General features: G+C 67.6%; 51 protein-coding genes. 32 read left to right on the top strand and 19 right to left on the bottom strand.

Annotated features, from left to right (window positions below; translation table 11 throughout):
• The first annotated feature begins 130 nt into the window (after positions 1-130).
• Positions 131-307 (top strand): hypothetical protein, encoded by a 177-nt coding sequence (locus ACILR9_RS20695; RefSeq protein WP_395711855.1) that lies wholly within the window; start codon positions 131-133, stop codon positions 305-307.
• A 31-nt stretch (positions 308-338) separates the two neighbouring features.
• Positions 339-1,091, top strand: coding sequence for a hypothetical protein (locus tag ACILR9_RS20690; RefSeq protein ID WP_395711854.1), 753 nt, complete (start codon positions 339-341; stop codon positions 1,089-1,091).
• A 4-nt stretch (positions 1,092-1,095) separates the two neighbouring features.
• Here the strand turns inward: ACILR9_RS20690 and ACILR9_RS20685 are convergent, their stop codons facing one another.
• Positions 1,096-1,863 (bottom strand): N-acyl homoserine lactonase family protein, encoded by a 768-nt coding sequence (locus tag ACILR9_RS20685; protein WP_395711853.1) that lies wholly within the window; start codon positions 1,861-1,863, stop codon positions 1,096-1,098.
• Between the two features lie 170 nt (positions 1,864-2,033).
• On the opposite strand from ACILR9_RS20685, the gene ACILR9_RS20680 reads away from it, so the two are divergent.
• Complete coding sequence (locus tag ACILR9_RS20680; RefSeq protein WP_395711852.1) at positions 2,034-3,926, top strand: glycoside hydrolase family 15 protein; 1,893 nt, start codon at positions 2,034-2,036, stop codon at positions 3,924-3,926.
• On the opposite strand, the gene gatB is transcribed toward ACILR9_RS20680, so the two are convergent.
• Complete coding sequence (gene gatB / locus ACILR9_RS20675) at positions 3,892-5,340, bottom strand: Asp-tRNA(Asn)/Glu-tRNA(Gln) amidotransferase subunit GatB (RefSeq protein WP_395711851.1); 1,449 nt, start codon at positions 5,338-5,340, stop codon at positions 3,892-3,894. The genes ACILR9_RS20680 and gatB overlap by 35 nt on opposite strands.
• 123 nt (positions 5,341-5,463) lie before the next feature.
• Between gatB and ACILR9_RS20670 the strand changes: the two genes are divergently transcribed.
• Positions 5,464-6,447, top strand: a complete 984-nt coding sequence (locus ACILR9_RS20670) for a Bug family tripartite tricarboxylate transporter substrate binding protein (protein WP_395711850.1) — start codon at positions 5,464-5,466, stop codon at positions 6,445-6,447.
• Between the two features lie 317 nt (positions 6,448-6,764).
• Here the strand turns inward: ACILR9_RS20670 and ACILR9_RS20665 are convergent, their stop codons facing one another.
• Together ACILR9_RS20665 and ACILR9_RS20660 are read right to left on the bottom strand one after the other, a co-directional pair.
• Complete coding sequence (locus ACILR9_RS20665; protein ID WP_395711849.1) at positions 6,765-7,316, bottom strand: DUF6496 domain-containing protein; 552 nt, start codon at positions 7,314-7,316, stop codon at positions 6,765-6,767.
• A 276-nt stretch (positions 7,317-7,592) separates the two neighbouring features.
• Positions 7,593-9,263 carry a flavin-containing monooxygenase gene (locus ACILR9_RS20660; RefSeq protein WP_395711848.1) on the bottom strand — a complete coding sequence of 557 codons (1,671 nt, stop codon included), beginning with the start codon at positions 9,261-9,263 and terminating at the stop codon, positions 7,593-7,595.
• 152 nt (positions 9,264-9,415) lie between these two features.
• On the opposite strand from ACILR9_RS20660, the gene ACILR9_RS20655 reads away from it, so the two are divergent.
• Complete coding sequence (locus tag ACILR9_RS20655; RefSeq protein WP_395711847.1) at positions 9,416-10,618, top strand: DUF5624 domain-containing protein; 1,203 nt, start codon at positions 9,416-9,418, stop codon at positions 10,616-10,618.
• A gap of 132 nt (positions 10,619-10,750) precedes the next feature.
• Here ACILR9_RS20655 and ACILR9_RS20650 read toward each other — a convergent pair whose 3' ends face one another.
• Both ACILR9_RS20650 and ACILR9_RS20645 read right to left on the bottom strand, forming a co-directional pair.
• Positions 10,751-11,509: an SDR family NAD(P)-dependent oxidoreductase gene (locus tag ACILR9_RS20650; protein ID WP_395711846.1), complete on the bottom strand. Its 759-nt coding sequence runs from the start codon at positions 11,507-11,509 to the stop codon at positions 10,751-10,753.
• Positions 11,510-11,576: 67 nt separating this feature from the next.
• On the bottom strand, positions 11,577-12,428 hold the full coding sequence (locus tag ACILR9_RS20645; RefSeq protein WP_395711845.1) for a putative hydro-lyase: 852 nt from the start codon (positions 12,426-12,428) through the stop codon (positions 11,577-11,579).
• Between the two features lie 147 nt (positions 12,429-12,575).
• Here ACILR9_RS20645 and ACILR9_RS20640 point away from each other — a divergent pair, with 147 nt between their 5' ends.
• A complete protein-coding gene (locus ACILR9_RS20640) occupies positions 12,576-13,034 on the top strand; it encodes a GNAT family N-acetyltransferase (protein ID WP_395711844.1) in 459 nt (152 codons plus the stop codon).
• A 43-nt stretch (positions 13,035-13,077) separates the two neighbouring features.
• On the opposite strand, the gene ACILR9_RS20635 is transcribed toward ACILR9_RS20640, so the two are convergent.
• Positions 13,078-13,617 carry a VOC family protein gene (locus ACILR9_RS20635; protein WP_395711843.1) on the bottom strand — a complete coding sequence of 180 codons (540 nt, stop codon included), beginning with the start codon at positions 13,615-13,617 and terminating at the stop codon, positions 13,078-13,080.
• 150 nt (positions 13,618-13,767) lie between these two features.
• Here ACILR9_RS20635 and ACILR9_RS20630 point away from each other — a divergent pair, with 150 nt between their 5' ends.
• Positions 13,768-14,439: a leucine-rich repeat domain-containing protein gene (locus ACILR9_RS20630; protein WP_395711842.1), complete on the top strand. Its 672-nt coding sequence runs from the start codon at positions 13,768-13,770 to the stop codon at positions 14,437-14,439.
• Between the two features lie 10 nt (positions 14,440-14,449).
• Here ACILR9_RS20630 and ACILR9_RS20625 read toward each other — a convergent pair whose 3' ends face one another.
• Entirely contained in the window at positions 14,450-17,392 is a 2,943-nt protein-coding gene (locus tag ACILR9_RS20625) for an autotransporter domain-containing protein (protein WP_395711841.1), read from the bottom strand.
• Between the two features lie 225 nt (positions 17,393-17,617).
• On the opposite strand from ACILR9_RS20625, the gene ACILR9_RS20620 reads away from it, so the two are divergent.
• Positions 17,618-18,907, top strand: a complete 1,290-nt coding sequence (locus tag ACILR9_RS20620) for an aspartate aminotransferase family protein (RefSeq protein WP_395711840.1) — start codon at positions 17,618-17,620, stop codon at positions 18,905-18,907.
• Positions 18,904-19,899 (top strand): phosphotransferase enzyme family protein, encoded by a 996-nt coding sequence (locus ACILR9_RS20615; RefSeq protein ID WP_395711839.1) that lies wholly within the window; start codon positions 18,904-18,906, stop codon positions 19,897-19,899. The genes ACILR9_RS20620 and ACILR9_RS20615 overlap by 4 nt, the downstream gene beginning before the upstream one ends.
• 4 nt (positions 19,900-19,903) lie before the next feature.
• On the opposite strand, the gene ACILR9_RS20610 is transcribed toward ACILR9_RS20615, so the two are convergent.
• The gene (locus ACILR9_RS20610; protein ID WP_395711901.1) at positions 19,904-20,521 is read right to left on the bottom strand and encodes a TetR/AcrR family transcriptional regulator; all 618 of its coding nucleotides are present in this window, start codon (positions 20,519-20,521) and stop codon (positions 19,904-19,906) included.
• Between ACILR9_RS20610 and ACILR9_RS20605 the strand changes: the two genes are divergently transcribed.
• Positions 20,492-20,956, top strand: a complete 465-nt coding sequence (locus ACILR9_RS20605) for a hypothetical protein (RefSeq protein ID WP_395711905.1) — start codon at positions 20,492-20,494, stop codon at positions 20,954-20,956. The two genes, ACILR9_RS20610 and ACILR9_RS20605, sit on opposite strands and share 30 nt — an antisense overlap.
• On the opposite strand, the gene ACILR9_RS20600 is transcribed toward ACILR9_RS20605, so the two are convergent.
• The 4 genes from ACILR9_RS20600 to ACILR9_RS20585 all read right to left on the bottom strand — a co-directional run bounded on the left by ACILR9_RS20600 (position 20,946) and on the right by ACILR9_RS20585 (position 27,661).
• Positions 20,946-22,670 (bottom strand): amidohydrolase family protein, encoded by a 1,725-nt coding sequence (locus ACILR9_RS20600; protein WP_395711838.1) that lies wholly within the window; start codon positions 22,668-22,670, stop codon positions 20,946-20,948. The genes ACILR9_RS20605 and ACILR9_RS20600 overlap by 11 nt on opposite strands.
• A gap of 468 nt (positions 22,671-23,138) precedes the next feature.
• Entirely contained in the window at positions 23,139-24,611 is a 1,473-nt protein-coding gene (gene gatA / locus ACILR9_RS20595) for an Asp-tRNA(Asn)/Glu-tRNA(Gln) amidotransferase subunit GatA (protein WP_395711837.1), read from the bottom strand.
• Between the two features lie 3 nt (positions 24,612-24,614).
• On the bottom strand, positions 24,615-24,932 hold the full coding sequence (gene gatC / locus ACILR9_RS20590) for an Asp-tRNA(Asn)/Glu-tRNA(Gln) amidotransferase subunit GatC (RefSeq protein ID WP_395711836.1): 318 nt from the start codon (positions 24,930-24,932) through the stop codon (positions 24,615-24,617).
• A 209-nt stretch (positions 24,933-25,141) separates the two neighbouring features.
• On the bottom strand, positions 25,142-27,661 hold the full coding sequence (locus tag ACILR9_RS20585) for a cation:proton antiporter (RefSeq protein ID WP_395711835.1): 2,520 nt from the start codon (positions 27,659-27,661) through the stop codon (positions 25,142-25,144).
• 139 nt (positions 27,662-27,800) lie between these two features.
• Between ACILR9_RS20585 and ruvX the strand changes: the two genes are divergently transcribed.
• On the top strand, positions 27,801-28,286 hold the full coding sequence (ruvX, locus tag ACILR9_RS20580) for a Holliday junction resolvase RuvX (RefSeq protein ID WP_395711834.1): 486 nt from the start codon (positions 27,801-27,803) through the stop codon (positions 28,284-28,286).
• A gap of 147 nt (positions 28,287-28,433) precedes the next feature.
• Here the strand turns inward: ruvX and ACILR9_RS20575 are convergent, their stop codons facing one another.
• The 4 genes from ACILR9_RS20575 to ACILR9_RS20560 are packed head-to-tail and all read right to left on the bottom strand — an operon-like array spanning position 28,434 to position 31,520.
• Positions 28,434-29,651 (bottom strand): cytochrome-c peroxidase, encoded by a 1,218-nt coding sequence (locus ACILR9_RS20575; protein ID WP_395711833.1) that lies wholly within the window; start codon positions 29,649-29,651, stop codon positions 28,434-28,436.
• A complete protein-coding gene (locus tag ACILR9_RS20570) occupies positions 29,648-30,064 on the bottom strand; it encodes a hypothetical protein (protein WP_395711832.1) in 417 nt (138 codons plus the stop codon). Before ACILR9_RS20570 ends, ACILR9_RS20575 begins: the two co-directional genes overlap by 4 nt.
• Positions 30,061-30,843 carry an amidohydrolase family protein gene (locus tag ACILR9_RS20565; protein WP_395711831.1) on the bottom strand — a complete coding sequence of 261 codons (783 nt, stop codon included), beginning with the start codon at positions 30,841-30,843 and terminating at the stop codon, positions 30,061-30,063. The genes ACILR9_RS20570 and ACILR9_RS20565 overlap by 4 nt, the downstream gene beginning before the upstream one ends.
• A 44-nt stretch (positions 30,844-30,887) precedes the next feature.
• A complete protein-coding gene (locus ACILR9_RS20560) occupies positions 30,888-31,520 on the bottom strand; it encodes a TIGR02466 family protein (protein WP_395711830.1) in 633 nt (210 codons plus the stop codon).
• 44 nt (positions 31,521-31,564) lie between these two features.
• On the opposite strand from ACILR9_RS20560, the gene ACILR9_RS20555 reads away from it, so the two are divergent.
• The 5 genes from ACILR9_RS20555 to ACILR9_RS20535 all read left to right on the top strand — a co-directional run bounded on the left by ACILR9_RS20555 (position 31,565) and on the right by ACILR9_RS20535 (position 34,844).
• Positions 31,565-32,464, top strand: coding sequence for a phytanoyl-CoA dioxygenase family protein (locus tag ACILR9_RS20555; protein ID WP_395711829.1), 900 nt, complete (start codon positions 31,565-31,567; stop codon positions 32,462-32,464).
• A complete protein-coding gene (locus ACILR9_RS20550; RefSeq protein ID WP_395711828.1) occupies positions 32,448-33,023 on the top strand; it encodes a YceI family protein in 576 nt (191 codons plus the stop codon). Before ACILR9_RS20555 ends, ACILR9_RS20550 begins: the two co-directional genes overlap by 17 nt.
• A 140-nt stretch (positions 33,024-33,163) precedes the next feature.
• Entirely contained in the window at positions 33,164-33,712 is a 549-nt protein-coding gene (locus ACILR9_RS20545) for a cytochrome b (protein ID WP_395711827.1), read from the top strand.
• Positions 33,712-34,293: a YceI family protein gene (locus ACILR9_RS20540; RefSeq protein WP_395711826.1), complete on the top strand. Its 582-nt coding sequence runs from the start codon at positions 33,712-33,714 to the stop codon at positions 34,291-34,293. Before ACILR9_RS20545 ends, ACILR9_RS20540 begins: the two co-directional genes overlap by 1 nt.
• Positions 34,290-34,844, top strand: a complete 555-nt coding sequence (locus ACILR9_RS20535; RefSeq protein ID WP_395711825.1) for a hypothetical protein — start codon at positions 34,290-34,292, stop codon at positions 34,842-34,844. The genes ACILR9_RS20540 and ACILR9_RS20535 overlap by 4 nt, the downstream gene beginning before the upstream one ends.
• Positions 34,845-35,029: 185 nt before the next feature.
• Here the strand turns inward: ACILR9_RS20535 and ACILR9_RS20530 are convergent, their stop codons facing one another.
• Positions 35,030-36,130 carry a citrate synthase/methylcitrate synthase gene (locus tag ACILR9_RS20530; RefSeq protein ID WP_395711824.1) on the bottom strand — a complete coding sequence of 367 codons (1,101 nt, stop codon included), beginning with the start codon at positions 36,128-36,130 and terminating at the stop codon, positions 35,030-35,032.
• 84 nt (positions 36,131-36,214) lie between these two features.
• Between ACILR9_RS20530 and ACILR9_RS20525 the strand changes: the two genes are divergently transcribed.
• From ACILR9_RS20525 to plsY, 6 genes are all read left to right on the top strand, one after another.
• Positions 36,215-37,435, top strand: a complete 1,221-nt coding sequence (locus ACILR9_RS20525; RefSeq protein WP_395711823.1) for a citrate/2-methylcitrate synthase — start codon at positions 36,215-36,217, stop codon at positions 37,433-37,435.
• Positions 37,432-37,890 carry an isochorismatase family protein gene (locus tag ACILR9_RS20520; protein ID WP_395711822.1) on the top strand — a complete coding sequence of 153 codons (459 nt, stop codon included), beginning with the start codon at positions 37,432-37,434 and terminating at the stop codon, positions 37,888-37,890. The genes ACILR9_RS20525 and ACILR9_RS20520 overlap by 4 nt, the downstream gene beginning before the upstream one ends.
• Entirely contained in the window at positions 37,823-38,791 is a 969-nt protein-coding gene (locus ACILR9_RS20515) for an aspartate carbamoyltransferase catalytic subunit (RefSeq protein WP_395711821.1), read from the top strand. The genes ACILR9_RS20520 and ACILR9_RS20515 overlap by 68 nt, the downstream gene beginning before the upstream one ends.
• On the top strand, positions 38,788-40,137 hold the full coding sequence (gene pyrC / locus ACILR9_RS20510; protein ID WP_395711820.1) for a dihydroorotase: 1,350 nt from the start codon (positions 38,788-38,790) through the stop codon (positions 40,135-40,137). The genes ACILR9_RS20515 and pyrC overlap by 4 nt, the downstream gene beginning before the upstream one ends.
• A gap of 87 nt (positions 40,138-40,224) precedes the next feature.
• Positions 40,225-41,034 carry a hypothetical protein gene (locus tag ACILR9_RS20505; RefSeq protein WP_395711819.1) on the top strand — a complete coding sequence of 270 codons (810 nt, stop codon included), beginning with the start codon at positions 40,225-40,227 and terminating at the stop codon, positions 41,032-41,034.
• A 4-nt stretch (positions 41,035-41,038) separates the two neighbouring features.
• A complete protein-coding gene (plsY, locus tag ACILR9_RS20500) occupies positions 41,039-41,647 on the top strand; it encodes a glycerol-3-phosphate 1-O-acyltransferase PlsY (protein WP_395711818.1) in 609 nt (202 codons plus the stop codon).
• Between the two features lie 187 nt (positions 41,648-41,834).
• Here plsY and ACILR9_RS20495 read toward each other — a convergent pair whose 3' ends face one another.
• A complete protein-coding gene (locus tag ACILR9_RS20495; RefSeq protein WP_395711817.1) occupies positions 41,835-42,518 on the bottom strand; it encodes a GNAT family N-acetyltransferase in 684 nt (227 codons plus the stop codon).
• 80 nt (positions 42,519-42,598) lie between these two features.
• Between ACILR9_RS20495 and ACILR9_RS20490 the strand changes: the two genes are divergently transcribed.
• The 10 genes from ACILR9_RS20490 to rpmG all read left to right on the top strand — a co-directional run bounded on the left by ACILR9_RS20490 (position 42,599) and on the right by rpmG (position 55,915).
• Positions 42,599-44,179: an ABC transporter substrate-binding protein gene (locus ACILR9_RS20490; protein WP_395711816.1), complete on the top strand. Its 1,581-nt coding sequence runs from the start codon at positions 42,599-42,601 to the stop codon at positions 44,177-44,179.
• 159 nt (positions 44,180-44,338) lie between these two features.
• Positions 44,339-45,367 (top strand): ABC transporter permease, encoded by a 1,029-nt coding sequence (locus ACILR9_RS20485; protein ID WP_395711815.1) that lies wholly within the window; start codon positions 44,339-44,341, stop codon positions 45,365-45,367.
• Between the two features lie 3 nt (positions 45,368-45,370).
• Positions 45,371-46,546: an MFS transporter gene (locus tag ACILR9_RS20480; protein ID WP_395711814.1), complete on the top strand. Its 1,176-nt coding sequence runs from the start codon at positions 45,371-45,373 to the stop codon at positions 46,544-46,546.
• Entirely contained in the window at positions 46,543-47,463 is a 921-nt protein-coding gene (locus tag ACILR9_RS20475; RefSeq protein ID WP_395711813.1) for an ABC transporter permease, read from the top strand. Before ACILR9_RS20480 ends, ACILR9_RS20475 begins: the two co-directional genes overlap by 4 nt.
• A gap of 52 nt (positions 47,464-47,515) precedes the next feature.
• The gene (gene dprA, locus ACILR9_RS20470; protein WP_395711812.1) at positions 47,516-48,571 is read left to right on the top strand and encodes a DNA-processing protein DprA; all 1,056 of its coding nucleotides are present in this window, start codon (positions 47,516-47,518) and stop codon (positions 48,569-48,571) included.
• A gap of 51 nt (positions 48,572-48,622) precedes the next feature.
• Positions 48,623-51,319, top strand: coding sequence for a type I DNA topoisomerase (gene topA, locus ACILR9_RS20465; RefSeq protein WP_395711811.1), 2,697 nt, complete (start codon positions 48,623-48,625; stop codon positions 51,317-51,319).
• Positions 51,312-53,582: a ribonuclease R gene (rnr, locus tag ACILR9_RS20460; RefSeq protein ID WP_395711810.1), complete on the top strand. Its 2,271-nt coding sequence runs from the start codon at positions 51,312-51,314 to the stop codon at positions 53,580-53,582. The genes topA and rnr overlap by 8 nt, the downstream gene beginning before the upstream one ends.
• A 22-nt stretch (positions 53,583-53,604) precedes the next feature.
• The gene (locus tag ACILR9_RS20455; protein WP_395711809.1) at positions 53,605-54,006 is read left to right on the top strand and encodes a DUF983 domain-containing protein; all 402 of its coding nucleotides are present in this window, start codon (positions 53,605-53,607) and stop codon (positions 54,004-54,006) included.
• An 85-nt stretch (positions 54,007-54,091) separates the two neighbouring features.
• Positions 54,092-55,642 (top strand): S41 family peptidase, encoded by a 1,551-nt coding sequence (locus tag ACILR9_RS20450; RefSeq protein WP_395711808.1) that lies wholly within the window; start codon positions 54,092-54,094, stop codon positions 55,640-55,642.
• 105 nt (positions 55,643-55,747) lie between these two features.
• Positions 55,748-55,915 carry a 50S ribosomal protein L33 gene (gene rpmG / locus ACILR9_RS20445; protein WP_395711807.1) on the top strand — a complete coding sequence of 56 codons (168 nt, stop codon included), beginning with the start codon at positions 55,748-55,750 and terminating at the stop codon, positions 55,913-55,915.
• Positions 55,916-56,181: the final 266 nt, after the last annotated feature.

Genomic DNA, 56,181 nt, shown 5'->3' with positions numbered 1-56,181 from the left:
GGCGTTTCATATGGTCCTCCCCCGTCATCTCAGGGCATTCGCTCGCATACGGGCGCGCTTTTCATTCTCCTCCCCGGCTTCGCTGTGGTCGGCATAGCCGCAAGCGGCCAAAAGCCCGAGGTGCCCCGTCATGCGGAGCGGAGGCGTCGCGCCTGGCTTCCTCACCGACCTCAGGATGGACAAGGGCGACCGTGTCCTCACCATCTTCAACGGCATGCTGGCACGTGAGCGCCTCGTCACGCTCGACGACGACACGTGCCGGCTGGTCTACGCTTCTCCACGATTGGCGGCCCACCATGGCACTTGAGCGGCGCCGTGGTAAGCTTGTATGAGCGGGCATGACCATCATGGCGCGCGACATCGACCATCTTTCATTGACCCTGTCCGATCCGGCGGGCGCTGCTGCCGCCTTGCAGCAACTGGGCTTTTCCCTCACGCCGGACGAGGTCGAGCCACGCTGCATCTGCTTCCAGCCCGACCAGGACGAGGTGCCGAACTACATCGAGCTGCTGCAGGGCGATCCGGCGCGCGTCGCGCTGGCGCTGAACGTGAGCGATCTCGAGGGTGAGGAACGCAGCCACGCCTGGGAAACCGAGGACGGCTTCGAGATCGAGGCACAGGTCATTGTCGGCGCCGACGACGGGCACCTGCCCTGGTTCCCGGTCCGCCACGAGACGCCGGACGCCTTCATGGAGCCGGAATGGATCGTTCATCCCAACGGCGCGCTCGGGCTGATCGCGATCCATGCCGTCGCCGCCAATCCGCGCGAATTGGCCAAGGCGCTGAAGACGGCGTGGAGCGCCACCAGCGAGGAAATCCTCGACGGCTGCGTGATGGTGAAGGCGGGCTCGGTCGAGCTGCTGGTCTGGGCGCCAGGCGCCTACCTGCTCGAGTACAAGGCGCTCGAGGTGATGGCGCCCGACCAGCTGCCGGCCGTGGTCGGCGCCACCATCGCCGTCGAACGCTCCCGCCCGCTGCAGGCCCTGCTGCGCGCCAACAACGTGCCGTTCGCCGTGGCAGAAGGCGACCGCATCCTCGTCGCCTGCGGGCAGGCCGCTGGTCTCATGATCGAGTTCGTGCCACAGGTTTGAGCAGCTAGAACGCCGGCACGGGGGCCTGCGGCACGTCCCTCCAGAAGTCGGGGTCGTGGCCGAAGAACAGCTTGGCCCCGCCCTTCTCCAACGCCTCCAGGCGGTCGAGCGACGCCAGCATCTGCTCGCGGTCGTAGACGAAGCGCGGCAGACGGCGTTTGCGCAGCGTGCGGCAGAAATAGCAGGAGTCGCCGGTGAGCACGATCTCGCCGCGCTCGGTGCGCACCTTGAGCGACTGGTGGCCCGGCGTGTGGCCGTAAGTGGGCAGGCAAACGACACTGCCGTCGCCGAACAGATCGTGCTCGCCATCGACCTGCCTCACCGCATGGCCGTGGTCGAAATCGGCCCTGAAGAAGCCGACCCTGGCCGCCGTCTCGGGATCCTGCGCGGCCTGCCATTCGCGCTTCTGCACCACCATCGTGGCATTGGGCACGAGCTCGTTGCCGCCGGCATGATCGAAATGCAGGTGCGAGTTGACGATGAAGTCGACCTTGCCGGGATCGCGGTCGATCGATTCCAGGCGCGACTTGATGTCGTCCTCGGCGCCGTATTGCTCGAAGCCGAAGATGCGCGCGACCCGCTCGCCCAGGCGACCCGCCGCGTCGGTCCGGCATTGCGGATGCATGCCTGTGTCGAACAACGCGCGGCCTTTGGGATGCTCGATCAGATAGGATGGAATCGGCAGGGCGACCTGGCCGTCCTCGCCTTCGATCATGTCCTTGAGCCGGCCGACGAGGCGGCCGCAGGTCATGGCGTAAAGCTTCGCCGTCATTCTTGCCCTCGCTTTCGTTGCCGCGAGCCTAGCATGCCGGCGCGCGCCACAGGGAAGCCACGGAACTTCCCGCCACGTCGACGCGTTGTTTTCGTCGGCATGGTTGCTGACGGCCGGTACACGGAGCATGGCATCAAGGAGGTGGGTATCGAGTTCGAGGGTGCCCCGAATTGAGCGCGCCGATCGAAAGCTACGGCCTGATTGGCGATTGTCGGAGCGCGGCACTGGTCGGCCGTGACGGCTCGATCGATTGGCTGTGCTGGCCGTGCTTCGATTCGGATGCCTGCTTCGCAGCCCTGCTCGGCAGGCCGTCGAACGGGCGATGGCTGATCACCGCATCGGACGATTGCACGGAAGTGACGCGTCGCTATCGTCCGAACACGCTGATCCTCGAAACAACCTTCAAGACGGCGACAGGCAGCGCGACGCTGATCGATTTCATGCTGGCGCGCGGCGCGACCTCCGACCTCGTCCGCCTGGTCCGCGGCGACGACGGCGAGGTTTGCCTGTGCATGGAGCTGGTGCTGCGGTTCGGATACGGCGCGACGACGCCGTGGGTCAGCCGCATGGAAGACGGCGCGCAGCGTGCCGTCGCAGGCCCCGACATGACCGTGCTGCGAACGCCGGCGACGCTGTGGGGAGAGGATTTCAAGACGGCGTCCCACTTCACGGTCCGCGCCGGGCAGACGGTCCCCTTCATCCTGAGCTATGGCCCCTCGCACCTGCCGGCGCCCGCGGCGCCGGACTGGCGGAAAGCGCTGGCGGAGTGCGAGGATTTCTGGCGCAAGTGGACGAAGCGCACCAAGTGTGGCGGCCCATACGCCGAGGCGATCCGCCGCTCCCTGATCACGCTCAAGGCCCTGACCTACGCGCCGAGCGGAGGCATCGTCGCAGCGCCGACCACGTCGCTGCCCGAACGCGCGGGCGGCGAGCGCAACTGGGATTACCGGTATTGCTGGATCCGAGATTCCACCCTCACCCTGCTCGCCCTGATGAATGCCGGCGTGTACGACGAGGCGGCGGCGTGGCGCGACTGGCTGCAGCGCGCCGTGGCCGGCAACCCGGCAGACATGCAGATCATGTACGGCCTGCTGGGCGAACGGCGTCTGACCGAATGGGAGGCCGACTGGCTGCCCGGCCATCTCGAGTCGAAGCCGGTCCGCATCGGCAATGCCGCCTATCTCCAGTTCCAGCTCGATGTCTACGGCGAGTTGATGGATACCTTCGCCCAGGCGCGCAAAGGCGGGCTTGCGTCATCGGAAAGCGGCTGGGCGCTGCAGCTCGAATTGGTGAGACATGTCGGCGCCTCCTGGAAAAGGCCGGACAGCGGCCTGTGGGAGAGCCGCGGCCCGCCGCGCCATTTCACCTACTCGAAGGTGATGGCATGGGTCACTTTCGACCGGGCAATCAAGGCGGTCGAGCAACTCGACCTTCCAGGCCCTGTCGAGGAATGGCGCCGGACGTGCGCCGAAATCCACGACGAGATCTGTGATCTAGGTTTCGACCGCACACGCAACACGTTCAGGGCGTCCTACGGCGATACGACCCTGGATGCCAGCCTTCTCCTGCTCGCCCAGGTGGGCTTCATCAAGCCGGACGACCCGCGTTACCTCGGCACGGTGGAGGCGGTCGAGCGGGCGCTCGTGGTCGACGGATTGGTCAGACGCTACAACACCCACGAGAGCAGCGATGGGCTCGAGCCGGGGGAAGGCGTCTTCCTGGCCTGCAGCTTCTGGCTGGCCGATGCCTACGTGTCGATCGGACGCCATGACGAGGCGCGCAAGCTGTTCGAGCGCCTGCTCGCCATCCGCAACGATCTCGGCCTGCTGGCCGAGGAGTACGACACCACGACGGGCTGCCAGCTCGGCAATTTCCCGCAGGCCTTCTCGCATGTCGGCCTGATCAACACGGCCTTCAACCTGACGCGCGCCGCACGGCCCGCCGAGCAGCGCGCCAAGGTCAATGGCTCCGACGTGCACGCACCGCGGCCGCCGCGGCCGCCCAAGCAGCCGGGGGCCACCGCCGACGCTAGGCGTCCAGGGCCTTCTTCAAGAGCTCGTTGACTGCCTTGGGATTGGCCTTGCCGCCGGTCGACTTCATCACCTGGCCGACGAACCAGCCAAACAGGGTCGGCTTGGCTTTGTAGGCGGCGACCTGACCCGGATTGGCGTCGATCACCGCCTTGATGGCGGCCTCGATGGCCCCCGTGTCGGTGACCTGCTTCAGCCCACGCTCCTCGACCAGCCTGGCCGGGTCCTTGCCCGTTTCCTCCATGGCAAGGAACAGATCCTTGGCGATGCGTCCGGAGATCGTGCCGTCACCGATCAGGTCGAGCAGCTTGCCGAGATGGCCGGCGCTCACCGGCGAATCCTCGATGCCGACGCCGCGCCGCTTCAGCATGGCGAAGAAGTCGCCCGTCACCCAGTTGGCTGCCTGCTTGGCGTCACGGCCCTTGGCGACGGATTCGAAGAACTCGGCCGTTTCCTTCTCGGCAACCAGCACGCCCGCATCGTAGGTCGACAGGCCGTAATCCTTGCCGAAGCGCGCCTTTCTGGCGTCGGGCAGCTCGGGCAGGCCGGCCTTGATGACGTCGACATAGTCCTGCGTCAGGACCAGCGGCAGCAGGTCGGGATCGGGGAAGTAGCGGTAATCATGCGCGTCCTCCTTGGAGCGCATCGAGCGCGTTTCGCCGCGGCCGGGATCGAACAGGCGGGTCTCCTGAACGATCTTGCCGCCGCCTTCGATAATCTCGACCTGGCGCCGCGCCTCGAACTCGATCGCCTGCCGCACGAAACGGATCGAGTTCACGTTCTTGATCTCGCAGCGTGTGCCCAGCTCGCCGTCTGGCTTGCGCACCGAGACGTTGACATCGCAGCGCATCGAGCCTTCGTCCATGTTGCCGTCGCAGGTCCCGAGATAGCGCACGATCGAGCGCAGCTTGGTGAGATAAGCCGCGGCCTCGTCGGCGCTGCGCATGTCGGGCTTGCTGACGATCTCCATCAGCGCCACGCCGGAGCGGTTCAGGTCGACATAAGTTTGGCTGGGATGCTGGTCGTGCAGGCTCTTGCCGGCGTCCTGCTCGAGATGCAGGCGCTCGATGCCGATCGAGCGCGTCTTGCCGTCGGGCAGGTCGATCTCGACCTCGCCCTCGCCCACGATCGGGTCCTTGTACTGCGAGATCTGATAGCCGGCCGGCAGGTCGGCATAGAAGTAGTTCTTGCGGTCGAACACCGAGCGCAGGTTGATCCTGGCGTTCAGCCCCAGCCCCGTGCGGACAGCTTGCTCGACGCAGCGCTTGTTGATCACCGGGAGCATGCCGGGCATGGCAGCATCGACCAGCGACACCTGGGTGTTGGGATCGGCGCCGAACGTGGTCGGCGCGCCAGAGAACAGCTTGGCGTCGGAGATCACCTGGGCATGGACTTCCAGCCCCAGCACGATTTCCCAGTCGCCGGTTTCGCCTTTGATCATGGACATGGTGAGCCGGTACTTAGGGCTTGCCCGGCGGAATGTCTACATTCCCTCACGTCGGCGGGGCGCGCGCACAGGGATGGCACATCCTTCGGCTCCGGGCTAACTATCATGCCAGGGAGGCATAGCATGACCATTCTTCGACGCCGCTCGCTGCTGCTCGGCAGCACCGCGGCTGCACTCAGCGCACCCGCCATCGTCAGGGCCCAGAACGTCGGCGACTGGCCCAAAGGACCGGTCAAGATCATCGTGCCGTTCCCGCCGGGCGGCTCGACCGATCCGGTGGCGCGCATCATCCAGGCCAAGCTTACGGATCAGACGGGCTGGCAGGTCATCGTCGACAACAAGCCGGGCGGGGCCAGTGTCGTCGGCGCCTCCATTGCCGCCAAGTCGCCGCCCGACGGCCAGACCTGGATGGTCACTTTCGACAGCCACATCCTCAATCCCGCCTTCGCGCCGTCGATCCCTTACAAGGATTCGGAACTTATCAACGTGATGCTGATCGGGCGTACGCCGCAGGTCATCGCCGCGCACCCGGATCGGCCGTACAAGACGTTTGCCGAGGTGGCGGCCGATGCCAAGGCGAGGCCCGAAAAAATCAGCTTCGGGGTGCTCGGTGGCAGTCAGGCTCTGGTGCTCGCCAACCTCATCAACAAGGAAAACGGCCTCAAGATAAACCTGATTCCCTACAAGGGTGGCGGACCGCTGGTGCAGGATTTGCTGGCCGGCGTGACCGACATCGGCATCTCGAGCCTGACCTCGTTCAGCCCGCACATCCGTGCGAACAAGATTCGTGCGATTGCCGTCACAGGCGAAGCACGCACCCCGGCGCTGCCCGACACGCCGACGCTCGCGGACCAAAACATCAAAGCCTTCCCGTCCTACTCGTGGTGGGGCGTCTACGCGCCGGCCGGCGTGCCGCAGCCGATCGTCGACCGCATGCATGCCGAGATCACCAAGGCCGTGCGCTCGCCCGATGTGACGCAGAAGTTCATCGAGCAGTTCAACATGGAGATTCTGACCTCCTCGCCTGCCGACTTCGCCGCCTACCAGAAGAGCGAGCAGGAGCGCTGGTTCAAGGTGATCAAGGAAAACGACATCAAGGGCGACTAGGGGCGCGGGTGATCAGCGTCCACCCATACGAGCTCAGGCCCGAGATTCCGTCATTCTCGAGCGGTCGCCCGCAGGCGGAGAAGTCGAGGGACCTTTCCTGCTGGTAACGGCAGCAGGAAAGGTCCCTCCCCTACGCGTCGCTGCGCTCGGCTTCGACCGTGATGACACTGCTTTTCTCGCCCTAGCCAGGCAGGAGCGTGATCGGTTGAAGCGGGAGCAGGTGAAGCTTCGAGAAGGATCACGTTCGAACTCTTCCGGACCGCGTATGTGGACGCTCGCGGTCCGGAAGAGCATGATCGACGTGGGAAAACGGCGCTCTAGCGCCGTCGTGCGCGCGCCTTGGCGGTTGGCTTCCGCGTTGCCGTCCGTCTCCCCTGAGCACTCCTGGTGCGCGCCGCCTTACGGGCGGCAGCGGAGCGACGCGTGGCGCCCTTCGTCGCAGAAGCCTTCTTCGCCGCCGCCGAGCGATCAGCCGCCGTCCGGCGCGACGCGGCCCTCTTGCCCTGCCGCGACAGCGCAGCGCGGGATGCCGTGCTTCTCGGCTCGCGCTCGAGCACCCTGGTGACGGCTTTCGAGACCTTGGGGCGACGTGTCGGCGTGCGTCTGCCTTGGCCGACCTCATAGGCGTACCGGGCGCTCTTGCGCGTGCTCGCCTTGGCCTTTCCCTTCCTCGGCGGCGGCAGGTCGACGCCCGCTCGCCTCGCCTCGGAAAGGCCGATGGCGATCGCCTGCCGGGTCGAGCGCGCGCCATGCGCGCCGCGGCGGATCCGGTCGATCTCCGCGTGCACGAACTCGCCGGCCTGCGTGCTCGGCGATTTGCCTTGCCGCTTGTCCCTCCGCGCTTTCGCGATGGTGTTCCTGTCTGGCATCGCTCGATCTCCCATCTTGGGGTGCGACAACCATGCGGACCCGCTGTCGCGGCCCCGGTTGAGCTCCAACGCTTCGATGCTGCAGTTGCGATCCCGGCGATCATGCTCTTCTGGACCGTGAGCGTCTCGCGTGAGGCGCGGTAAACCGCGCCGCTAGCGAACGCGCTCACGCGGTCCGGAACAGCATGATCACGAGTACGATCTCCGCCTTCGCATCAGCGATTGCAACGCGCCAGGGATGCAATTGATCCGCCCTTTGCGTCAGCGTTGTGCCGACTACGGTCTTGCAGAGCGGCGCGCTGCCTCCGCGTCGAACAGCAGCTCGCGATAGCCGCCCACCGCGACGTCACCGGTGCGCTGGCGGTACGCGAGGGCGCCGCCGTAATAGCCCAGAACGCGGCGAACCTGACGGCCCTCGACGTTGCGGTTGACGCCGGTCTGCCAGGAGTTGACCTCGCTGAACAGCAGGCCCTCGACCGCCTGCTCGACCTCGCTCACCCAGCGATCGACCTCCTCACGGCGGGTCTCGACGCGGCGAAGGCCATTCTTGTGCATGTGCGCGACAAGGCCGGTCAGCCAGTCGACGATCTCCTCGATGTTGCGCGGGATGTTGCCGCGCGCGGTGTGCGGGCCGAGCACCATCAGGAGATTGGGGAAGCCGTCGATCAGCATGCCGAGATAGGTCCGAGGCATGCCCTCCCAGTCGTCCTTCAGGCGCCGTCCGCCGGGCCCCCTGATGTCGATGCGGTCGTACGGACCGGTGACGCCGTCGAAGCCGGTGGCGTAGATCAGCACGTCGAAGGGGAAGTCCTCCGCACTGGTGCGCACGCCTTCCGGCGTGATGCGCTCAATCGGCGTCTCGTTGATGTCGACCAGCCGCACGTTGGCGCGGTTGTAGACCTCGTAGTAGCCCGATTCGAGCGGCAGGCGGCGCGTGCCGAAGCCGTGGTCCTTGGGGATCAGCTTGTCGGCGACCGCCGGATCGGTGACGCGCTGGCGGATCTTCCTGGCGGCGAACTCGCTCGCCAGCGCATTGGCCTTCTTGTCGACCAGCACGTCGGCGAAGTTGCCGACCCAGATGCCGAAGCCCGGCTCGGCATAGAGCTTCTCCCAGAACGCCTCGCGTTCCTCGGGCGATACTTCCAGCGCCTTGCGCGGGTCGGTCTGGTGGATGAAGCAGGTGCTGGTCTGGCGGCAGCGCTCGAAGATCTCGGCGTACGTCGCCTTGATCCGGCGCTGCTCCTCCGGGGTGATGCGCCGATTGTGCAGCGGCGCCGCCCAGTTGGGCGTGCGCTGGAACACGGTGAGCGAGCCGACCTCGGAAGCGATGGTCTGGATCACCTGGATGGCGGTGGCGCCGGTGCCGATGATCCCGACTCGCTTGCCGGCGAGAGACACGCCCTCGCGCGGCCAGCGCGCGGTGTGGAAGGCCTGGCCCTTGAACTCCTCGCGCCCGGGAATGACAGGCAGTGTGTAGGCCGAGAGCGGGCCCAGGGCGGTGATCAGCAGGCGCGCGCTCGCCTGCTCGCCGCTCTCCAAGGTGATCGTCCAGTGGTCGGCGTCCTCGTCGAACTGCGCGGCGACGACACGACTCAGGAACTGGATGTCGCGGCGCAGGTCGAACTTGTCGGCAACGAAGTTCAGGTAACGCAGCGTGTCGGGCTGGGCGGCGAAATGCTCGGGCCATTCCCATTCCTGCAACAGCTCCTTGGAGAAGGAATAGCCGTACGACCAGCTCTCCGAATCGAAGCGCGCGCCGGGATAGCGGTTCCAGTACCAGGTGCCGCCGACATCCGAGCCGGCCTCGAACACCCTTGCCCGCAAGCCCAGCTCGCGGAGGCGGTAGAGCTGGTAGAGCCCGGCGACGCCGGCGCCGATGACGATGACGTCGAATGGGCCGCTCGCGGTGGCGGTCTGCGGGATGGTCTCTGTCGACGGGGTTTGCATACGATCGCGAGGATACGGCGGATTGCAGCGCATCGCAGCTACCGTACCGTGCGATGCGAAACCGCTCTGGCGCTCCTGCTCTTCCGGATTGCGGTCTCCCCCGTTGTATAGTCCGCGCCGCGTGCGCGTCGCCGGCCGCGAAGGAGGAACTGATGTCGCTCAGTCGCATGATCGTGGTCGCGGTCCTCGCCGTGCTCCCGTGTCAGCCGGGACGGGCGCAAACGGCGGGCGACTACACGACACCCGCGCCGTTCCTTCAGCTCTTCTTCGATTTCACCGGCAGCGACGAGCCCGACTATCCGGCCGGCCGGCCGACCATCGGCCAGATGCTGACGCAAGCCGAGATCGCCCGGCTGGGGTCGGCCGCGTCGGCGGGGCCGCTGGTACTGGTGATCGGCTCCGATCTCTACGTCTACGACTCGCGCAGCGGCGCACGGCTCGGCCATGAGCGGTTTCGCACCGATCGCGCCAGCGGCTTCTACGAGATGACGGCGATCAGTCATATCGGGCCGGCGATCGCCTATCTGGCCCAGGTCAAGGCCGACGGCGATGGCCGCTGGCGCGAGCGGCTCGCCAACCTGCAAGCCCACGTCGCCGAGGTCCGGGCGCTCAACCTCAGCGCCCGCGACAACTGGCTCGACCGTCTCGATCAGCCGGCGTGGCGCACACGCAAGGCCGAGATCCGCGCCATGGTCGACTATGCCTGCGCCCGCACGCTCGACTATCTCGGCGGGCTGGGTGATGGCAGCCGCCTCACCGCAGCGAACGTGAACGACGTCTTCTTCGACGGCACGTCGGCGGCCTTTCCCATCCCGTTCCGCAACGTGATGATCGCCACCTTCATGCTCGACGCCCTGCGCGGCGCGGTCAGCGTGCAGGCGATGCTCGCCGGGCTCGCGATCGACTGGCCGGGCGCCATGGTCCTGGTGGCCAGCCGCGCCGGCAGCAACGTGTCGTCCGGGCTGACCGAAGGCACCAACTGGCTGGTCGCATTCCTGCGCGCCGCCTCGGGTTTCACCCTGCCCGACGAGCGCATCAAGATCGTGCCCTACGCCGAGGTTCGCGCGAGCCTCGGCCAGCCGCAGCTCGCTCCCGCCGACCTGCAATACTACGTGCAGCGGGTCTGGGGACCGCTGTTCTATCGCCGCCTGGTCTCGGACCGGGTGTTCGCGCGCATTCCCACCATCTACCTGCCCGACCGCCCGCCGCTGCCGGGCGATCCTGGCACGCCTGAGCGGCCACACCATTACCGCCGACGGCGGCTTCACCATCGCCAACCTGTGACGCGGCCAACTGGCCGAAAGAGCGTCATGCGCTGGGTCCCCGGGCCACCCGTGGGGGCCAGGGGTTGGTAAAAACACCCCCCGCGTCCGCCCGCGGGCCCCGCGCCCCACCCGGGGCGCTCTTGGGGGGGGTCACCCCCACCAAGCGCGCCACGGGGGGGGCGCGGTCCCAGCGCATGACGCTCTTTCGGCCAGTTGGCCGCGTCACAGGTTGGCGATGGTGAAGCCGCCGTCGGCGGTAATGGTGTGGCCGCTCAGGAAGCCGCTGTCGTCGCCGGCCAGGAAGCAGACGATGCGCGCGATGTCGTCGACGGTTCCCAGGCGCCCGAGCGGCGTGCGCGCCATGCGCCTGGCGTCGCGCTCGACGTTGCGGTTGCGCTGGGTGCCTTCCGTCGGCACGGCGCCTGGAGCCACCGCATTGACGCGGATATTGCGGGCACCCAGCTCGACCGCCGCGGCTCGCGTGATGCCCATGATGCCGGCCTTGATGCCGCTATAGACGATGCTGTTCGGCTGCGAGACGATGCCGGCCACCGATGCCAGGTTGACGATGACGCCGCCGCGCTCGGCCTGCATCGCTTCCGCCGCCGCCTGGATGCCCCACACGACCGCCTTGAAGCCGATGTCGAGCATGCGATCGAGCGTCTCCGGCGCAACGTCGGGGATCGCCTGGTAGCGCACCCAGGCGGCATTGTTGACCAGGACGTCGAGCCGGCCGGTGCGCTCGGTCAGGCCAAGCACCGCCCGCCGCATGCCCTCGCGCGACGCCACGTTCTCGACGATGCCGATCGCCGTGCCGCCGGCCCCGCCGATCTCGCGTACCACGGCTTCGACGAATTCCGGCTTGAGATCGTTGACGCCGACGGTCGCCCCGCCGTCGGCGAACCTGCGCGCCGTTGCACGGCCGATCCCGTGGCCCGAGCCGGTCACCAGCACGACCCGACCGGCAAACTCCTGTGACATTCCCGCTCCATTCCTTCTGTTTGCGGCGCCAAGGATCGCGCGCGCGACGCCGGCAGGCAATCGAAGGTCAGCCAGCGGGCCTGCGTCCCGTCACGCTCACAGCGTCGCGGAACTCCTCGTTGAGTCGATCGGTGATGAGCATGTGGCCCGCCTTGTGCGTGATGCAGAACGGCGGCCTGGCCGCCTCGATCACGGTCTGCGGCGTCACTCCGCAGGCCCAGAACAGCGGCACCTCGCCGGCGCGGATGTCGGGCTCGCCGCCGAACTCGGGCCGGTCGATGTCGGCAATGCCGATCGCCGCCGGATCGCCAAAATGGATCGGGGCGCCATGGACGCGCGGGAAGCGCGAGGTGATCTCGATGGCCCGGATGGCGTTGGGCACGGTGAAGTTGCGCATCGACACCACCATCTTGCCGTGCAGGCGGCCGGCCGGCACGGTGTCGAGGCCGGTGCGATACGTGCACACCTTCTTGCCCTGCTCGATGTGACGGATCGGGACGCCGGCCTCGAGCAGCGCCGCCTCGAACGAGTAGGAGCAGCCCAGGGCGAAAGCCACGAGGTCGTCGCGCCACAGATGGCTGATATCGGTCTCCTCCGACGCCAGCACGCCGTCACGAAACACCCGATAGCGCGGCAGATCGCGGCGAACGTCGATGCCGACGCCCAGCCCCGGCAAGGCGGGATCGCCCGGCTCGCTGCGCGCGATCATCGGGCAGGGCTTGGGATTGGCGGCGCAGAAGGCGGCGAACTCGTCGGCCCAGTCGGCCGGCAGGATCGCCAGGTTGGCCTGCACATGGCCCGGCGCCAATCCGGTGGTCACGGTGGCGTGGCGGCCGGCGCGAATCTCTTCCCGCAAGAGCCTGGCGGAGTCGATCCCCGCCGGCGGGGTTGGCACGATCGGCACGGTTGGCGCGTTCATCCTGGATCTCCAGCGGCGCGTGGCGACACACCTATCCTCATCCCTGGAGGCGCCAGCAAGCAAGAGGCCGCGACCGGTCCGTGCCTGCATCCGATTGCTCGCGCCGCCCCTCCGGCCCTACGCTTGCCGAAACGCGAGGGTTCAACGATGGATTGCCGGATTCGAGCTGCCCATCCCGATGACGCACCGGCGGTGAGCGAAGTCATTCTGGCAGCGCTGCGGGAAACCAATGCCCGGGATTACACGGCGAGCGTCATCGAGCGGCTGCAACAGGGCTTCGGCCCCGACGCCGTGCGCACCCTGATCGGCAAGCGAAAGGCGTTCGTGGCCATTGCGGGGTCGCGGGTCGTCGGAACCGCCGGCCTGGATGGCAGCGTTGTCCGCACCGTGTTCGTTGCCCCCGATGCCCAGGGACGGGGCGTGGGCAGGATGCTGATGGCCGAGATCGAAAGGGTGTCGCGCGACGCCGGCATCGAGACACTGACCGTGCCCTCCTCGGTGACCGCCGAGTCGTTCTACGCGATGCTCGGATTCAAGGCCGTACGGGACAGCCACCACGGCGAAGAGCGCACCATCATCATGGAGCGCTCCTTGGCGTCTGCGTAGTAAAGCCGCGCCGCGGCCCGTCCCACGAGGCGTCAGCCTGTCGTCACTCAGCGGCCTGGGGGATCTCTTTTGCCCGGATTGCAGCGATCTTCGCCTGCGCCCGTACACGGCGCTCATCGAAGCGTGCCAGCCGCCGCTGCGGATTGGGGCGCGCGACGCTGCCTTCTGCTCCCGGGTCCTTCTGCGAACCGACCCAGCCGTGCGCGGCGATGTCGAAGATGATGCCGTCGAGGTCGGTGTGCTTGACCTCGTAGCCGTTCGGGTTGTTGGTGTCGCCCATGATCCAGGTCGCGCCGGTATTGCGCACGATCTTTCCCTGCTCCACCACGTCATCGACCCAGAAGCCGATATGATGGATACCGACATAATCCACACCGGTGCCCTGCGAGGCCTCGTCGCTCTTGAAGTGGAGGATGGCGAGGTTGACCACGCCGTCGGTCAGGAACACGCCCTCGGCCAGCGGGCCGTCGAGTTCCGTGACCTCCTCCAGGCCCATGGCCTGCTTGTAGAACTCGGCGGTCTCCCAAGGGTCCTTGACGCTGAGTGCAACGTGACGGATGCGGCCTCTGGTCTGAGCGGTCATGGAATTGCTCCCTTCCATCAGCAGTCGACCGGGAAGTGTAGCGGGAATCCGGCCGACAACCTAGAGCCCGATCTGTCCGGCGCCTGGCCCAACCGCATATCGCGTCCAGCTGGGCATAACCGCCGATCCCCAGGCTGCTATCCTGAAGACATGGACGCGAAGACGGACGACGCCGGACTGAACCTGTCGCTCTGGAGGCAAGCCCTGGGCGCAGTGCCGGAAGAGGTGTGGACGAGAACCGACCTGCGGACACTCGTCCTGGCAGACAACGACCTGACCGAGATTTCCGAGCGGGTCGGCGACCTGCGCGATCTGCGGATGCTCGATCTCGGCCACAACCGGCTTCGCGAGATACCCGCCCGGCTGGGCGAGCTCGAAGGGCTGAGCGACTTTCTGTATCTGCATGACAACCAACTGGCGACGCTTCCTCCCACGTTGCGGCGGCTGAAACGCCTGCGTTACCTGAACATCAGCGAGAACGCGTTCGAGGCACTGCCTGAAGCGGTGACGGAGATGTCCAACCTGATCGAGCTGCGCGTCACCGATAATCGCCTGATCGATCTTCCGCCGTCGATTTCCAGATTGACCCGCTTGCGCGAGCTGCACGTTCGCAACAACCGGCTCGTCACCCTTCCGACCGCCATCGGCGCGATGGCGGAGCTGCGCCAGATCGATCTCAGGGGCAACCCGGTGGCTGCCTTGCCCGACTCCCTGCGAGAGCTGCCGAGATTGGAGAAACTCGATCTTCGGTGGGTCACCTCGCTCGAGCCGCCGAGGTGGTTCGCCGACCTCGAAGTCAGGGGCTGTGCGATCTATCTCTGAACGTGCGATGTCACCAGGTCATGCGCAGTCCTGCGGTCAGCGCGTGGGTGCTGTCCTGCCCCGCGATGTTGCCCTCGTAGCGGAGATAGATCGACGAGGCCTGGGCAACTTCCGTCGTCGCCGACAAGCCAACGACAGCGCCGTCGCGCGTCGGCGTCGCGCCCCAGGTCGTGAACAGGAAGCGCGGCGCGCCGGCCAACGCCGCCGTCACCGGGCGCGACACGTCGGCATATTCGTGGCTCCAGCCCAGCCGCAGCTGGGCATAGACCCGGTCGCGCCAGCCGAGATCCATCGAGCCGCCGAGCAGTGCGCCGATCACCGAGCGCAACGAGTTGGTGGTCTGCGCCTCGACACTGAGGTTGAGCGACTGCGCGCCGGTCTCGGTGAAGGCGTTCTGGGTGCCGGTGTAGCCCTGCAGTCGCGCGAACGGCGTAGCGAACGCCATCGCTGTGCCGCCGAGCATGATGCGATAGCCGCCTTCGAGCTGACCGAAGAACTGGTTGGCGCCGCTCAGGCCCTGCGCCGTGCGCTGCTGAAGGTTGGGGATGGCAATGTTGCGCCACATCTGATTGGTGCTGTAGGCGTAGCTTGCCATGCCGTCGAGATAGAACGGGCCCTCGAAGAAGCTGCCGTAAAGGCCAACCTGGAAGGTGTTGGTGCTGCTCTGGCCGCTGAAGCCCGAAACCCATTGCGTGCTGGTCGTGTAGCCGACGGTCACTCCGGCCAGCACATTGGACGTGAGCAGCCGGTCGAGACCGGCCGCGAAGCCGCCGACATTGTAGGTCGTCGCTCCTGACGTTGCGCCGGAACCAACCGTGCCGGTGCCGCCGAGCGCGCCACCCCAGGCGCCCCATGTTGGCGGCAAGAAGGTCTGGCAGGCGACCGTGCAGGCTTCCGCAAGCGCTACCCGGGTCGAGCCGCGAGGACCGACGTTGCCGCCGCCCACCTGGAGGGCGAAATTGTTCATGAACAGCTGGGCGCCCTGCACCATCGAGTTGGAGAAAGCCGAGTAGTTCTGGCCACTGATCGAGGTCAGGAACGGCAGCACCTGGCTGCTGCTGAGGCTGGCGATGGTGCCGAGGATGGTGGCGAAGTCGCCGCTGGCGCTGGGCGCGGCGGCATCGAGCGCGGCGCCGACGGCAGCCTGGGTCGGCGTTTGCGCCGCGGCCGCGAAACCACCGATCTGCAAGGTTAGGTAGGCGTTGTTGGCGTCGTAGGAGAGAGTCGGCACCAGGAAGGGAGAAGTGCTGTTCACTGAAGAGAAGCTGCCGCTCAGGCCGCTGCCGGCGGTGATCAGGTTGTAGGTCGTCCGCGGCGCATAGATGCCGGAATGCGTCACGACGTTGAGGGCGCCGCCCTGGATTGCCGCCGCGCCGGCGATCACCACCTTGTCGCCGATGCCGGACGGGTGGACTTCCGCAAGATGCGCGCCGCGCGCGGAATGCGTGTAGTTGCCGGCGATGGTAAAGGTGCCGATCGAGTTGCCCGGCGAGATCACGCCGGAGTTGATCACGTCGCCGTTCACCGTCCCGACGCCGCCGAGCGTTCCGTGATTGGTCACGGAGCTGGCGGTCAGCGTGTTGTTGATCGTGGCGATGGCGCCGCTGCTTACCGCGATCGTGCCGCCTGTCCCCATGTCGACCGGGCCGTTGAACACGACGGTGCCTGAGCCGCCCAGCGTCAGGCTGTTGCCATAGCCTGCGAACGTGCCGTTGAATGTCGCCGTGCCGGCGCTCGACGTCGTCAGTGTGGTCGCGGCAAACAGCGCAGTCGGCAGGTTGGTAACAAAGCCATTGGCGAGGCTGACCGTGTCCTGCAGGGCGAGCAGAGGCGTGAGCTTCGCCTCGGGCGCCAAGCCAGAGCTCGACAGGGCGTAACCGGCATAGCCGTTGATGGGATCAAACAGGTAATTGAAGCCTGCGTAGAACTGGCGGCCCGTATTGAGGAACGGCTCGGTCGAGGTCGAGCCAAGAACCTCGCACGGCTGCATGGCGCTCGCCGTTGGGCAGCCCGAACGGGCGTCGGGCATGACGAAGCTGTAGAAAGCCCCTTCCGGCGGCATGCCCGGGATCGCGATGCTGACCGTGTCGCCGCGGCCCGCGAACGGCTTCAGGTAGCCATTGAAGATACCCGTGTCCTGCAGGATCGTGCCCGTGACGTAGGGCTTGCCCGTGCCGTTCGACAGGGCTACCGGGATCTGGTTCCACAAGTTGTTTCCGGCTGCATCGGGCTTGAGCTTGACGAAGGTGTAGGTGTTGTTCGCCGTCGTCAGGCCGACCACGATCCGGTCGTTCATCACGACGTAGCCTTGGTTGGGCAGCGCTGCGCCATTGACGGAAACGTCGAGCAACGGATTGAGGCCGACAGGCGCCATCGGCTTGATGATCCCCTGGGCGATGTTCTCGGCGATCGTCTTGTGCGGATCGGCGATGCCGGTGTAGGCGTTGTTGCGATTGTTGCCGATACCGAAATAGGCCGTCGTGTCGTCGCTTGTAACCACCAGGACCTTGACCGACGCCTTGCCGTCGGTCGCCTGACCATTGACGGTGCCGCCGAGGACGCTGACCGGAAGTTGATAGTAGTAGCCGGACGGATTGATGTTGCTGCTGTCGTAGTTGTAGGTGCCCGGCCCGATCGGCGTCAGGCCATTCAGCGCATCGGCCGGCAGGAGCTTCTGCGAGATCGCCATGCCAGTCGATCCGGTGTCGATCGTTACCGAAATCGGGTTGCTGCCGGCAACCCTCACGTTGAGGCTGGCCGAATGGTTGCCGAAGGTGCCGTCGGAATTCTTGTGGTTGAGCGCCTCCGGATATTGAACCACGAGGCTGGTGTTCGAGGTGTAGAGATTCCAGCTCGGCGGCGTCACCGGCTGCGCCAGTGCCGGCACGGCGGCGAACGACGCCAGTGAACTCCCGGCCATGGCAGCGAGAAAGCAAGCGAGTCTCCGCGCCATGATATCGACCTCTTGCTTATTGCACCCCGGTGGAAGATTAATTTGAAGGGTGCCAGAAGTATAGCCTCCAGGCATGGAGCCGCATTGGCCTGCGCGGCGGAGCAGCGACGAAAACCGGTCGTGGACTCCGCGGCATCGGACAGGCGACGCGCTGTCCGATGCCGCTATACTCCCTCTCCTGCGGGTGCCCATCGCACTGGACGACCGGCTGACTTCGGAGGAGAGATGACCGACACGACTGATTTGCTCGCGCGGCGCAACGCCGCCCTGGGGGCGGGCGCGCCGCTGTTCTACGAGGTGCCGCTGCACATCGTGCGCGGCGAAGGCGTCAACCTGTTCGATGCCGATGGCCGGCGCTATGTCGACATGTACAATAACGTTCCCTGCGTCGGGCACGCCAACCCGCACGTCGTCGAAGCGATGGCGCGCCAACAGGCGACGCTGAACGTGCACAGCCGCTACCTGCACGAAAGCGTGGTGGCCTTTGCCGAGCGCCTGGCTGCCCTGCACGGCCCCGCGATCGAGAGCGTCATCCTGAGCTGCAGCGGCACCGAGGCCAACGAGGTGGCGATCCGAATGGCGCGCTTTGCCACCGGCAAGCGCGGCGTCATCTGCACCAATGCGACCTACCACGGCAACAGCGAGCTGGTGGGCTCGCTGAGCCGCCTCAACCAGCAGCCTGACCCTGACGCAAACCCGGCGGTGCGCGGCATCCCCTTTCCCGAGAAGTACCGCCCGATCGCCGCCAACCTCAGCGAGGCCGAGCTCCGCGACGCCTACCTGGCGCGTCTCGGCGACGCGATCGCCGCCCTGAAGGCCAACGGCGAGGGCGTCGCGGCGCTGATCGTCTGCTCGATCCTCGCCAACGAAGGCCTGCCTGACATTCCAGCCGGCTTCATGCCGCGCGCCGCCGCCATGGTGCGTGCAGCGGGTGGCCTGGTGATCGCCGACGAGGTGCAGGCGGGCTACGCGAGGACCGGCACCTGGTGGGGTTACGAGGTGACCGGCTTCACGCCGGACATCGTCGTCACCGGCAAGCCGATGGGTGCCGGCCTGCCGCTCGCCGCCACCGCGGCGAGCCGCGCCCTGGTCGAGACGTTCCGCGCCAAGACACGCTACTTCAACACCTTCGCCTCCTCCCCGCTGCAGGCGGCGGTCGGCATGGCCGTGCTGGACGAGATCGAGAACCGAGATCTGCGCACCAACGTCGCCACGGTCGGCGCCGCGCTGAAGGCGTCGCTGACCCAGCGCAAGGGCGCCAGCGCAGCGATCGGCGACGTGCGTGGCCACGGTCTGTTCGTCGGCGTCGAGCTGGTGAAACCGGCCGATGGGTCGCCCGACATGGAGCTCGCCAAGCGGGTGATCAACCGGCTGAAGGACAAGGGCTTCCTGACCAGCAACGCCGGCGCCTTCGCCAATGTCGTGAAGCTTCGGCCGCCGCTGGTGTTCTCGCACGAGAATGCGGCCCAGTTCCTCGACGCCTGGGACGAGACCATCGCCGAAGTCGCGGCATGACGGAGGCCGAGCAATCCTACGCGCCGGCCGCACGGCAGGCGCTGGCGGCGTTCGGCGTCACGCCGGCCGATCTGAGCTTCGTGAACATGAGCGAGAACGTCACCTTCCGCGTGACCGACTCGCGCGACGGCGCGCAACTGGTGCTGCGGCTGCATCGACCATGGTACCACGACATCGAGGAGCTGAAGTCGGAGCATCTGTGGACACGCGCGCTGGTCGACGCCGGCGTGGCGGCGCCCGAACCGCTGCTGACGACGGGCGGCGAGAGTTTTGCACAGGTCGACATCCCCGCCACCGGCGAGCGGCGCTGGGCCGGCCTTGCACGCTGGGTGAACGGCGAGCTGCTGGACCATGTCGTCGAGCAGGAGACCGACCCGGCTGCGACTTTGCGTTACTTCGGCCAGCTCGGCGCGCTCATGGCGGCGATGCACGACCAAGCGACCGGCTGGTCGCCGCCCGTCGGTTTCCGGCGGCACGCGCTCGACGCGGACGGTCTGCTGGGACCGGCGCCCTTCTGGGGCCCGTTCTGGGACCATCCGATGTTCTCTGCCGATGAACGCGACCTGCTGCTGCATCAACGCGACACGCTGCACGCCGCGCTGGTGCGCTACGGCAAGCCGGCGCGCACCTTCAGCCTGATCCATGCCGATCTGCATCCACGCAACGTCGTGATCGACGGCAGCCATGCCGCGGTCATCGACTTTGACGACGCGGGATTCGGCTGGCACCAGTACGACCTTGCGGTCGCCCTCGTCTCCTATCAGGATGACGAGGCGTTCCCGGCCATGCGCGACGCCTGCATAGCCGGCTATCGCTCGGTGCGGACGATCACCGAGCAGGACCTTGCCCTGCTGCCGATGTTCCTGCTGATCCGTGACATGGCGCAGATCGGTTGGTGCGGTCAGCGCCCCGAGCTGCCGCGCGCCGGGCGCCTTGCAGTGTTGCGCGAGCGCGTCTGCCGCATCGCGGCGCGCTTCGAACCGGTGTGCTGAACTCTCATCCTCTCACCGCCTTCAGCCTCTGCAGCTCGTCCAGCGCCCGCACGAAGCTGTCGGCCGGAGTCGAGGCCGGATCGATCAGCCGGTGCAGGCGGAAACCATCCTCGAGAGCGAGCAGCATGGCGCTGCCTTGCGCCGGGTCGCCGATACCGATCCTGGCCAGGATCTCGGCGACCAGGGCGCGGCGCATGCGCAGCCGCTTGGCAAGCTCGGGACGCCGCCGCTCGGAGCGCGCGGCGAACAGGATCAACTCGATATGCAGGAGCGGCGCACGGCCCAGCGGATCGTCACGGTTGCGATCAGAGGCGCGCAGCGCGGCGACGAAGGCATCCGGCGTGCGATGGTGCGCCAAGAGCTCGCGGTGATGCCGGATGGAGCGATCGACGTGGTCCTCCAGCATGGCGATGATGAGCTCGTCCTTGTCGGAAAAATTCGAATAGAAGGCGCCGCGCGTCAAGCCGGCGGCGGCGGCGATCGCTTCGATGCTGGCGGCACCGATGCCCTGCTCCTCGAACACCTCGGCGGCGGCCTGGAACAGCTTTTCCCGCGTCTCCTCGCGGGTCGGTCGGGTTTCTTCCTCGAGGCGATGAAGCCCGCCTTCCGGGAGGACCCCTATCCATTCTACGAGCGCTTCCGCGGCGCCAACCCGCTGCTGCGCGTCGCCGACACGATCTGGTTCGCCTTGGGGCACGCCGAGGTGGCCGCCATGCTGCGCCGACCGCTTCTGTCGACCGACGAGCAGCAGCACGCCACGACCGAGGCCGGCAACTCATCCGATCCCAACCGCGCGCGCAGCCTGCTCTTCGCGGACCCGCCGGGCCACACGCGATTGCGCGGCCTGGTCGCCCACGCCTTCACGCCGCGTCGCATCAAGGATCGACGCCGTCGATGTCGATGGCGACAGCATCACGGCGCCTATCCTGTTTTCACGGGCGCCAGCTTTGCCGTCATCACGCTCGCCGCTTCGTTCGCCTTCCACGAACGCCTGTTGCCCACTCATCTCCTCGGCATTGGCCTCGTGGTGACCGGAATCGTTCTGGTCACGCGATGAGCTGCGGCCCGCGTACCAGCTTGCCGGGCAGCGCGCCGGTCGCCTCGCCGTCGCGATAGGTGACGGCGCCCGACACGATGGTGGCGCGGTAGCCCTGCGCCTTCTGCAGCAGGCGCTTGCCGCCGGCCGGCAGGTCCCATTTCATCATCGGCGCCTCGACCCTGAGCTTGTCGAAGTCGATGACGTTGAGGTCGGCCTTGTAGCCCGCCGCCACCCTGCCTCGATCTCCGAGACCGACGGCGCGGGCATTGTCGAGGGTCTGGCGCTTGACCAGCCACGACACGTCGAGCCTGCCGGTCGCCCGATCGCGGCCCCAATGGGCCAGCAGCGAGGTCGGGAACGAGCCGTCCGAGATCAGGCCGACATGCGCGCCACCGTCGCCCAGGCCGATCAGCGTGTGCGGGCTCTGCATCATCTCGCTGCAGCAATCGAGATTGTAGGCGGCGAAGTTGGCGAACGGCGCGAAGATGAAGTTCCTGCCCTCGCCCTCGATCAGGTAGTCGTACACGACCTCGCGCGGATCGCGGCCCTCGCGGCGGGCGCGGGCGCCGAGCGAGCTCTCCTGGGCCGGCTCGTAGTCCGGCGGGTCGCCCAGCGGGAACATGCGGTCGTAGTCGGTGAGTCGCGCCGCCATGTCAGAGCGCAGCGGTTCGTGGGCCTCCTTCAGGAGCTGCGTGCGGAAGGCCGGATCGCGCATGATCGCCAGACGCTCGGCGACCGTCTTGTTGGCGATCGCCTTGTAGGAGCGGCACATCGAGAACGGGATGCGGCTCGCCTGCAGGCCCTGCAGCACGCCAATCGGCCGCGGCGCGACCTGCGCCTTGGCGGCATGGCCCTTGGCCGCCAGCCCTTCGACCAGGCCGAGCAGGCGGCGCCAGCTCTCGGGCTTGGAATGGCGCTGCGCCAGCGAGACGGAAAACGGTCGCGCCGATGCGGCGAGCAGGCGCTCGATCATCTCGAACTCGCTCTCCGGGCTCGGCGTGTTGAAGTCGGAGATGAACTCGATGACGCCGCTGCCGGCATCCTTCATGCCGAGCGCGATGCCCAAGAGCTCGGCTTCGGAGGCGCGCAGCGACGGCGTCGGATCGCCCTTGACCGTACGGTGATTGAGCGTGCGCGAGGTCGAGAAGCCGAGTGCGCCGTCGCGCATCGCCTGGGCGGCAAGCACGCGCATCTGCGCCACTTCCTCCGGCGTCGCCTCCTCGAGCCGGGCGGCCCGCTCTCCCATGACGAACACGCGCAGCGCGCCATGCGGCAGCTGGGCACCGAGATCCATGTCGCGCGGCCGCGCGTCGAGGGCGTCGAGATACTGGCCGAATGATTCCCACGACCAGTTGAGCCCTTCGTCGAGCGCGGCGCCGGGAATGTCCTCGACGCCTTCCATCAGCTCGATCAGCCGCTGGCGATCCTCAACCTTCACCGGGGCGAAGCCGACACCGCAATTGCCCATGACCGCCGTGGTGACGCCATGCCAGCTCGACGGCTGAAGCCGCGAATCCCACGTCGCCTGGCCGTCATAGTGGGTATGGATGTCGACAAAGCCCGGCGTCACCAGCAGGCCCTTGGCGTCGATCTCCTCGGCGCCGTGGCCGGCCACCGAACCGACGGCGGCGATCTTGCCACCCTTCACCGCGACGTCCGCTTCGCGCAAGGGCGCTCCGGTACCATCCGCCACGCTGCCGCCCCGCACCACCAGATCGAATTCCGCCGCCATGGTCGCTTCTCCCGAGCTAGCTTGGCCTTGAATATACCTCGATTCGCCCTATGCCCGGCACCTTCCGGGTCCGCAGGGCGGATTGGTCATTGTTCCTTGAGAATGCAAGTATTACATTTTTGAAGAGTGCGCGGACGACGCGGCCCGCGGCAACGGCATAGACGCTGTCGGAGATTGCTGCGACAGCATCGCCGTCAGACCCATGATTACGATCTGCAAGGTTCTCGATCGCCTGGAAGCGACGTTTCTCGTCGATGACGTTGTGCCGGCTCGGCGATGCGGCCGACCTGGGCTGCGCTCACCACTCTGGGCGCGCGGCTGGTGGCAGTGGGTGCCTTGCCGATCCTCGGCGAGACGGTATTGCCCGATTTTGCGAAGAGCGGGCTGGCCGTCGAATGAGTCACCCGACCGCCCAACGTGGATTGTGGCAGCCCGCCGCGCGCCCGATGTGCGCGACGGGGGTGCCGCTCAGTAACCCGCCGGTCTCGCCTTGAACGCCGCCGCCTTCTCCAGCGCCGCCGCCGCGCGCAGCATCGTCTCCTCGTCGAACGACCGGCCGATCAGCTGCAGGCCGAGCGGCAGGCCGTCCTTGTCGAGGCCGGCCGGCACCGAGATGCCGGGCAGGCCCGCCATCGAGGCCGGGATGGTGAACATGTCGTTGAGATACATGGTCACCGGATCATCCATCTTGTCGCCGGCGGCGAAAGCCGCGGTCGGCGCCGTCGGCGTCAGCAGCACGTCGCACTTGGCAAACGCCTCCTTGAAGTCGCGGGCGATCAGCGCACGGACCTGCTGCGCCTTCCTGTAGTAGGCGTCGTAGTAGCCGGCCGACAGCACGTAGGTGCCAATCAGGATGCGCCGGCGCGTCTCCTTGCCGAAGCCGGCGCCGCGTGTGTTCTGGTACATCTCGATCAGGTCCTTGCCGGGGACCCTGAGGCCGAAACGCACGCCGTCGTAGCGCGCCAGGTTGGACGAGCACTCCGCCGGCGCCACGATATAGTAGGCTGGCAGCGCGTACTTGGTGTGCGGCAGGGAGACCTCGACTGGCACCGCGCCGGCCGCCGCAAGCATGTCCATACCCTTGTCCCACAGCGTCACGATCTCGGGCGACGTTCCGTCGACGCGATATTCCTTGGGAATGCCGACCTTGAGGCCGCGGATGTCCGGGTTGCGCGCCGCTGCGGCGAAGTCCGGCACGGCGAGCGGCGCCGAGGTCGAGTCCTTGGGATCATGGCCGGCCATGCCCTGCAGCAGGAGCGCGCTGTCCTCGACGGTGCGGGCGAACGGACCGGGCTGGTCGAGCGAGCTCGAGAAGGCAACGACGCCCCAGCGCGAGCAGCGGCCGTAGGTCGGCTTCAACCCGACGATGCCGCAGAAGGCGGCCGGCTGGCGGATCGAGCCGCCGGTGTCGGTGCCGGTGCTGCCCGGCACCATGTAGGCCGCGACCGCCGCCGCCGAGCCGCCCGACGACCCGCCCGGCACCAGCTTGCGGTTGTCGCCACGCCGCTTCCACGGATTCTCGACGCCACCGAAGTAGCTCGTCATGTTCGACGAGCCCATGGCGAACTCGTCGAGGTTGGTCTTGCCGACCATAACAGCGCCGGCCTTCCACAGGTTCTCCGTCACCGTACTCTCGTACTGCGGGACGAACCCTTCGAGGATGTGCGAAGCCGCCGTCGTCTGTACGCCGTCGGTGCAGAACAGATCCTTGATCGCGAGCGGCACGCCCTCGAGCAGGCCGGCCTCGCCCTTCGCCCGGCGGGCGTCGGATGCCCTGGCCATCTCGCGCGCCCGGTCGGGCGTCTCGGTGATGAAGGCGTTGAGAGCGCGATGCTCGTCGAGCTTCCGGAGGTGCGCCTCGGCGACATCGAGCGCGCTCGCCTCCTTACGGGCGAGCGTCGCCACCAGCTCGGTGAGCGTGAGATCGGTCAGGGACGCCATCGTCTACTCCACCACCTTCGGCACGGTGAAGAAGCCGCCGGCGTTCTTGTCGGACGGATCGATATAGATGGCACCGCCCGGCGCATTGGCCAGCACCCGGCCGGCGATCCCGCCATCGGTCACCTTGTCCTCGCGCAGCGGCAGGGTCACGTCGGATACCGAAGCCAGCGGCGCCACGTCGCGCGTATCAACTTCGTTCAGTTGCTCGATCCAGGCAAGGATCCCCGACAGCTCGCCGGCCAGCGGCGCCAGCTCCTCGTCAGGCACTTTCAGGCGGGCGAGCCGCGCGATGCGCGCCACCGTATCCTTGTCGAGCGACATGGCTGCTGCTCCAAACTCCTTGAACGGCGCGGTTGGTAGCCGGTTTGCGGCAGCCTGTCATCCCGAGCATCATCTCCTCCCCAGCTTCGCTGGGGAGGTGTCCGCGCCTTCGCAGACGGAGGGGTCATGAGCATCGCGATTGTGGCTCATGACCCCTCCGTCGCCGAAGACGGCGACACCTCCCCAGCGAAGCTGGGGAGGAGAACAGGTCAAGACGCCGCCTTGCCTTCGTTTTCGGCGACCCGGCGGGCGGCCACGGCTTCGATCTCGGAGCGGACCGACGGGCGCTTCTCGAGCAGGGCGCGGAAATCCTTGCGATAGAGAACCAGCAGATGGCAGTAGCCATCGGCGATGACGTCGGCGCTGCGCGGGCGGTCGCTGACCAAGCCCATCTCGCCCACGAAATCGCCCTCCTTCAGCGTGACCTGGAAGCCGGCGCCTTTCACCGTCACCTGGCCGGCGGCGATGAAGAACATCGAATCGGAGGGACCGCCGATGCGGATGAACTTCTCCCCCGGAAAGGCTACGACGGCACGCAGGCGCTTGCTCACCTCGACCACCGCATCGTGGTCGAGCGAGGCGAAGATCGGCACCCGTTCAATCATTGTGGCCAGCTCAAGGCCGAGATCGAGCGGCGGACGGTCGGCGATGGCGCTGCGTCGCTCGCCGAGCTGGTGGATGAGGTCGTCATAGACCTCGCGGCCGATGATGCCCTCGCGCAGGCGCCGGGAATACTCTGCCGATTCGAACCGGATAGCCGCCCGCTCGAGCTGGCGGGCCGAGATCGACTCGGCATAGCCCGAATACTGCAGCGACAGCGCCTTGAGAGCGCTGTCGACCGCCTGCTGCCGCCCTTGGATGACCGAGGTCAGCTCGGCCTCGGCATCGGCGCCGAGCAGGTCCGCGATCGACTCGGTGTTGAACGCCGCCAGCTCGGCCAGGACGCTCTGCGAGACCATCAGGATCTCGAATCGATCGGCGAGACGTTCCGTCAGCATCTTCTGCCAGCCGAGCCGACGATGCAGCCAGAGAGCGATACGAAACCCCCGGTCGGGCCGCGAGATCTGCGACAGCCACTTCTCGTAGCCCGCGACGCCATTGTCGCGCACGGCATCGATCAGACGGTCGGCGCGAGCGGCCATCACTGCCACCATCCGCCGCGACAGGGTCTGCTGCTCGAACAGGTCGAGGTAGAGTTCCTTCTCGCGCGTGCACAGGGTGATCAGGCCGACCTTGACCCGCTCGTCGAGATCGAGCGCGAGTTCGGGTGGCACCGATCCGATCTCCTCGCTGCCTGCCGAGCTGGGATCGACATCAATGCCGTCGACGCGGGCATTGTGCTGCCGAATGATCTGCCGCAGATGGCGATCGACATTGGCGCGCGACAGGGCGAGGACGCGATCGCGCAGGGCGAGCTCGAGGCGGCTCAGCTTGTCGAGGCCGAGGAGCCGCATCACCAGGCCCAGCGTCGGGGCATTCACGAACAAGGTGACCAGCACGAACAGCACGGCCAGCAGGGCCACGAACTCGCGGGTGCTCTCGGGCAGGGCGTCATTGCCGAAGACCACCATGGCGAGAACGATGGTGACCGCGCCGCGCAGGCCGCCCCACACGAGGATCGTCTTGTAGCGGACGTTGACGGGCTGGACGAGGCGCACCTTCTCCAGCACCGGCAGCATGCCGAAGACCACCACGGCCCGCGCCACGAAGGCGCCGACCGCCACGGCGACGACGCCCCAGGCGTCCAGCCAGCTCATATTGGCGAGGACGTTGGCTGCCACCATCGAGGCCAGCACGAAGATCAGGCAGTTGGCCCAGAATTCAAGCTGTGCCCAGATCTGGCGCAAGGTCACCCATTGCTGCGGATGCAGGTGGGTCGGCCCATAGGCCGCGACCGTCAGGGCGGCCATGACCACCGAGACCACGCCCGAGATGTGGAGATAGCGGTCGGCGAGGATGAAGCTCAGGTAGCTCAGGCTGACGGTGACCGAGGCGATGGCCGCATCCGAATCGCCGAGCCGCGGCAGCACCAGCATGGCGACGCGCGCCATCAGGAAGCCGAACATCAGCCCGCCCACGAACTCGCGCAGGAAGGTGGCGATCGCCCCCGTTGGATCGGCGGCGATGCTCATCGAGGTCGGACCGGGCGACGCCTGGCTCACCAGGATGGTCGTGAACAGGCCGAAAGCCGCAATGGCGACGGCATCGTTCAGAAGGGATTCGCCCTCCGCCAGGATCGACAGGCGCTTGGGCGCCCCGACGTCGCGGAAGATACCGATGACGGCCGCCGGATCGGTGGTCGACACTACCGCCCCCAGCAGCAGGCAGACAACGATGTCCATGCCGGTCGCCAGGCGCACCACGCCGGCCACGCAGGCGATGCAGACCAGGACGGCGACGACGGCGAGCAGGAGAACCGCCGATACCTCGTCGAACAGGCGGCGGACGTCGATCGTCAGGCCGGCGGTGAAGAGCAATGGCGGCAGGAACAGGGGCAGGAACATATCCGTGCCCACCTCGAGCTTGTCGAGCCCGACAAAGGCGTCGCCCAGGGCCCCCAGCTTAACGTTGGCGGAAACCAGCCACGTTCCCAGGAATCCCAAGGCCATGCCGGCGATAGCGAGCAGAACGGTGTGGGGCAACCGGAAGCGCTCGGCCATCGGCACCAGCAAGCTGACCACCATCAGCACCATCGCGATTGCCAGCACGGCATAGATCGTATCGGTCACCTGACGAAACTACTCCTGTTGGGTCGCGCGGTCGGTTCCGTTATAGCCTCGACCCTGCGTCGGTTCGACGGCGGAAAAACGCCGCCGTCCTGCATCGCGAAGTTCTCGCGGACGACCCGCGCGCTAAGGGTACTACCTCATGGCTGTCGTCGAATTTGCACAACTCAAGTCCCTTGTAGGCAGCGGTCGGCTGATGGCGCTCGATGTCGGCAGCAAGACGATCGGGATTGCCACATCGGATGCGCTGCGCATGCTGGCCACGCCACTCAAGACGCTGAAGCGCGGCAAGCTCGCCGCCGACCTCGCCGAGCTGGACACGGTGGTCCGCAAGAACGGGATCACGGCACTGATCATCGGTTTGCCGCTCAACATGGACGGCACGGAGGGACCGCGCTGCCAGTCGGTGCGGCAGTTCGCGGCCAACATCGCCAATCACGGGCCTGCCTTTGTGGCCGGCCTGCCCGTCGTCTTCCAGGACGAACGCCTCAGCACCGCCGCCGTGACGCGCGGCATGATCGACGACTACGACATGAGCCGCGCCAAGCGGGCCGAACGGGTCGACGCGGCAGCGGCGGCCTGGATCCTCGAATCGGCCCTGGCCCGGCTGCGCGGCGCGGCGGGTTGATCTTTCATGTCCCTCCCTAGCGAAGCTGGGGAGGTGCCCCCGTAATCGGGGGCGGAGGGGTCATGAGCAGCGGGACTGAGGCTCATGACCCCTCCGTCGCGTATGACGCGACACCTCCCCAGCTTCGTTGGGGAGGAATGAAAGGCATCACCCAGCACCACACTCCGGCGTCGTCACCGCACGCGCCGGCGGCTCAGCTGTAAGCGAGCGCAGGAAGGCGACCAAGTCGGCCTGGTCGTCGGCCGACAGGGCGAGCGGACGCACGAGCGGGACGCCGTCGCTGTGCAGGCGGTCGGGGTCGACCTCGGAATAGTGGCGCACGACGTCCTGCAGGGTCGCCAGCTGGCCGTTGTGCATGTAGGGGCCGGCGCTGCCGAGCTGGCGCAGGCCGGGGACACGGAACTCGCCGAAATTGGCATGCAGGCGCTGGACATGACGGGTCCGCAGCGCCCCGGCATCCGATTTGTCGTCGTTGTACGGGCCCAGCCGGTTGAAGGGGCTGGCCGCCAGCTTGGCGAGGCCTCCCATTCGCCCGGAATCGACCACGCCGGGCCGGACGAAGAACGGAACGCCGACATCGCCGAACTCGCCGTTGGTGAAACGCGGCCCGAAATGACAGGCGTTACAGTTGCCAATGCCGACGAAGATCTTCAGGCCACGCTGCGCGGCAGCCGGATAGTGCGCGGCCGCTGCGGAGTCGCCGGCCACCAGGGCATCGCGAAAGTCGTCGAATGCGGTACGCGGGCTGACCAAGGTCTCCTGGAACGCCGCCAACGCCTTGGCCGCTTCGACCAGAACCGCCTCGTCATCCTGGCCCGGCGCCGTGCCGAACGCACGACGGTAGAGGCAGCTCAATGTCGGCTCGCCGCGCAGCAGGGCAGCGACGCGGCCGGCGCTGGCGGCCATCTCGCGTGGGTCGATGATCGGCCGCAGGGACTGCGCCCACAGCGAATCGGCAGCGCCGTCCCAGCCGAACCAGTAGCCCTGGCCGACGTTCCACAAGGATGGCGTGCGTCGATCGAGCCCGACCCGGCCTCGCGCGCGGGCGCGGCCGTCGCTCCAGTTGCGCTCGGACTGGTGGCAGCTGGCACAGCTCAGGGTGCCATCGCCGGACAGCCTGACATCGTTGAACAGGCGCTCGCCGAGCGCGATCGCCGCCGGTCTGCCCGACACACGGTTTGACGGATCGAGCGTCGCCGGCGGCGGCCACGGCCCGTGCGCGCCGATCGCGCGGACCTCGTCTTCCGACCACCGAGGTTGCGCCAGGCCCTGCGCGTTCACGCCCACGATCAGCGTCACGACCAGCAGAGCGGCGCGCCAGGCGCTCGCTTTCCGCCGACCACGCGCTTCTCGCCGGCCCGTCATTTGACGACGATCTCGTGGTTCAGCCGCTCGGTTTCCGAACCGGCTCGCACATCGATGTCGAGCTCCCAGCGGCCGGGCATGTGGAACACCAGGCCTTCGGCGCGGAAGCGGCCTTCACCGGCCGACACGATGGTCGCCCGGTAGTTCATGCCGTGCCGATGCTCCGGCATGTGCGCATCGACGGCCAACAGCTCGGCCGGATCGTTCTTCCGCGTGCACACGTTGAACAGCAGCGAGAAGGGTTGGCCGACCTCGATGCGCATCGGCTCGGGCCGGAAGGCGATCATGGCGCGATCCGAGAACACCACCCAGCCGGTGCCGCGCCCGAGATCGAGCGGACAGTCGGCCGAGGCCGCCATCGGCCAGACGGACAGGGACGCCGCGAGCAAGAGTGCCGGAAGCGACGCTCTCACCGCCCCTGCCCGAACAGCCTGTCGCCATTCTCGTAGGCGATCTTGCGCGCCACGTCGGCCGGCAGATCGGCCAGCCACTGGCGGGACCACCGTGCATGCTCGATCACGTAGTGCCAGCGCTCGGGCGTGAACGTATCCGTCCCGACCACGAAACGGTCGGGGAACTCGAGGAAGGCCTCGCGCCAGCCCGGGGCCACCTTGCCGTTGGACGCGTGGGAGGTCAGGAAGGCAAGATCGCACCACAGGGTCGAATAGCGGCGCAGCATTGCCCGCACCTTCTCCGGCCGCTCGAAGCCGGAATGCGCCCACAGCACCTTGGCGGCCGGATCCTGCTGAAAATGCCGGTCGACCGCGTCGGCGTCGGAATGCGAATGCAGGTAGAGACCATGCTTCCGCGCGAGCTCGACGACCTTGCGCATGTTGGGCAGGTCGGCATCGGCGCCATAGATGTGGAACTCGCCGATTGCCACGTAGCGGCGCTTGGCCAGGAGATCCTCGAGAAAGGGGATCAGGGTCGGATCCTTCGCCCAGGTCGAGATCTCGCCGCGCGAGCGGTACGGCCTGAGCTCCGGGACGATGAGCTCAGGCGCCACGTCCTGCAGCATCCGCGTGCCTTCGTTGTTGGAGCTCGAGACCATCGCGCGCTTGACGCCGGCCTTCTTCAGGATCTCGACCACCTGCTTGGGCGGCACGGCTTCCCAGGCGTCGTGGCTGTAGTGCATGTGGGCGTCGAAGATCGGCAGCTCCTGATCGGCGCCAGCCGGGCCGGTCCAACTCACGCAAGCGGCTGCGGCGAGGCAGAGAAAATGGCGAGCGAGGCGCATCAGCGGCGGTCCTTTGCAGTCCATGCGTAATTGAAGCTAATCGAGATGCGCTCGCCGGAGAAGCGTGCCGGCGGCACCTCATGGCGCAACCAGCTTTCGAACAGCACGAGGTCGCCGGCCTGCGCCGCTACGCTGACGAACGCCCGGAAGCGTTCCGGCGCGTCGGCGTGCCGCGGCGGGGTCGCCATGTGGCGGGACAGCCGCGGGTCCTCGAACTTCAGGCGACCGGCGCCCTTGGGCACGGTCACGTAGTAGGTGCCGCTGATGAACGACGACGGATGGAGATGCATCGAGTGGACGGTGCCCGTCCCCATCACGTTGACCCAGCAGTCGGTCATGACGAGCGCACGGCCCGCCAAGTCGTAATGCAGCGCACTGGCGAATGCCTTGACGCGCGGATCGATGCGCCGGCGCAGCTGAGCGAACAGGGACGACACGAGATGCAGGCGGTCGAGCGAGCCGTACGACGTGTAGCCGCCGAGATAGTGCTCGGCCGACCAGCGCTGGCCCGCCGGGTCTGATGCGGCGAGCGAGCGGCATTCATCGGCGAGCGCCTGGTTGAACCGGTCCAGCTCGAAACCTGTGAGTTTTTCCTGGGCCACGAGCGTCGGGAATAGGGCACGGATCGCCATAGCGTGATTATCCGTGATGCGGGGCCGTCGTGCTATGCTTCGGTATGCTTACCGACGGACAGATCGAAACCTATCGACGCGACGGCTACCTGGTGATCCCCCGCCTGATCCGGGGCGAGCAGCTGGCCGAGCTTCGCGCCCTCACCGATCGGATCGTCGCCGACGCCCGCGGCATCGACAAAAGCGACGACCTCTATGATCTCGAGCCGAGCCATCGTGCCCAATTGCCGCGCGTGCGGCGGCTCAAGCCTACGCTGTTCAAGCGCCACGAGTTCTTCCACCGGCTGGTCCGCGACCCTGCCATCACGTCGATCCTGGCGCAGCTGCTCGGGCCGGCGATCCGCCAGCATGGCGGCAAGCTCAACATGAAGTCGGCGGGCTACGGCTCGCCGGTCGAATGGCACCAGGACTGGGCCTTCTATCCCCATACAAACGACGACGTCCTGGCGACCGGCATCTATCTCGACGATTGCGATCTCGACAACGGCCCGCTGATGGTCGTGCCGGGAAGCCATCACGGCCCGACGTTCGATCATCATGCGGGCGGGCGCTTCTGCGGCGCCATGGACCCTGCGACCTGCGGGCTCGACCTCGCCAAGGCCGTGCCGCTCATGGGGCCGGCGGGTTCAATGACCATTCACCATGCGCGCCTCGTTCATGGCTCGGCCCTGAACCAGTCCAACCGCCAGCGCCGCCTGCTGCTGCACGAATACACCGCGGCCGACGCCTGGCCCCTGATGGGCGTCGCCAATTTCGACGAGTTCAACAGCCGCATGGTGCTGGGCGACCCCACCATTGAGCCGCGGGTGGTCTCGGCGCCGGTGCGCATGCCCCTGCCCGCTGCCGACCATCAGGGCTCGATCTACGAGAACCAGCGCGGTACCGGCCGGCGGTTCTTCGAGCCTCCCGTCGAACTGTCGGTGGAGCATGCGCGCGTCGGCTAAAATCCTGGGCTTGGTGCTGGCATTCGCCCTGACCAGCCCGGCCGCCCACGCCGCCGATCAGCTCAAGATCGGCCAGGGCCGCGGCTCGATCGACTTCGGCATCGGCGATTCCAAGATCTTCCGCACCACCGGCGGCTTCAAGCAGTGGCACGGCAAGGTCAATGTCGACGAAGCCGATGTCTCGCGCAGCAGCGTCGAGGTCGAGATCGACACCAGCAGCATCCAGATGCTGGACAGCCAGCAGACGGTAATGCTGAAGGACAGCGACTTCTTCGACGTCGCGAAGTTCCCGGAGATGACCTTCAAGTCGACGAAGATCGAGCGCACCGGCGACAATGCCCTGAAGGTCGAGGGCAACATCACGCTGCGCGGCATCACGCGGCCGATGACGCTCGACGTCACGGTGAGCGACCGTCGGCCCGACGCGGCGCCGGGCTCGCGCTACGCCCGCTTCCGCGGCTTCGGCACCATCAAGCGCTCCGAGTTCGGCATGACCAAGTATGTCGACATGGTGGGCGACACCGTCGAGCTCTCTATCACCGCCGACGCCTGGCGCTGAGCGTGGCGGCGGCACCTTTGTTCAGTGTCCTATGCGTGCCTGAGCGGTCCGGCGTGGTGCTGGGTCGTGCACACTTCTTGTCATCCTGAGCGCAGCGAAGAGTCGCCCATTTGCCCTCTGACGAGAACGCTGGGGCGACCATGACCGGACGAGCCGAGCCGACCCACCATCCGGCTGCCAAGGCGCTGCACTGGATCACCGCGCTCCTGGTGATCGGGCTTCTCGGCGTCGGGCTTTGGATGACCGACCTGCCGCTGGGCTTCACCAAGCTCTACGCCTACGCGTGGCACAAGTGGATCGGCCTGGTGGTGCTGGCGCTCACCGCCGTCCGCCTGTCGTGGCGCCGGCGCCATCCACCGCCGCCATTGCCAGATTCGGTTGCTCCCTGGCAGGCCGCGCTGGCACGGATGGCGCACTGGGCCCTCCTGGGATTGCTCGTCGCCATGCCGGTGAGCGGCTGGCTGATGAGCTCCGCGGCGGGCGTCAGCGTCACTTGGTTCGGCTACCTTCGGCTGCCCGATCTGGTTCCGCGCGAGCAGGACTTGTTCGAGACCCTGCGAACCACCCACCATGTCCTGGCGCGCTGCCTGATCTCGTTGCTGGTGGTGCATGTCGCGGCCGTCGTGCACCATGACGTCGTGCGCCGACATGGCGTGTTCCGGCGGATGTGGCCTTTTGGAGGATCCTGATGCGCCGCTGCCTCGCGCTCGCTGCCCTGCTGTTCGCCGCCCCCGCCCTCGCTGGGCCGCAGGATCCGTGGGCGATCGACCCGCGTGCCAGCAAGCTCGACTTCACCGCCAGCCAGGTTGGCGCGCAAGTCAGCGGACGCCTGCCGACCTGGACAGGCACCATCATGCTCGACCCTGCCGCGCTGGCAGCGGCGCGCATCGACATCAGGATCGAGATGTCGCAGGTCAGCACCAACAACCGCGACGTCGATTCCCTGATGAAGGGCCCGAACTTCCTCGACGTCCTGAAGTTTCGCGAAGCCCGCTTCGTGTCGACCCACATCACGGCCAAAGGCGGCGATCGCTACGAGGCACAGGGCAAGCTCACCATCCGCGACATGACCCGCGACGTCGTGCTGCCATTCTCTCTGACCATCGTCGACGACCCGGCACAGCCCGGCCGCGTGCGCGCCACGGCACGCGGCCGCCTGGGCCTGAAGCGACTCGACTACGGTGTGGGCCAGAACGAATGGGCCAGCACCGGCCAAGTCTCCAACGAGGTTACCGTCGACGTCACCGTGGTCGCGAGCCGGCCGCGATGATCGGGCGGCGTCCCCTCCTCGCGGGCGCCGCCGTCACGCTCGCGATGTGGACGCCCGCCGAGGCCGAGGGACCATGGCCCCACTGGTTCGGAGCCTATGCCGGTGTGCTGCAATTCTATCGCTCGATCCCGCTCGAGGACATCTATCCGCCGCCCCAGACGCCCCGGCTTGACCACGACGACCGCGCGCCATTCGGCGTGCAGTTCGACATTCGCGCCGTCGGCTCGGAGGGGGTGATCTGGTTGCGCCTCGACGGTGGGCCGATGCTGACTGCCGAGCGCGGCGAAACCCTGTGCTTCGGTCCGCTGATCGACGGCGTCGCCTTGCTCGCCTCGGCCAATGCCGTACCGGCGCCGCGTTCCGCGACGCTTACCCTGCGGGCGGACCTGTTCAGCACCGAGGCATTGTTCAGCCATGCCGACGGCAGCTTCTGGCGCCGCCACTTCACGGCTCGCTTCACGCCGACGGGCGTCGATCTGATCGTCTGGGTGTTCGACGCCGCCGGCACCCGGGCGCGCACCTGGCGCGGTACGGCGGCCAGGCGGGACTGACGCCGCTCGGAGCCTTCCCGACCAGACCTGCAGAGGTCGCGCCAGTTCCAGCCGACCAGCGACGACAGGATTTCGAACACGCGGCCGCCGCCGGCCTTATCTCGACGGGGTGCAACGCTTGTGCTCCGCGCAGGCCTTCAGCGCAACGGCGCGGTCATAGCGGTAGGCGCTTCCAGGCATGAACCTCACGCCTCCGGCCGCGGGCCGACGTAGTTGGATTGCGGGCGGATGATGCGGCCGCCCTTCTCCTGCTCGAAGATGTGCGCGCACCAGCCGGCGGTGCGGCCGACCGCGAACAGCGCGGTGAAGGCGCTGCGCGGTATCTCCAGCGCCTCGAGCAGGAGCGCCGTGTAGTACTCGACATTGGTATCGAGCCGCTGGCCCGGTTTGTACTTGCGCAGCGCCGCGATCGCGCCCTGCTCGACGGCGGCGGCGTAGGCCAGCCGGCCGGCGGTCGACGGCAGGGTGGCGACGATGTTCTTCAGCACGTCGGCGCGCGGGTCGCGGACCTTGTAGATGCGATGGCCGAAACCCATCAGGCGCGTGCCCTTGGCGAAGGTCTCGGCGAACCACGCCTCGGCGCGCGCGGCGTCGCCGATTTCGTCCAGCATGTCGAGCACCGGTCCGGGCGCGCCGCCGTGCAGCGGCCCCTTGAGCGCGCAAAGCGCCGCCAGGACCGCCGAGATCAACCCGGCCCGGGTCGAGCTCACGACGCGGGCCGTGAAGGTCGAGGCGTTGAAGCCATGGTCGGTGATGGTGGCGAGATAGGTGTCGAGCGCCGCCTCGAAGACGACGCCGGCCCGTTGGCCGCGGATCATGCGCAGCAAATCCTGCGCCGTGGACAGACCAGGATCGGGTGCGATCGGCGGCAGACCCTTCTCGGCATTGAGAAGGGCGGCGAGAAACACCGGCATGGCGCCGCACACCAGGTAGTGATGCGGCGTCGTCTCGCGGTCGGGCAGCATGCCGACGCCGACGCGCAGCGCCTCGACTGGATTGAGGCCGCGCGTCGCCGCCACCAGTTTCGGCACCTCGGCAAAGGCGCGTACGCGCGCCGCCGCCAACCCGTCGCGGGCCGCGGCGACATCGCCATCGCCGCCTGCCGCGGGAGGGGCGTAGCCCTGCCACAGCAACGCCGCGACTCCTTCGAAGCCGCGCGTCGTCACCAGTTCCTCGATCGCATGTCCGCGCACGATCAGGCGGCCGGCTTCGCCGTCGACCTCGCTCATCACCGTATCGGCCACGACCACCCCGTCGAGGCCGCTGTCCACTCGCGTCAGCAGCATTGACATTCCTTTCCTCGGATCGCCGGCAAGGTCGCGGTAGCAAAAAATATTGTCAATCTTGATTATATTGATCAATATCAATACATGGCTCACGAATTCCTGACCTCCAAAGAAGCGGCACGACGGCTTGGCGTCTCGGCTGCGACGCTCTATGCCTATGTCAGCCGCGGCCTGCTGCGCTCCGAGCCGCTCGACGGCAGCCGCGAGCGGCGCTACCGCGCCGACGATGTCGCCCGGCTGCGGCGCCGTCGGGAGGTCGGCCGCAAGGCCGAATCGATCGCCAACCACGCCCTCGATTTCGGCACCCCGGTGCTCGAATCGGCGCTGACCCTGATCGAGAACAACCGCCTGCACTACCGCGGCATCGATGCCAGTGCGCTCGCCCGTACGGCCTCGCTCGAGGAGGTCGCTCAGCTGCTGTGGCAGTGCCACGACAGCCCCTTCGCCGCCGACAACCTGCCACCTCTCTCAACGCCGCTGCGCCGCGCCTGGTTGGCCGCGGCCACGCTGGCGCCGGTCGACCGCTGCCTGGTGCTGCTGCCGGCCGCCGCTGCGCTCGACCATGCGAGCTGGGTGGAGGACCGCACGGCGATGCTGGAGACCGGCGTCCGGGTGATGCGGCTGCTCGCCGCCGCCGTCACCGCGCAGCCGCTGTCGCCGCGGCCGGTGCACGAGCAGCTCGCGGCGGCGTGGCGCGTGCCCGACGCGCGCGCGCCGCTGCTGCGGGCGGCGCTGGTCCTGTCGGCCGATCACGAGTTCAACGCCTCGGCCTTCGCCGCCCGCGTCGTGGCGTCGACCGGCGCCAATCTCTACGGCGCCACCATGGCCGGCCTGGCCGCCCTGAACGGACCGCGGCACGGCGGCCTGACGCGCCGCGTGTCGACGCTGTTCGACGATCTGAGCAAGGCTTCCGACCTCGACGCCGAGCTGGCCCGCCGGCTGCGCGATCGCATTTACATCCCTGGCTTCGGTCATCAGCTCTATCCCGACGGCGACGTCCGCGCCGCGACGCTGTTCGCCCTGCTGCGCGAGGCGATGCCGCGCTCCGCCGAGCTCGCCTTCGCCGAGCGGCTGGCCGCCGCGGTCGAGCGGCTGATCGACCGGCCCGCCAATGTCGACTTCGCGACCGTGACGGTCGAGCGCGTGCTCGGCCTGCCCAAGGACTCGGCGCTGGCACTCTTCCTCCTCGGGCGCAGCGTCGGCTGGATCGCGCATGCGCTCGAGCAGGCGGCACATGGCGCCTTGATCCGGCCGCGCGCCCGCTATACGGGTCCGCGTCCTGGAGCCGAGGCCGGTCCGCCATGAGACATGCCCTGATTGTCATCGACATGCAGCAAGGTCCGTTCGGAGGCTCGCCGCCCTGGCATGACGTGACGGGCCTCATCGGCAGAATGAACCGGCTGGCCAACGCAGTGCGGTCGACGGGCACGGTGGTCTTCATCCAACACGACGAGCCGCCGGGCGATCCCTATCATCCGGACTCCCCCGGATCCCGCTTCCTCTCGGCGCTCGATGTCCGACCCGCCGACGCCGTCATCCACAAGCAAGCCTGCGATTCGTTTCTCGATACCCCCGCTCGAGGCGTTCCTGCGTGCGCAATCGATCGACCGGCTGATCATCACCGGGCGGGTTGTTATCCACCAAACCGTCGCCTTGCGGGCGCGGCGCGGGCGTGCTTAACGTCACGCTTTAGTGACAACAAAATGGGCGGGCGTGCCGAGGTTGCCCCATCTTCTCGGCATCGAAGGTCTTGCGCCTGAAACGATTTCGGGTCTGCTCGACCTTTCCGAAAGCTATATCGACCAAAATCGATCCCTCGACAAAAGGCGTGACCTGTTGTCGGGGCGCACCGTGATCAATCTCTTCTTCGAGAACTCGACACGCACGCGCACCAGCTTCGAGGTCGCCGCCAAACGGTTGGGCGCCGACGTGATCAACATGGATGTCGCCACATCGTCGGTGCGAAAAGGCGAGACCCTGCTCGACACGGCGATGACGCTGAACGCCATGCGGCCCGACGCCATCGTCGTGCGGCACAGCGAATCGGGCGCCGTCAATCTGCTGTCGCAGAAGGTCAACTGCGCGGTCATCAACGGCGGCGACGGCCAACACGAGCATCCGACGCAGGCGCTGCTCGACGCGCTCACCATCCGCCGCCGGCGCGGCAGCCTGCAGGGTCTCCTGGTAGCGATCTGCGGCGACATCCTGCACAGCAGGGTCGCGCGTTCGAACATCCATCTGCTGCAGATCATGGGTGCGCGCGTGCGCGTGGTCGGCCCGCCCACCCTGATGCCGACCGACATCGAGCGGATGGGCGTCGAGGTCCACTACAGCATGAAGACCGGCCTGCGCGACGTCGACATCGTGATGATGCTGCGCCTGCAGACCGAGCGCATGCAGGGCTCCTTCGTGCCGTCGATCAGCGAGTATTTCCGCTTTTTCGGCCTCGATCACGAGAAGCTCGAGGTCGCCAAGCCCGACGCGCTGATCATGCATCCCGGCCCGATGAATCGCGGCGTCGAGATCGATTCGGAAGTCGCCGACGACATCGACCGCTCGGTCATCCACGAGCAGGTCGAGATGGGCGTGGCCGTGCGCATGGCCTGCCTCGACACGCTGATCGGCGGGCGCCGCAACGCGCTCGCGGGAGCGGCGGCATGAGCGGCGCCATCGATCCCGGCGCGCCGCAGCACAGCGGGTCGACCGCCTACATCAACGCCCACATCGTCGATCCCCTGGGCGATGCCGAGTATCACGGCGCCGTCCTGATCAGCGACGGCAAGATCGCCGATTACGGCCCCCAGCTGTTCGCCTCGGGCGCGCCCTACGGCATCCAGTCGATCGACTGCCGCGGCCTGCGCCTCGCCCCCGGCCTCGTGGATACGCGCGTCCACACCGGCGAGCCGGGCGAGGAGCACAAGGAGACACTCAAGAGCGCCGGCGCCGCCGCCGCCGTGGGCGGCATCACCTCGATGGTGCTGCTGCCCGACAACGAGCCGCCATTCGACGACGCCTCGCTGATCGAGTTCGTCGCCCGGCGCGCCCGCCAGATCAGGCTCACCAACATGTACGCCTATGGCGCCCTGACCGTCGGGCTGGAAGGCAAGGAGCTGGCCGAGATGGGCCTGCTGGCCGAAGCCGGCGCAGTGGCCTTCACCGATGCCGATCATGCGGTCGGCAACGCCCAGGTGATGCGCCGCGCACTCTACTACGCCAAGGCGTTCGACGCGCTGATCGTTCACCTGCCGCAGGAGCCGACGCTGTCGGGCGGCGTGATGACCAGCGGCGAGATGGCGACGCGGCTCGGTCTCGCGGGCAATCCGCCGCTCGCCGAGGTCATGATGGTCGAGCGCGACATCCGGCTGGCCGAGATGTCGGGCGGACGGATCCATCTCACCAAGATCTCGACCGCCGAATCGGTCGCCGCCATCGCCGCCGCCAAGGCGCGCGGCCTGCGCATCACCTGCGACACCGCCGCACCCTATTTCGCGCTGAACGATCTCGCGGTCGGCGACTACCGAACCTTCGGCAAGCTGGTGCCGCCGCTGCGCGCCGAGAAGGACCGGCTGGCCGTCGTCGAAGGCCTGCGCGACGGCACCATCGACGCCATCGTTTCTGACCACCGGCCGCAGGACCAGGATAGCAAGCGCGTGCCGTTCGCCCAGGCCGAGCCGGGCGGCATCGGGCTCGAGACGCTGCTGCCGATCTCGCTCGAGCTGGTGCACAACGGCTACCTCACCCTGCCGCACCTGTTCCGCCTGCTGTCGAGCACGCCGGCCCGGCTGTTCGGCCTGCCCGGCGGCAAGCTTGCCAAGGGTGCGCCAGCCGACCTCGTCGTCTTCAATGCCGACCATGCTTGGCGGGTCGATCGCGACGAGCTGTGGAGCAAGACCAAGAATTCGCCGTTCGACGAGCGGCCGGTGCAGGGCCGCGTCATGGCCACCATCGTCGGCGGCCGGACGATCTACCGCGACGACAGCTTTGTCACAGCCGCCCGCGCGGCCTGATCGCTGCCCGGAAAACCGCCTCCAATCCGCCATTTCGTCTGGTATTGTCGGCGGCGTCCCGACCGTCGCTTCCGCAAGGGCCTTCCCATGCTCAAGACCTCTCTCCTTCTCGTCGCCGCAACGGCGGCCGCCGCCGGCGCGAGCCATGCCCAGCAGCGCGGCCAATCGCGCGACGACCTGCTCGATGCGCTGACGCGGCACATCCAGATCTGCGCCGAGATCACCGAAACCCAGCAGCGCCTGTCCTGCTACGATCGCCTGCAGACCCAGGTCGGTGGAGTGTCGCCACAGCCGGCGGTAACGCCGACGCCGCTTCAGGCTCAGCCCCAGACGCCGCCACAACCGCAACCCCAGCCAACCACCGGTACCTCGATCAGCAGCGCGCCGCTCACGCCGCAGCCCTTGACGCCGACGCCCCCCACGCCGACACCGCTGGCGCCCCAGCCGCAGCCTCTGGCGGTTCCCGGCGGCGGCACGGCGACCCTGCCACAGACGCCTGGCGTCGCACGCGATCCCGATGCCGCGTTCGACCCGCGCACGGCGATGACGCCCCAGCCCGGACAAGCCGGCCCGCGGCCGCAGACCAGCATGCGCCGGTCGGGCGCGCGGCCCATTCCCAGCGCCTCGAGCCCTCAACCTCTGGTGACCCTGGGCGCCGCCAACCTGACCTATGGGCCGACCCGCTACTGGCAGGTCACGGTGACGCTCACCTCGAACACGCCGCGGGCGGTCAACACGCAGGCGGAATGCACCTTCATGAATGCCGGCCGCCCGGTCGGCACCGACTATCTCGGACCGGTCATGATCCAGCCGGGCGAGCAGATCACTGCCGAGCTGATCGGACCGCCCACCACCACTTACGTCGATTCGAGCAACTGCAAGCTCCTGAGCCCGTGAGCCGATGGCCTCCACGCTGATCGTCCTGCTGGCACCGTTCCTGCTCGGCTACCTGCTGGGCTCGATCCCGTTCGGCCTGCTGCTCACGCGGGCCGCCGGGCTGGGCGACATCCGCAAGGTTGGCTCCGGCAACATCGGCGCGACCAATGTCCTGCGCACTGGCCGCAAGGGCTTGGCTGCTGCGACTCTGCTGCTCGATGCGCTGAAGGGCGTGGTGGCCGTGCTGATCGCCGACCAGATCGGCCAGCTCGCCGCCGTCGGCGCGGCCGCCGGCGCCGTGATCGGCCACATGTTCCCGGTGTGGCTCTCGTTCAAGGGCGGCAAGGGCGTGGCGACGACGCTCGGCATCATGTGGGGCCTCTCCTGGCCGGTTGGCGCCATCGCCTGCGCTGCCTGGCTGCTGTTCGCCGCCCTGTTCCGCTATTCCTCGCTGGCCGCCTTGTTGAGCGTCGTGATGGCCGCGATCGCCGCCTGGTTCCTGACCGACCCGCGCGCGGCGACGCTGCTCACGCTGCTGGTGCCGCTGGTCTGGGTGCGTCACCACGAGAACATCGGCCGCCTGCTGAACGGCACCGAGACCAAGATCGGCCAACACGCCAAGCCGGCGGCGTAGTCAGAAGAGGACGTCATGCGCCGGGAGCGTGCTACGCCGTGACGCTCTTCTCTTTAGATCACACATCCCATGAGCGCCACGGAGTGGCACGCTCCGAGCGATGAATCCTTGATCAGCGCAGTCGCGTATTGCCGTCGGGGCTGCCATCCTCGCTGCCGACGCCGTGGTGGACGAACAGCGACAATCGTCAAGCCGACGAAGAGTTCCGCGCCCGGCGACCGGCACCTGCCGCCTCTTTCTCCTTCAGCCGCATGCGCTGCTTGCCGCGGTCGCGCTCGCCCACCGGCTGGAAGCCGGCCGCCTCGAACATCGGGATCGTTCCGGTGTAGGCGAAGGCCGCCGGGATGGATTTACCGAACTTGCCCGGGCGTACCGGGTAGGCCTCGACCACGGTACCGCCGCGCCGCCGCACCGCGGCGACCGCAGCCGCGATCAGGGCCGAGGCGACACCCTGCCGGCGATGGCCCGCCTTGACGAAGAAGCAGGGCAGCGACCACACCCGGTCGGCATCGTCGCAGGCGAGCGACGGCGCGCGATCGAGCTTGCCGAGCTCGCGCCGCCGATCGAAGGCCGCCCAACCGACCGGTACCCCGTCGACGTACGCCAGAACGCCGTGGGCGCGGTCCTCCTCGACCAGGGCGCGGAAGCGGCGCTTGTTCACCGCGCCCTTTATCTCCGACCAGTCCTCGCCGCGCGCCTGGCGCCAGAACATGCACCAGCAGCCGCCGCAGGCGCCGTTGCTGCCGAACAGCGCTTCCAGATCGAGCCACAGATCGGACGTGAGCTCGCGTGTCGTCAGCTTGGGGTCCATGGCGACAGTCTGGCGACGTTGCCGGCCGCCGTCGACGCGCCATCGATGGGCGTCGGGCATCGACCGGTCCAACCGATCATTGATCGGAACCCGACCGCTCGTTAGGGTCGGCCTCACAATCTATGCAGGAGGCAATGGCCATGTTCGTTGCTCGTTTGGCCGTCCTCGTCGCGGCCGCCCTCAGCGTGGCCTCGCTGGCCGACGCCAAGACCTTGCGCTGGGCCAGCCAGGGCGATGCCCTGACGCTCGACCCGCATGCGCAGAACGAAGGGCCGACCACGGCCATGAACTTGCACGTCTACGAGGCCCTGATCAGCCGCGATCCGTCGCTGAGCAAGGTTCCCGGGCTGGCGCTGTCGTGGAAACCGATCGCCTCCGAGGTCTGGGAGTTCAAGCTGCGGCCCGACGTCAAGTTCAGCGACGGCACGTCCTTCACCGCCGACGATGTGGTCTTCAGCTATCAGCGGGCGCTGGCGCCGACCTCCGATTTCCGTGCCTACATCTCCTCGATCAAGGAAGTGAAGGCAGTCGACCCGCTGACAGTGCACATCATCACCAACGGGCCCAACCCGATCCTGCCCGACTACACGACATCGATCCTGATCATGTCCAAGGCGTGGGCGGAGAAGCACAACGTCGTCAAGCCGCAGAGCTACAAGGACAAGGAAGAGACCTACGCGGTGCGCAATGCCATGGGTACCGGCCCGTTCACGGTGAAGCAGCGCGATCCCGACGTGCGCACCGTGATGGTCAAGAACCCGACCTACTGGGGCGCCAAGGAGTTTCCCAACTATCCCGACGAATTGGTCTACACGCCGGTCAAGGAGCCGGCGACGCGTGTCGCCGCGCTGATCTCGGGCCAGGTTGATTTCGTGCTCGACGCGCCGCTGCAGGACATTGCCCGCATCAAGCAGACGGCCGGGCTCAAGACCGAGGAGACCGCGCAGGTGCGCTCGATCTTCCTCGGCCTCGACGTCGGATCCAAGGAACTGAAATACTCCGACGTCAAGGGCAAGAACCCGTTCGCCGACAAGCGCGTGCGTCAGGCGATGTACCAGGCGATCGACATGGCTGCGATCAAGGCCAAGGTGATGCGCAACTTCGCGGCGCCGGCCGGCCTCGTGACCTCGCCGGGGGTGCATGGCTACACCAAGGAACTGGACCAGCGCCTGAAGTACGACGTCGCCGCCGCCAAGAAGCTGATGGCCGAGGCCGGCTATCCCAATGGCTTCTCGGTGACGCTCGACTGCCCCAACGACCGCTACAACAACGATGAGCAGATCTGCCAGGCGGTGACGGCGATGCTGGCCCAGATCGGCATCAAGGTCGACCTGCAGGCTCGCTCCAAGACCCTGCACTTCCCCAAGCTGCAGAAATCCGACTCGAGCCTGTACCTGCTCGGCTGGGGCGTGCCGACCCTCGATTCGCATTACGTCTTCACCTTCCTGTACCAGACCAACAACGCGGCCAAGAAGGTCGGCGGCTGGAACTACACCGGCTACAGCAATCCGCGCATGGACGAGCTGAGCGACGCCATGCTGAAGGAGGTCGACCAGGCCAAGCGCGACAAGATGATCGCCGAGGCATGGGCGCTCGCCGTCGCCGACATGCCCTACCTGCCGCTGCATCATCAGCTGATCGTCTGGGCGATGAGCGACAAGGTGACGATCCCGATCTTCGCCAACGACTCGCCCAACTTCAAATACTCGACGATCAAGTGAGGGCTCTTGTCTCCTCCCCAGCTTCGCTGGGGAGGTGCCCGGTCTTACCGGGCGGAGGGGTCATGAGTCACAAGAGGCAGCGGGCCCCATGATTCATGACCCCTCCGTCGCCGTAAGACGGCGACACCTCCCCACTGCGTGGGGAGGAAAAGAGGCCTGATGCTCGCCTTCGTCGTCTCGCGTCTCCTGCAATCGCTCGCCGTGATGCTGGCGGTGTCGTTCCTGTGCTTCGTGCTGTTCAATTTCGTGGGCGACCCGGTGAACAACATGGTGGGCCAGGAGGCCTCGCCGGCCGAGCGCGCCGAGATGCGCCACGAGCTCGGGCTCGAGGATTCCGTCGTCGTCCAGTTCGCCCGCTTCCTCGGCAACGCCGCATCAGGCAATTTCGGCAAGAGCTACCGGCTCGCACGCCCGGTTTCCGACCTGATCGTCGAGCGCATGCCGGCGACGCTCGAGCTGGTACTCGTCGCCGCCGTGCTGGCGCTCGCCATGGGCATTCCGCTCGGCGTGCTGACGGCCCTGCGCCGCCGCAGCATCGACAGCACCGCCATCATGACCTTCTCGCTGGCCGGCGTGGCGATGCCGACTTTCGTGATCGGCATCCTGCTGATCTACGTCTTCTCGGTGGAATGCAAGAGCTGGGCGCCGGCGATCGGCCTGCCGGCCGATTGGTGCTTCCCGTCGTTCGGCCGTGGCACCACGGTGCAGGTAGGCGGCTGGAGCTCGGGCCTGCTGACGGCGGCCGGCCTCAAGGCGATCGTGCTGCCCGCCTTCACGCTGTCGCTGTTCCAGATGACACTGGTGTTGCGGCTGGTGCGCTCGCAGATGCTCGAGGTGCTGCGTACCGACTACATCAAGTTCGCGCGCGCCCGCGGCCTCACCGATCGCACGGTGCATTTCCGCCATGCATTGAAGAACACGCTGCTGCCGGTCATCACCGTGATAGGTATCCAGGTCGGCGGGTTGATCGCCTTCTCGATCATCACCGAGACAGTTTTCCAGTGGCCGGGCATGGGTCAGCTCTTCATCCAGTCGGTGCAGTTTGCGGATATCCCGGTGATGGCGGCCTACCTGGTGATGGTCTCCCTGCTGTTCGTGACCATCAATTTCTTCGTCGACCTGCTCTATGCCGCGATCGACCCGCGGCTGCGGCTCGACCGCGCCCAGCTCGGCACCGCCGGCGGCTGATCGATGTCCAAAGCTGCCGCCGCGCTCCCGTGGGCGCTGATCGCTGCCGCCTGCTTCGGTTCGTTCGCCGCGTCGTCGAGCGGCACCACGCGGGCGCCCTTCCTGCTCGACATGGCGCACGATCTCGACGTGTCGATGCCGCTGGTCGCCAATCTCGTGTCGCTGACCTCGGTGACCTGGGGACTGACCTCGGCTGTGGCCGGCTGGCTGTCGGACCGTATCGGGCGCCGCGTCGTCCTGGTCGCCGCCCTGTTCGCGCTCGGGCTCTCGCTGTTCGCCCAGGCACTCGCCGGCTCGTTCTTCTGGGTGGCGGTCTGGTCGGCGGTCGGCGGCGCCTGCGCCGGCGCCTTCACCGGCACGATCTTCGCCGAGGTGTCGGCCCACGTCCCCGACAAGCAGCGTGGCCGCGCCCTCGGCTGGGTGATGAGCGGCCAGTCGCTCACGCTGCTGGTCGGCATCCCGATGGCGGCCGCGGTGGGCTCCCTGGTCGGCTGGCGCGGCTGGTTCTGGTGCATGGGTGGCGTATCGCTGGCCGCCAGCCTCAGCCTGTTCGCCACCGTGGGGCGTGGCTCGGCCGGTCACGCCCGCGGCATGGTCCGGAAACCCTTTCACGCCGCGCTGTCGCGCCAGGTTCTCGGCCTGCTCGCAACCGGCATCGCCGAGCGCATCTGCTATGGGTTGGCCGCCGTCTACTTCGCCACCTTTCTGCAGGCGACCTATCGGCTCGGCCTGGTCCAGGTCGCCCTGCCGCTGGCGATCTTTGCCATCGGCAACGTTGCCGGCACCATCCTGGGCGGCCAGCTCGCCGACCGGGTGCGCGACCGCCTCGCCACCTTTGCGATCGCCATGGCGCTTTCGGGGATCGCCTGCGTCGCCCTTTTCCTGTGGCATCCCAGCATGGAGACAACCGTCGTCCTGGGCTTCATCTACGTGTTGCTGAATGCGCTGGGTCGGCCATCCTACATGGCGTCCCTAGCGGCCGTGCCCGACGACGTGCGCGGCACGGTGCTGGGGCTCAATGGTGCATCGGCAAGCGTCGGCTGGATGGGCGCTGCCGCCCTGGGGGCGGTGATGATCGGATGGGTGGGCTTCGAAGGATTCGCCTTCCTCGGCGCCGCGCTGGCGACGGCCGGCGCTGTCGGCGCCCTGCTGTGCCGGCCGCGGAAGAGCATGGCGTGAGCGACACCAGCACCTTCGCGCGGCTGCGCGACTCGGACATCTGGTGGAGCTTCCGCAGCTCGCCCATCACGGTCATCGCGGCCGTCGTGACCGCCGTGTATTTCGCTGGTGCGATCCTGGCGCCCTGGGTGGCGCCCTACGACCCGTTCGACGTGAAGTCGCTCAACCTGATGGATGCCTTCACGCCGCCGGCCTGGGCCGAAGGGGGCGACGCCAAGCACCTGCTGGGCACCGACAACCAGGGACGCGACGTGCTGTCGGCCATTCTCTACGGCAGCCGGGTATCGCTGATGATCGGGCTGGCGGCCATCGTGCTGTCGGTCACGACCGGCGTGTTGCTCGGCCTGATGGCCGGCTTCCGCGGCGGCTGGACGGAGGCGGTGGTGATGCGGCTCGCCGACATCCAGCTCACCGTGCCGGCCATCCTGATCGCGCTTACGCTCGACGGCGTCGCCCGCGTCGTGCTGCCCAAGAACGTGCACGACGAGATCGCCATCTGGGTGCTGGTGCTGTCGATCGGCTTCGCCTATTGGCCGCAATTCGCGCGCGTCACGCGAGCCACGACGCTGGCCGAGAAGAACAAGGACTACGTCAATGCCGCGCGCATCATCGGCGTACCCGGGGCGCGCATTGCGCTGGCCCATGTCCTGCCCAACGCCTGGGGGCCTGTGCTGGTGATCGCCACGATCGAGCTGGCGCTGGCCATCATCGCCGAAGCGTCGCTGTCCTATCTCGGCGTCGGCATGCCGGCCACCCAGCCGTCGCTCGGCACGCTGATCCGCATCGGCAACGCCTTCCTGTTCTCCGGCGAATGGTGGATCGCGATCTTCCCGGCGCTGGCCCTGGTCATCCTCTCCCTGGCCGTGAACCTGCTGGGCGACTGGCTGCGCGACGCCCTCAATCCCAAGCTGCGCTGACACAACTTAAAGTCGATTTACAGAGTTTCAGTTCGCGCCTAGACTCGGACCCATGTTCGACGGTCCTCATGCCCCCGAGCTCAGCCCGGCGGAGCGCCGCGCCCGCCTCCGACTGGCGCGCAGCGCCCGCATCGGCCCCGTCCTGTTCCACCATGCCCTACAGCATTTCGGTTCGGCGAGGCGCGCCTGCGCCGAGGTCGCCGCCGCGCCTGAAGCCGAAATCGCCCGCGAGGAAGCCAACCTCCGCCGCGCCGGCGGCCAGTTCCTGGTGATCGGGGACCGGGCCTATCCGCAGGCCCTGGCGGCAATCCCCGACGCTCCGCCTGTCCTCTCCGCCATCGGCGACCTCGGGCTGCTCGCCCGGCCGGCGCTGGCCATGGTCGGCGCTCGCGAGGCGTCGCTTGCCGGCTGCCGCCTCGCCGCGGAACTCGCGTCAGGCATAGGCGCAGCGGGCTTCGTCGTCGCTTCCGGCCTGGCGCGCGGCATCGATGCGGCGGCGCACAGCGCCGCCCTCGCCACCGGCACCGTGGCGGTCCTGGCCGGCGGGATCGACCAGATCTACCCGTTGCAGAACGCCCGCCTGCACGCCGACATCGCCCGGGGCGGCCTGCTGCTCAGCGAGATGCCGTGGGGCATTCCCCCGGTCGCCCGCTCCTTTCCACGCCGCAACCGCATTGTCAGCGGCCTGTCGTCCGGCGTCGTCGTGATCGAAGCGGCGGCCCGTTCGGGCTCGATGATCACCGCCCGCCTGGCCGCCGAGCAGGGGCGTGACGTCTTCGTCCTCCCGGGGTCGCCGGCCGACCCGCACTACGACGGATCGAATAGCCTTATTCATGATGGGGCCATTCTGGTGCGGCATGCGAACGATATTCTGCGCGCCCTGGAACGACCGGCCATTGCATCCCAACCCCTTGGCGAATCAGGTCGAAAGCGGGCCGAACCGGGCGTCGCCAAGGTCCTCGCCGCCCTCGGGTCGGTACCCACCGCGGTTGACGAACTGGTGCGCCGATGCCAAGTGTCCGCCGCCGCCATGGCGGAGGTCCTGCTGGCCCTGGAGCTGGAGGGCCGCCTGGAACGGCACCGGGGTAACCGCGTATCTCTGATTTAATTCAGTGATTTAGCTCCGGTCCATGATGTCATACTGGAGCATGTTTCGACGATGGACGTGCTGGTCGTCGAGTCCCCGGCCAAGGCAAAGACCATTGGTAAGTATCTCGGCCCCGGCTACACCGTGCTGGCCTCGTACGGCCATGTGCGCGACCTGCCGGCCAAGGATGGGTCGGTACGGCCGGACGAGGATTTCGCCATGGACTGGGAGGTCGATGCCCAGTCCCAGAAGCGGCTCGACGCCATCGCCAAGGCGATCAGCAGCGGCAGCAAGCTCTATCTCGCGACCGACCCCGACCGCGAGGGCGAGGCGATCTCCTGGCATGTCCGCGACGTGCTGAAGCGCAAGAAGGCGCTCGAGGGCGTCGACGTCAAGCGCGTCACCTTCAACGCCATCACCAAGCAGTCGGTCCTGACGGCGGTCGCCCATCCGCGCGACCTCGACCAGCCGCTGATCGACGCCTACATGGCGCGCCGCGCCCTCGACTACCTGGTGGGCTTCACCCTCTCGCCGGTGCTTTGGCGCAAGCTGCCGGGCAGCCGCTCGGCCGGTCGCGTCCAGTCGGTGGCGCTGCGCCTGATCTGCGAGCGCGAGGCCGAGATCGAGGTCTTCAAGACCCGCGAATACTGGACCGTCGACGTGCTGTTCGGCACGGCCAAGCAGCAGACGCTGAAGGCCCGCCTGACCCATCTCGACGGCCGCAAGCTCGATCGCTTCGACCTCGACACGCAGGAGCGGGCCGAGCAGGCCAGGCGCGAGATCGAGCGGCGCGCCTTCTCGGTGCTGTCGGTCGACCGCCGCCAGGTAAAGCGCAATCCGCCGCCGCCCTTCATCACCTCGACCCTGCAGCAGGAGGCGTCGCGCAAGCTCGGGCTGGGCGCCGCTGCCGCCATGCGCATCGCCCAGCGGCTCTATGAAGGAGTCGATATCGGCGGCGAAACGGTCGGCCTGATTACCTACATGCGCACCGACGGCGTCCAGCTGGCGCCCGAAGCGATCGGCCAGACCCGCCAGTTGATCGAAAGCAAGTACGGCGCTGCCTACGTGCCGGAGAAGCCGCGCGTCTATTCCTCCAAGGCCAAGAACGCCCAGGAGGCGCACGAGGCGATCCGTCCGACCGACCTGTTCCGCACGCCGCAGGACGTTGCGCCCTACCTCGACCGCGACCAGCTCGGGCTTTACGAGCTGATCTGGAAGCGCACCGTCGCCAGCCAGATGGAAAGCGCCGTGCTCGACCAGGTGACGGTCGATATCGCCAGCGGCGACAAGACCATCCAGCTGCGCGCCACCGGCTCGGTGATCAAGTTCAACGGCTTCCTGACGCTGTACGACGAGGGCCGCGACGACAAGAGCGACGACGACGAGGCCAGCACCATCCTGCCCGACGTCGTGCCCGACGAGGCGCTCGACCGCCGCGACATCCTTCCCGAGCAGCATTTCACCGAGCCGCCGCCGCGCTACTCCGAGGCCAGCCTGGTCAAGAAGCTGGAGGAGCTCGGCATCGGCCGGCCCTCGACCTATGCCAGCATCATTGAGGTGCTGCAGAAGCGGAGCTACGTCCGGATCGACCGCAAGCGCTTCGTGCCGGAGGATCGCGGCCGCATCGTCACCTCCTTCCTGCAGACCTATTTCCCGCGCTACGTCGAATACAACTTCACCGCCCATCTCGAGGAAGAGCTCGACGAGATCTCGGACGGCAAGATCGACTGGCGCCAGGTGCTGCGCGAGTTCTGGACGGCCTTCTCCGCCGCCGTCGGCGAGACCAAGGAGCTGCGCGTCAAGGAAGTGCTCGACAGGCTCGACGAGGAGCTCGGTCCCCATTTCTTCCCGGCCAACGACAATGGCGAGGGCAAGAGCCCGCGCGACTGCCCGTCCTGCGCCAACGGCCGACTCGGCCTGAAGCTCGGCAAGTTCGGCGCCTTCATCGGCTGCTCGAACTATCCGGAGTGCCGCTTTACCCGCAAGCTCGGCATCGTCGACGCCGAGGCCGACGCCGCGAGTGGCGCCAACCTCGACGGGCCGAAGATCCTCGGCATCGATCCGGTGACCGGCAAGCCGGTCACCCTGCGCAACGGGCCGTACGGCCTCTACGTCCAGCTGGGCGAATCCGAGGGCAAGGAGAAGCCGCGCCGGCAATCGCTGCTCAAAGGCATGACGCCGGACGACGTCACGCTCGAGCGGGCACTCGCCTTGCTCGCCCTGCCACGCGAACTCGGGGCTCACCCCGACGACGGCGAGCCGATCCTGGCCGGCGTCGGCCGTTTCGGCCCCTACGTCAAGCACGGCACCAAGTACAAGACCATCCCGGCCGACGAGAGCGTGCTGGATATCGGCATGAACCGCGCCGTGGCGCTGCTCGCCGAGGCCAAGAGCGCCGCGCGCGGCCGCGCCGCCGTCAAGCCGGTTCGCGTCGTCGGCAACCATCCGGCCGACGACGCTCCGGTCGAGCTCTACGACGGCCGCTACGGCCCCTACGTCAAGCACGGCGGCATCAACGCCACCGTCCCCAACGGCACCGATCCCGCCAGCCTGACGCTCGACCAGGCGGTGGCCCTGCTGGCGGAGCGGGCTGCCAAGGGTGGCGGCCGTCCGGCGCGCGGACGAAAGAAGCAGGCCAATGGCGCCGCAGCCAACACCAACGAGGCAGCGCCGAAGGTTGCCAAGGCCAAGAAGAAGGCCGCGCCCAAGCGCAAGGCTGCCCCCAAGGCGAAGGGCGACGCGCCTTCCCGCACCGGAACAGATGGCTAAGGGCACCGTCCCGACCCGCGACGAGCTGCTGGCTTTCATCCGCGAGAGCGCCACGCCGGTCGGCAAGCGCGAGATCGCCCGTGCCTGGGGTCTCAAGGGCGACCAGCGCATCGCGCTCAAGGAAATGCTGCGCGACCTGCGCGATTCGGGCGATATCGCCGCCGATCGCGCCAAGACGTTTCGCGATCCCGGGGCGCTGGCCGACGTCGCGGTTCTGGAGATCGTGCGGGTCGACGACGACGGCCACCTGATCGCCCTGCCATTGCGTCACGACGAAGCGAAGGACGGGCCGCCGCCGCACATAGAGGTGGCCCAGGTTGCGACGCGCGGCGGTCCGGCGCCGGCGGTCGGTGACCGCGTGCTGGCCAATCTCAAGCGGCGCGGCAAGACGAGCTACGAAGCGCGCGTCATCCGGCGGCTGGGCAGCGGCCCAAGGAAGATCCTCGGCCTCTACGAGGAACCCGACGGGCGCAACGGCCTTGGCCTGGTCACCCCCACCGACCGCAAGCTGCGCAGCAGCTTCGACGTCCGGCCGGCCGACAAGAACGGCGCCCAGCCGGGCGACATCGTCTGGGTCGAGGCGACCGGCGGTTCCCTGGCACGACGCGCCCGGGTGCTCGAACGGATCGGCGCAATGAGCGATCCGCGCACCGTCAGCCTGATCGCCATCGCCGCCAACGACATTCCCGTCGACTTCCCGGCCGCCGCCGTCGCCGAGGCCGAGCGCGCCCGCGCCGCACCGCTCGGGCACCGGCTCGACCTGCGCGGCACGCCGCTGGTCACCATCGATGGCGAGGATGCCCGCGACTTCGACGACGCGGTGTTCGCCGAGGTCGATCCCGACCATCCCGGCGGCTGGCGGCTGGTGGTCGCGATTGCCGACGTCGCCTGGTACGTCCGCCCCGACAAGCCGCTCGACCACGCCGCCTATCGCCGCGGCACGTCGGTCTACTTCCCCGACCGGGTCGTACCGATGCTGCCCGAGGCGCTGTCCAACCACTGGTGCTCGCTGGTGCCGGGCGAGGACCGGCCGGTGCTGGCGGTCGAGATGTGGATCGACGCCGAGGGCCAGCTCAAGCGCCATCGCTTCCATCGCGCCATGATGCGGTCGGCCGCCCGCCTCACCTACAACAGGGTCCAGCGTGCCATGGACGGCAGCCCCGATCCGGAAATCGCGCCCCTGATGGAGCAGGCGATCCGGCCGCTCTACGGCGCCTTCCGGGTCCTCCTCGAGGCACGCCAGAAACGCGGCGCGCTCGATCTCGACCTGCCCGAGCGGCAGGTCACGCTGGCGCCGAACGGCCGCATCGCCGAGATCGGCGTGCGGGTGCGCCTCGACAGCCACCGGCTGATCGAGGAGTTCATGGTGCTGGCCAACGTCGCGGCCGCCCAGGCCCTCGAGCAGCGACGCACTCCCTGCCTCTACCGTGTCCACGACCAGCCCGACGCGGCCAAGCTCGAGGCATTGCGCGAGTTTCTGGGCACGCTCGGCCTCGCCTTGGCGCCCGGGCCACGGCTGCGGCCGGCCGACATCGAGCGCGTATTGAAGGCCGTCGAGGACAAGCCGATCGCCCGCCTGGTCAACGAGACCGTGCTGCGCAGCCAGAGCCAGGCGGTCTACAGCCCCGACAATCTCGGCCATTTCGGCCTCGCCCTGGCGCGCTACGCCCATTTCACCTCGCCGATCCGGCGCTACCCCGACCTGGTCGTCCACCGCGCCCTGATCGCCGCCTTCGGGCTGGGCGAGGGCGGCCTGCCGGAGGCCGACAAGGGCCGCTTCGCCGAGTTCGGCGAGCACCTGTCGATGTGCGAGCGCCGTGCCGTCGCTGCCGAGCGCGCGGCCATGGACCGTTATGTTGCCGCTTATATGGCGACCCATGTCGGCGCCACCTTCCCTGGCCGGGTCACCAGCGTCACCCGTTTTGGCCTGTTCGCGTCGCTCGACGCCACCGGCGCCGACGGCCTGATCCCGATCCGCTCGCTCGGCCAGGAATTCTTCCGCCATGACGAAGGGCGCCAGGTCCTGGTCGGCGAACGGACCGGCGAAACCTACGGGCTCGGCGATCGGCTGCAGCTCAAGCTCGCCGACGCCGACGTCGCGACCGGCGGGCTGCTGTTCGAGATCGTCGACGTCATCGAACGCGTCGACCGCAGCGCTCTGCCAACCGGCGGTCGAGGGTTCCGGCAGAAACAAGGCAAGCCGCGGCGTCCGGTCGCGTACCGTGGAGAGCGTCAGGACAAACGGTCGCGACGACGAAACTGAGCGCTGCGCCCATTGTGCGGCGATGAATGGAGGAAGGGCCCGGGTCGAATTGTGGACGGCGTTGCTGCGCGGCTGGCGTGGCAGATGCCCCCGTTGCGGGGCTGGTGCGCTGTTCGACGGCTTCTTGAAAATGACCAACCAGTGCACGCGCTGCGCCCTGGTCCTGCAGCCTTTCCGGGCTGACGACGCGCCCGCCTATTTCACCATTCTGGTCGTCGGTCACATCGTCGTGCCGATGGTCCTCCTGCTCGAACGCTATGGCCAGCAGCCGCCGCTATGGTTTCACGCCCTGTTGTGGCTGCCCCTGTCGGTTGTGCTGGCGCTCTATCTGCTGCCGCACATCAAGGGCAGCGTCATCGCGCTCCTGTGGGTGCACGGAATTCAAGGGTCGAAGCCCTCGGCCGGGAGCGTCGATCCTTCTTAAAGCGTGGCCGGCCATCAGCACCCTGTGGTATTGTCAGACGGCTGTGGGTATGGAAGTGCACCTTTTCCCTTTTCTGCGACGGGCGTTGCCGCGTGCGGTCAGCGCCCTTTACGCTGCCTCTCTGGTCGCCTCCTGCGCGACCGCGACCGACGCGCCGCAATCGTCCGGCGCTAGCGCCTCGACGGGGCCCGATGTCAACATCGAGCGCGTCGTTCTGCAGGCCTATCGTGCGATCGGTGATCGCCATCTGTTTGAGCCCAATTTTCGGACCATCTCGGCCGAGACCTATCGCGGGTTTGCCGCCGGCGACCCGTCGCTGTCACTGGAAAGCACGCCGACGTCCTTCACGGTCCGGCGCGACGGCCGCGAGATCCTGACCCGTCCGGTGCCGAGCGATCAGGCGGATGGCCGGGCGTGGGGCACCATGCTGGCCGAGCTGATGGCCGGGTCCCTCGACGCCTCGTCAGCCTTGCAGCATTCCGACCGGCAGACGGTGATTCGCGAAGCCATGGCGGCAACCACCAAGCAGCTCGACCGCAACAGCCGCTATGCCGACCCGGAAGAGGCGCGCGACAACCGCTTCCAGCGTGACGGCGGCGGCGGCATTGGCATCACCATCGAGCGTGCCGAGGACAAGCGTATCCTGATCCGCGCCGTGCAGGAGGGCTCGCCCGCCGCCAAGGCCGGCGTGCAGCCGGGCGATCAGATCCTGGCGATCGAAGGCGAATCGATGGTCGAGCGCCCGCTGAGCGACGTCGTCGCCCGGTTGCGCGGCGCCGTCGGCGCACCGGTTGCCATGACGGTCCTTCGCCCCTCCCAGGGCGCCGAGCTCGTCCTGTCGATGAAGCGCAGCCGCATCATCCCGACGACTGTCACCTACGAACGCCGCGGCGACGTCGCCTGGATCCACCTGACGGGCTTCAACAGCGCGACCACGGACAACCTCAGGGCCGCCATCGACAAGGCGCGCGCCGAGATCGGCCGCGACATGCTCGGGCTGATCATCGACATGCGCTCCAACCGTGGCGGCCTGCTCGACCAGGCCCAGTCGGTTTCGGAGCTGTTCATCGGCGACGGCACGATCTTCTCGACCCAGGGGCGCCATCCCGAAAGCCGTCGCACCTACAAGAGCTCGAACGGAGCCAAGAATGCCGACATGCCGATTGTCGTCCTGATGAACGGCGGCTCGGCCTCGGCGGCGGAGATCGTGGCAGCCGCCCTGCAGGATCGCGGACGCGCGGTCGTCGTCGGCACGACCAGCTATGGCAAGGGCACGGTGCAGACCGTGGTGCGCCTGCCCAACGAGGGCGAACTGATCCTGACCTGGTCGCGCCTCCAGGCCCCCTCGGGCTATACTTGGAACGAGCTGGGCGTGCTGCCCAACATCTGCACCGCCAAGGTCGGCGATATCGGCCAGCTCGGCCCGGCCTCGGTCGATTCCGGCCAAGGGACGTTGATGCGCTGGCATGCCTTGCGCAATCCGACCCATCAGGAAGTCGTCGACCTGCGCAAGATCTGCCCTCCCGGCGACAACACTCCGGATCGCGACGTGGAGATCGCCGTCCGCCTGCTGCGCGACCGCGCGCTTTATGCGCACGCCGTGCAAGCCGCGACCCAGCAGGCGCAGGCCCGCTGACAGCCCCCTGGGATTGGCCCCATCGGAGCGCTTGACACCGGGCCGTCCGTGACTAGTTTGCCTCCTCCTGCGAATTCGCCCCTCGGGGGCTTGAAGGACTGAGACATGGCCAAGCCCAACACTATCCTGATCAAGATGATCTCGAGCGCCGATACCGGCTTCTTCTACGTCACCAAGAAGAACCCGCGGACCAAGACCGAGAAGCTCGAGCTCAAGAAGTACGACCCGGTCGTGCGCAAGCACGTCGTCTTCAAGGAATCGAAGATCAAGTAATCCGGCACTCCGCCGCCGAAACGCCAAAGCCGCCCGCCCGGGCGGCTTTTTCGTTGCCCATTCCCATATATGGGCGCTCTACTCATTTTCCTCCCTAAGCGTAGCTTGGGGAGGTGTCGCCGTCTTCGGCGACGGAGCAACTGTGCTTTTTCAGGCGTGGGTTTTAGAGGCATGAAGAAATCTACAGTGATGGACTGTAGGCGCAGTGCGGGCGGCAGCGAGCGAGGTGACCGGCAGGCGAGGCCGACCGGTCACGACGTCATCAC

This window comes from Reyranella sp., assembly GCF_044224635.1.
Lineage (GTDB): Bacteria > Pseudomonadota > Alphaproteobacteria > Reyranellales > Reyranellaceae > Reyranella.
The sequence above is the reverse complement of the archived record's forward strand: the minus strand, read 5'-3'. Positions and strand labels throughout refer to the sequence as shown.

Bases quoted from the DNA above. Each gene is read 5' to 3' on its own strand.
- ACILR9_RS20600 (WP_395711838.1), bottom strand. From the start codon at position 22,670: ATGGCGGCGGAATTCGATCTGGTGGTGCGGGGCGGCAGCGTGGCGGAT.
- ACILR9_RS20645 (WP_395711845.1), bottom strand. From the start codon at position 12,428: ATGAACGCGCCAACCGTGCCGATCGTGCCAACCCCGCCGGCGGGGATC.
- ACILR9_RS20540 (WP_395711826.1), top strand. From the start codon at position 33,712: ATGCGCCGCTGCCTCGCGCTCGCTGCCCTGCTGTTCGCCGCCCCCGCC.
- ACILR9_RS20625 (WP_395711841.1), bottom strand. From the start codon at position 17,392: ATGGCGCGGAGACTCGCTTGCTTTCTCGCTGCCATGGCCGGGAGTTCA.
- ACILR9_RS20665 (WP_395711849.1), bottom strand. From the start codon at position 7,316: ATGCCAGACAGGAACACCATCGCGAAAGCGCGGAGGGACAAGCGGCAA.
- ACILR9_RS20520 (WP_395711822.1), top strand. From the start codon at position 37,432: ATGAGACATGCCCTGATTGTCATCGACATGCAGCAAGGTCCGTTCGGA.
- rpmG (WP_395711807.1), top strand. From the start codon at position 55,748: ATGGCCAAGCCCAACACTATCCTGATCAAGATGATCTCGAGCGCCGAT.
- ACILR9_RS20495 (WP_395711817.1), bottom strand. From the start codon at position 42,518: ATGCCCGACGCCCATCGATGGCGCGTCGACGGCGGCCGGCAACGTCGC.
- plsY (WP_395711818.1), top strand. From the start codon at position 41,039: ATGGCCTCCACGCTGATCGTCCTGCTGGCACCGTTCCTGCTCGGCTAC.
- ACILR9_RS20620 (WP_395711840.1), top strand. From the start codon at position 17,618: ATGACCGACACGACTGATTTGCTCGCGCGGCGCAACGCCGCCCTGGGG.
- ACILR9_RS20655 (WP_395711847.1), top strand. From the start codon at position 9,416: ATGTCGCTCAGTCGCATGATCGTGGTCGCGGTCCTCGCCGTGCTCCCG.
- rnr (WP_395711810.1), top strand. From the start codon at position 51,312: ATGGCTAAGGGCACCGTCCCGACCCGCGACGAGCTGCTGGCTTTCATC.
- ACILR9_RS20555 (WP_395711829.1), top strand. From the start codon at position 31,565: ATGCTTACCGACGGACAGATCGAAACCTATCGACGCGACGGCTACCTG.
- topA (WP_395711811.1), top strand. From the start codon at position 48,623: ATGGACGTGCTGGTCGTCGAGTCCCCGGCCAAGGCAAAGACCATTGGT.
- ACILR9_RS20525 (WP_395711823.1), top strand. From the start codon at position 36,215: ATGGCTCACGAATTCCTGACCTCCAAAGAAGCGGCACGACGGCTTGGC.
- ACILR9_RS20485 (WP_395711815.1), top strand. From the start codon at position 44,339: ATGCTCGCCTTCGTCGTCTCGCGTCTCCTGCAATCGCTCGCCGTGATG.
- ACILR9_RS20685 (WP_395711853.1), bottom strand. From the start codon at position 1,863: ATGACGGCGAAGCTTTACGCCATGACCTGCGGCCGCCTCGTCGGCCGG.
- ACILR9_RS20530 (WP_395711824.1), bottom strand. From the start codon at position 36,130: ATGCTGCTGACGCGAGTGGACAGCGGCCTCGACGGGGTGGTCGTGGCC.
- ACILR9_RS20505 (WP_395711819.1), top strand. From the start codon at position 40,225: ATGCTCAAGACCTCTCTCCTTCTCGTCGCCGCAACGGCGGCCGCCGCC.
- ACILR9_RS20650 (WP_395711846.1), bottom strand. From the start codon at position 11,509: ATGTCACAGGAGTTTGCCGGTCGGGTCGTGCTGGTGACCGGCTCGGGC.
- ACILR9_RS20490 (WP_395711816.1), top strand. From the start codon at position 42,599: ATGTTCGTTGCTCGTTTGGCCGTCCTCGTCGCGGCCGCCCTCAGCGTG.
- gatB (WP_395711851.1), bottom strand. From the start codon at position 5,340: ATGTCCATGATCAAAGGCGAAACCGGCGACTGGGAAATCGTGCTGGGG.
- gatC (WP_395711836.1), bottom strand. From the start codon at position 24,932: ATGTCGCTCGACAAGGATACGGTGGCGCGCATCGCGCGGCTCGCCCGC.
- dprA (WP_395711812.1), top strand. From the start codon at position 47,516: ATGTTCGACGGTCCTCATGCCCCCGAGCTCAGCCCGGCGGAGCGCCGC.
- ACILR9_RS20690 (WP_395711854.1), top strand. From the start codon at position 339: ATGACCATCATGGCGCGCGACATCGACCATCTTTCATTGACCCTGTCC.
- ACILR9_RS20670 (WP_395711850.1), top strand. From the start codon at position 5,464: ATGACCATTCTTCGACGCCGCTCGCTGCTGCTCGGCAGCACCGCGGCT.
- ACILR9_RS20660 (WP_395711848.1), bottom strand. From the start codon at position 9,263: ATGCAAACCCCGTCGACAGAGACCATCCCGCAGACCGCCACCGCGAGC.
- pyrC (WP_395711820.1), top strand. From the start codon at position 38,788: ATGAGCGGCGCCATCGATCCCGGCGCGCCGCAGCACAGCGGGTCGACC.
- ACILR9_RS20640 (WP_395711844.1), top strand. From the start codon at position 12,576: ATGGATTGCCGGATTCGAGCTGCCCATCCCGATGACGCACCGGCGGTG.
- ACILR9_RS20545 (WP_395711827.1), top strand. From the start codon at position 33,164: ATGACCGGACGAGCCGAGCCGACCCACCATCCGGCTGCCAAGGCGCTG.
- ACILR9_RS20615 (WP_395711839.1), top strand. From the start codon at position 18,904: ATGACGGAGGCCGAGCAATCCTACGCGCCGGCCGCACGGCAGGCGCTG.
- ACILR9_RS20575 (WP_395711833.1), bottom strand. From the start codon at position 29,651: ATGACGGGCCGGCGAGAAGCGCGTGGTCGGCGGAAAGCGAGCGCCTGG.
- ACILR9_RS20550 (WP_395711828.1), top strand. From the start codon at position 32,448: ATGCGCGCGTCGGCTAAAATCCTGGGCTTGGTGCTGGCATTCGCCCTG.
- gatA (WP_395711837.1), bottom strand. From the start codon at position 24,611: ATGGCGTCCCTGACCGATCTCACGCTCACCGAGCTGGTGGCGACGCTC.
- ruvX (WP_395711834.1), top strand. From the start codon at position 27,801: ATGGCTGTCGTCGAATTTGCACAACTCAAGTCCCTTGTAGGCAGCGGT.
- ACILR9_RS20480 (WP_395711814.1), top strand. From the start codon at position 45,371: ATGTCCAAAGCTGCCGCCGCGCTCCCGTGGGCGCTGATCGCTGCCGCC.
- ACILR9_RS20635 (WP_395711843.1), bottom strand. From the start codon at position 13,617: ATGACCGCTCAGACCAGAGGCCGCATCCGTCACGTTGCACTCAGCGTC.
- ACILR9_RS20695 (WP_395711855.1), top strand. From the start codon at position 131: ATGCGGAGCGGAGGCGTCGCGCCTGGCTTCCTCACCGACCTCAGGATG.
- ACILR9_RS20630 (WP_395711842.1), top strand. From the start codon at position 13,768: ATGGACGCGAAGACGGACGACGCCGGACTGAACCTGTCGCTCTGGAGG.
- ACILR9_RS20455 (WP_395711809.1), top strand. From the start codon at position 53,605: ATGAATGGAGGAAGGGCCCGGGTCGAATTGTGGACGGCGTTGCTGCGC.
- ACILR9_RS20560 (WP_395711830.1), bottom strand. From the start codon at position 31,520: ATGGCGATCCGTGCCCTATTCCCGACGCTCGTGGCCCAGGAAAAACTC.
- ACILR9_RS20605 (WP_395711905.1), top strand. From the start codon at position 20,492: ATGAAGCCCGCCTTCCGGGAGGACCCCTATCCATTCTACGAGCGCTTC.
- ACILR9_RS20535 (WP_395711825.1), top strand. From the start codon at position 34,290: ATGATCGGGCGGCGTCCCCTCCTCGCGGGCGCCGCCGTCACGCTCGCG.